The sequence below is a fragment of the Prevotella sp. P5-64 genome, from assembly GCF_002251285.1.
Taxonomy (GTDB): domain Bacteria; phylum Bacteroidota; class Bacteroidia; order Bacteroidales; family Bacteroidaceae; genus Prevotella.
Genome location: NZ_NPJK01000076.1, coordinates 115,155 through 172,825, shown reverse-complemented (window position 1 = coordinate 172,825; position 57,671 = coordinate 115,155). Strand labels below are relative to the sequence as shown.

At 47.1% G+C, this 57,671-nt stretch carries 46 protein-coding genes and 1 tRNA gene (1 of these 47 only partly in view); 27 read left to right on the top strand and 20 right to left on the bottom strand.

The window, feature by feature from the left end; translation table 11 throughout:
• Window positions 1-667: 667 nt before the first annotated feature.
• From CIK87_RS13775 to CIK87_RS13760, 4 genes are read right to left on the bottom strand one after another with little or no spacing between them, the layout of a single operon-like run.
• On the bottom strand, window positions 668-1,651 hold the full coding sequence (locus CIK87_RS13775; protein ID WP_094387640.1) for a zinc ribbon domain-containing protein: 984 nt from the start codon (window positions 1,649-1,651) through the stop codon (window positions 668-670).
• A 41-nt stretch (window positions 1,652-1,692) separates the two neighbouring features.
• Window positions 1,693-2,571 (bottom strand): zinc-ribbon domain-containing protein, encoded by an 879-nt coding sequence (locus CIK87_RS13770; protein ID WP_094387639.1) that lies wholly within the window; start codon window positions 2,569-2,571, stop codon window positions 1,693-1,695.
• A gap of 12 nt (window positions 2,572-2,583) precedes the next feature.
• Window positions 2,584-3,501: a hypothetical protein gene (locus tag CIK87_RS13765; RefSeq protein ID WP_094387638.1), complete on the bottom strand. Its 918-nt coding sequence runs from the start codon at window positions 3,499-3,501 to the stop codon at window positions 2,584-2,586.
• 1 nt (window position 3,502) lies between these two features.
• Window positions 3,503-3,829 carry a zinc ribbon domain-containing protein gene (locus CIK87_RS13760; RefSeq protein WP_094387637.1) on the bottom strand — a complete coding sequence of 109 codons (327 nt, stop codon included), beginning with the start codon at window positions 3,827-3,829 and terminating at the stop codon, window positions 3,503-3,505.
• 858 nt (window positions 3,830-4,687) lie between these two features.
• Here CIK87_RS13760 and CIK87_RS13750 point away from each other — a divergent pair.
• The 19 genes from CIK87_RS13750 (at window position 4,688) to CIK87_RS13655 (ending at window position 28,586) form a co-directional block, all read left to right on the top strand.
• Complete coding sequence (locus CIK87_RS13750; RefSeq protein ID WP_094387657.1) at window positions 4,688-6,187, top strand: phage integrase SAM-like domain-containing protein; 1,500 nt, start codon at window positions 4,688-4,690, stop codon at window positions 6,185-6,187.
• A 49-nt stretch (window positions 6,188-6,236) separates the two neighbouring features.
• The gene (locus tag CIK87_RS13745) at window positions 6,237-7,433 is read left to right on the top strand and encodes a YhcG family protein (RefSeq protein ID WP_254046569.1); all 1,197 of its coding nucleotides are present in this window, start codon (window positions 6,237-6,239) and stop codon (window positions 7,431-7,433) included.
• A 59-nt stretch (window positions 7,434-7,492) separates the two neighbouring features.
• Window positions 7,493-8,893, top strand: a complete 1,401-nt coding sequence (locus CIK87_RS13740) for a DUF6043 family protein (RefSeq protein WP_094387636.1) — start codon at window positions 7,493-7,495, stop codon at window positions 8,891-8,893.
• A gap of 229 nt (window positions 8,894-9,122) precedes the next feature.
• The gene (locus CIK87_RS13735) at window positions 9,123-9,410 is read left to right on the top strand and encodes an AlpA family transcriptional regulator (protein ID WP_094387635.1); all 288 of its coding nucleotides are present in this window, start codon (window positions 9,123-9,125) and stop codon (window positions 9,408-9,410) included.
• The gene (locus tag CIK87_RS13730) at window positions 9,391-10,179 is read left to right on the top strand and encodes a hypothetical protein (protein ID WP_094387634.1); all 789 of its coding nucleotides are present in this window, start codon (window positions 9,391-9,393) and stop codon (window positions 10,177-10,179) included. The genes CIK87_RS13735 and CIK87_RS13730 overlap by 20 nt, the downstream gene beginning before the upstream one ends.
• 7 nt (window positions 10,180-10,186) lie before the next feature.
• On the top strand, window positions 10,187-10,765 hold the full coding sequence (locus CIK87_RS13725) for a hypothetical protein (protein WP_094387633.1): 579 nt from the start codon (window positions 10,187-10,189) through the stop codon (window positions 10,763-10,765).
• 450 nt (window positions 10,766-11,215) lie between these two features.
• Window positions 11,216-11,575 carry a hypothetical protein gene (locus tag CIK87_RS13715; protein ID WP_144008239.1) on the top strand — a complete coding sequence of 120 codons (360 nt, stop codon included), beginning with the start codon at window positions 11,216-11,218 and terminating at the stop codon, window positions 11,573-11,575.
• Between the two features lie 308 nt (window positions 11,576-11,883).
• Window positions 11,884-12,348, top strand: coding sequence for a hypothetical protein (locus CIK87_RS13710; RefSeq protein WP_094387630.1), 465 nt, complete (start codon window positions 11,884-11,886; stop codon window positions 12,346-12,348).
• Window positions 12,345-13,349, top strand: coding sequence for a relaxase/mobilization nuclease domain-containing protein (locus CIK87_RS13705; protein WP_094387629.1), 1,005 nt, complete (start codon window positions 12,345-12,347; stop codon window positions 13,347-13,349). Before CIK87_RS13710 ends, CIK87_RS13705 begins: the two co-directional genes overlap by 4 nt.
• Window positions 13,350-13,462: 113 nt before the next feature.
• Window positions 13,463-14,305, top strand: a complete 843-nt coding sequence (locus CIK87_RS13700) for a hypothetical protein (protein ID WP_094387628.1) — start codon at window positions 13,463-13,465, stop codon at window positions 14,303-14,305.
• 36 nt (window positions 14,306-14,341) lie between these two features.
• Window positions 14,342-14,995 carry a ParA family protein gene (locus CIK87_RS13695; RefSeq protein WP_094387627.1) on the top strand — a complete coding sequence of 218 codons (654 nt, stop codon included), beginning with the start codon at window positions 14,342-14,344 and terminating at the stop codon, window positions 14,993-14,995.
• Between the two features lie 4 nt (window positions 14,996-14,999).
• Complete coding sequence (locus tag CIK87_RS13690; RefSeq protein WP_094387626.1) at window positions 15,000-15,410, top strand: hypothetical protein; 411 nt, start codon at window positions 15,000-15,002, stop codon at window positions 15,408-15,410.
• A gap of 543 nt (window positions 15,411-15,953) precedes the next feature.
• The gene (locus CIK87_RS13685; RefSeq protein WP_094387625.1) at window positions 15,954-16,178 is read left to right on the top strand and encodes a helix-turn-helix transcriptional regulator; all 225 of its coding nucleotides are present in this window, start codon (window positions 15,954-15,956) and stop codon (window positions 16,176-16,178) included.
• A 22-nt stretch (window positions 16,179-16,200) separates the two neighbouring features.
• Window positions 16,201-18,057, top strand: coding sequence for a DNA adenine methylase (locus CIK87_RS13680; protein WP_094387624.1), 1,857 nt, complete (start codon window positions 16,201-16,203; stop codon window positions 18,055-18,057).
• Window positions 18,057-20,183, top strand: a complete 2,127-nt coding sequence (locus tag CIK87_RS13675) for an McrB family protein (RefSeq protein WP_094387623.1) — start codon at window positions 18,057-18,059, stop codon at window positions 20,181-20,183. Before CIK87_RS13680 ends, CIK87_RS13675 begins: the two co-directional genes overlap by 1 nt.
• An 18-nt stretch (window positions 20,184-20,201) precedes the next feature.
• Entirely contained in the window at window positions 20,202-22,673 is a 2,472-nt protein-coding gene (locus tag CIK87_RS13670) for a DUF2357 domain-containing protein (RefSeq protein WP_094387622.1), read from the top strand.
• Between the two features lie 29 nt (window positions 22,674-22,702).
• Window positions 22,703-24,430: an RNA-binding domain-containing protein gene (locus tag CIK87_RS13665; RefSeq protein ID WP_094387621.1), complete on the top strand. Its 1,728-nt coding sequence runs from the start codon at window positions 22,703-22,705 to the stop codon at window positions 24,428-24,430.
• Between the two features lie 34 nt (window positions 24,431-24,464).
• Entirely contained in the window at window positions 24,465-25,682 is a 1,218-nt protein-coding gene (locus CIK87_RS13660) for a hypothetical protein (RefSeq protein WP_254046568.1), read from the top strand.
• Between the two features lie 15 nt (window positions 25,683-25,697).
• Window positions 25,698-28,586 (top strand): DEAD/DEAH box helicase family protein, encoded by a 2,889-nt coding sequence (locus CIK87_RS13655; RefSeq protein WP_094387620.1) that lies wholly within the window; start codon window positions 25,698-25,700, stop codon window positions 28,584-28,586.
• 322 nt (window positions 28,587-28,908) lie between these two features.
• On the opposite strand, the gene CIK87_RS13650 is transcribed toward CIK87_RS13655, so the two are convergent.
• A tRNA-Ile gene (locus CIK87_RS13650) sits at window positions 28,909-28,982 on the bottom strand.
• Window positions 28,983-29,037: 55 nt separating this feature from the next.
• Between CIK87_RS13650 and CIK87_RS14445 the strand changes: the two genes are divergently transcribed.
• From CIK87_RS14445 to CIK87_RS13620, 7 genes are all read left to right on the top strand, one after another.
• Window positions 29,038-29,190: a hypothetical protein gene (locus CIK87_RS14445; RefSeq protein WP_158216263.1), complete on the top strand. Its 153-nt coding sequence runs from the start codon at window positions 29,038-29,040 to the stop codon at window positions 29,188-29,190.
• 97 nt (window positions 29,191-29,287) lie between these two features.
• Window positions 29,288-29,902, top strand: coding sequence for an HAD family hydrolase (locus tag CIK87_RS13645; RefSeq protein ID WP_371327128.1), 615 nt, complete (start codon window positions 29,288-29,290; stop codon window positions 29,900-29,902).
• Window positions 29,899-30,831 carry a bifunctional riboflavin kinase/FAD synthetase gene (locus CIK87_RS13640; RefSeq protein ID WP_094387619.1) on the top strand — a complete coding sequence of 311 codons (933 nt, stop codon included), beginning with the start codon at window positions 29,899-29,901 and terminating at the stop codon, window positions 30,829-30,831. Before CIK87_RS13645 ends, CIK87_RS13640 begins: the two co-directional genes overlap by 4 nt.
• The gene (locus tag CIK87_RS13635) at window positions 30,828-31,661 is read left to right on the top strand and encodes a CPBP family intramembrane glutamic endopeptidase (RefSeq protein WP_094387618.1); all 834 of its coding nucleotides are present in this window, start codon (window positions 30,828-30,830) and stop codon (window positions 31,659-31,661) included. The genes CIK87_RS13640 and CIK87_RS13635 overlap by 4 nt, the downstream gene beginning before the upstream one ends.
• Before the next feature lie 307 nt (window positions 31,662-31,968).
• Window positions 31,969-32,919, top strand: a complete 951-nt coding sequence (locus tag CIK87_RS13630; RefSeq protein WP_158216262.1) for an IS1595 family transposase — start codon at window positions 31,969-31,971, stop codon at window positions 32,917-32,919.
• A 52-nt stretch (window positions 32,920-32,971) separates the two neighbouring features.
• Window positions 32,972-33,532, top strand: coding sequence for a hypothetical protein (locus CIK87_RS13625; RefSeq protein WP_094387616.1), 561 nt, complete (start codon window positions 32,972-32,974; stop codon window positions 33,530-33,532).
• Window positions 33,533-33,550: 18 nt separating this feature from the next.
• A complete protein-coding gene (locus CIK87_RS13620; RefSeq protein WP_094387615.1) occupies window positions 33,551-34,162 on the top strand; it encodes a hypothetical protein in 612 nt (203 codons plus the stop codon).
• Between the two features lie 227 nt (window positions 34,163-34,389).
• On the opposite strand, the gene CIK87_RS13615 is transcribed toward CIK87_RS13620, so the two are convergent.
• The 14 genes from CIK87_RS13615 to CIK87_RS13550 all read right to left on the bottom strand — a co-directional run bounded on the left by CIK87_RS13615 (window position 34,390) and on the right by CIK87_RS13550 (window position 55,279).
• On the bottom strand, window positions 34,390-36,006 hold the full coding sequence (locus CIK87_RS13615; protein WP_094387614.1) for a RagB/SusD family nutrient uptake outer membrane protein: 1,617 nt from the start codon (window positions 36,004-36,006) through the stop codon (window positions 34,390-34,392).
• 12 nt (window positions 36,007-36,018) lie between these two features.
• Entirely contained in the window at window positions 36,019-38,715 is a 2,697-nt protein-coding gene (locus CIK87_RS13610) for a SusC/RagA family TonB-linked outer membrane protein (protein ID WP_094387613.1), read from the bottom strand.
• Between the two features lie 822 nt (window positions 38,716-39,537).
• Window positions 39,538-40,347, bottom strand: a complete 810-nt coding sequence (locus tag CIK87_RS13605) for a hypothetical protein (protein ID WP_144008238.1) — start codon at window positions 40,345-40,347, stop codon at window positions 39,538-39,540.
• A 213-nt stretch (window positions 40,348-40,560) separates the two neighbouring features.
• Window positions 40,561-41,865 carry an L-fucose:H+ symporter permease gene (gene fucP, locus CIK87_RS13600; RefSeq protein WP_094387611.1) on the bottom strand — a complete coding sequence of 435 codons (1,305 nt, stop codon included), beginning with the start codon at window positions 41,863-41,865 and terminating at the stop codon, window positions 40,561-40,563.
• 135 nt (window positions 41,866-42,000) lie between these two features.
• Window positions 42,001-43,776 carry an L-fucose isomerase gene (fucI, locus tag CIK87_RS13595; RefSeq protein ID WP_094387610.1) on the bottom strand — a complete coding sequence of 592 codons (1,776 nt, stop codon included), beginning with the start codon at window positions 43,774-43,776 and terminating at the stop codon, window positions 42,001-42,003.
• Window positions 43,777-44,074: 298 nt separating this feature from the next.
• The gene (locus tag CIK87_RS13590) at window positions 44,075-44,425 is read right to left on the bottom strand and encodes a Fic family protein (protein WP_216821923.1); all 351 of its coding nucleotides are present in this window, start codon (window positions 44,423-44,425) and stop codon (window positions 44,075-44,077) included.
• Window positions 44,426-44,464: 39 nt separating this feature from the next.
• Window positions 44,465-45,229 carry a UDP-2,3-diacylglucosamine diphosphatase gene (locus tag CIK87_RS13585; protein WP_022310111.1) on the bottom strand — a complete coding sequence of 255 codons (765 nt, stop codon included), beginning with the start codon at window positions 45,227-45,229 and terminating at the stop codon, window positions 44,465-44,467.
• A 12-nt stretch (window positions 45,230-45,241) separates the two neighbouring features.
• Window positions 45,242-45,562, bottom strand: a complete 321-nt coding sequence (locus tag CIK87_RS13580) for a metal-sulfur cluster assembly factor (protein WP_094387609.1) — start codon at window positions 45,560-45,562, stop codon at window positions 45,242-45,244.
• 83 nt (window positions 45,563-45,645) lie between these two features.
• The gene (locus tag CIK87_RS13575) at window positions 45,646-47,148 is read right to left on the bottom strand and encodes a calcineurin-like phosphoesterase C-terminal domain-containing protein (protein WP_094387608.1); all 1,503 of its coding nucleotides are present in this window, start codon (window positions 47,146-47,148) and stop codon (window positions 45,646-45,648) included.
• Window positions 47,145-48,659, bottom strand: a complete 1,515-nt coding sequence (locus CIK87_RS13570; protein WP_094387607.1) for a hypothetical protein — start codon at window positions 48,657-48,659, stop codon at window positions 47,145-47,147. Before CIK87_RS13570 ends, CIK87_RS13575 begins: the two co-directional genes overlap by 4 nt.
• Window position 48,660: 1 nt before the next feature.
• Window positions 48,661-49,119: a Calx-beta domain-containing protein gene (locus tag CIK87_RS13565; protein WP_022310115.1), complete on the bottom strand. Its 459-nt coding sequence runs from the start codon at window positions 49,117-49,119 to the stop codon at window positions 48,661-48,663.
• A gap of 7 nt (window positions 49,120-49,126) precedes the next feature.
• A complete protein-coding gene (locus tag CIK87_RS13560; protein WP_094387606.1) occupies window positions 49,127-50,527 on the bottom strand; it encodes a RagB/SusD family nutrient uptake outer membrane protein in 1,401 nt (466 codons plus the stop codon).
• A 13-nt stretch (window positions 50,528-50,540) separates the two neighbouring features.
• Window positions 50,541-53,621 (bottom strand): SusC/RagA family TonB-linked outer membrane protein, encoded by a 3,081-nt coding sequence (locus tag CIK87_RS13555; RefSeq protein WP_094387605.1) that lies wholly within the window; start codon window positions 53,619-53,621, stop codon window positions 50,541-50,543.
• Between the two features lie 80 nt (window positions 53,622-53,701).
• On the bottom strand, window positions 53,702-55,279 hold the full coding sequence (locus tag CIK87_RS13550; RefSeq protein ID WP_158215071.1) for a hypothetical protein: 1,578 nt from the start codon (window positions 55,277-55,279) through the stop codon (window positions 53,702-53,704).
• Window positions 55,280-55,717: 438 nt separating this feature from the next.
• On the opposite strand from CIK87_RS13550, the gene CIK87_RS13545 reads away from it, so the two are divergent.
• A complete protein-coding gene (locus tag CIK87_RS13545) occupies window positions 55,718-56,752 on the top strand; it encodes a helix-turn-helix transcriptional regulator (protein ID WP_158216261.1) in 1,035 nt (344 codons plus the stop codon).
• A 167-nt stretch (window positions 56,753-56,919) separates the two neighbouring features.
• On the opposite strand, the gene CIK87_RS13540 is transcribed toward CIK87_RS13545, so the two are convergent.
• On the bottom strand, window positions 56,920-57,671 hold the final stretch of the coding sequence (locus tag CIK87_RS13540; RefSeq protein ID WP_173823506.1) for an alpha-amylase family glycosyl hydrolase. It continues 985 nt past the right edge of the window; the window shows 752 of its 1,737 coding nt (coding positions 986-1,737); its start codon lies beyond the right edge, outside the window; it ends in the stop codon at window positions 56,920-56,922.

The window sequence follows — 57,671 nt, the reverse complement described above, 5'->3', positions numbered from 1 at the left end:
TATAGCTGTAGAATAGTAAATAACCTGAGTTTGGGATAAGTGACAGTCGTTTTCCTTGCTATGTCAGTTTTCCGACAGATGTATATTACATTTACCCTCCAAACAATATGGATGGCCAAATGCAGAATTGTAAAGTCCAAATAAAGTTTACTTTTATTGCTGTTCTGTAAAACAAGCCCGGAGTCCCATTTTCAGAGGACTTCGGGCGGGGGATCTGTGCTTTTTAGAATTTTAGCGGACAGCAATAAATAAGGAAATTCTCGTCCGCCATTTCTATGACATGTCTAATATGATGCCAAAAATGAAGGAGTGTGGTTATCAAATGGTTGGGAGAAGGCTTTGCTTTGGATGTTCTTGCCGTGTTTCCTTTATACCGTCATTTCGATTGTATAATTTGTCACTTCGTGAATAGATAAATAAGTGGAGGATGGGCGATTTGAAGTCGCCTCATCCTTGCCTTTTGAGGGCACTGAAAAAGTCCCCTTTTTTTATGACCAAAACGGAAAATGCTTACGATTTGTAACTTCTCTTTCTGCAAATCGCCTAAAATAAGGCTAAAATAGACAGATAATAAAGGGTAAAACAGCTATTTCTCCGTCATCAACTTTCAATTTGATAGTGGGTTTTAGTTTTTCAGTGCCCTCCCTTTTGAAGGTATTTTAAATATCTATTCATACACTTGTTCCAATCTCTCTTTTGCCTTTTCATTGCCGTTCTTTAAAGCCTTTGCCCACCATTCTTTTGCTAAACTTATTCTTCGGTTTGGCTTGACTTCAATAAAGATGGCATTTCCCTTTATGGAATCTGTTACAACTCGAAAACAGACTTCGCCATCTCTAAACATATCTCCATAGTTAAGTTGAGCATAAGGATCACCCTGCTCTGCAGCCTTTCTTATTAATTCTGTTGCTTTAACATAATTTCGTTCCACTCCAGCCCCTTTTCTATACGCATTTCCAAGGTTGTTCAATGCCGAACCATGACCTTGATTTGCCGCTAAAGTGTACCAATATGCAGCCCTTTTTAAATCAATTCTTCCACCAAGCATTGTATGAGCATATTTGTCATTTTCGTCCTTAAAATAAGGTTCTTTTGCATCATAACGGCAACCTGCGTATATCGCTCCCAAAGTAAATTGAGCGTCAGCATTACCTTTTTCTGCAGCATTTCGTAATATTACAAGGCCTCTTTCTATATGGTTAAAGTCACATTCTTTCCAACATAATTGATTGTATAGATGCGCATTTTCTGCGGATTCCTTGAAAAGTTCCCTTGCTATCACATTGGCTCTATTTATATCTTTTAGTGCTATAGCTTCACGACGTTTATCCTCTTTAGTCCATTCTGATGCCAAATGTGAGCCATATAGCCAAAAACAAAGTAGTACAATTAACCATATTACAATAAGAACAACGACCAATACTATAATACGTTTTAACCATTTCTTTATATAGTTCCCTGTAGTTCCGTTAGATTTGAACTTTATTGTTGGAATTTTTGAATAGATTTTTTGAAAAAGGCAATACAACGTATTCCATATTGAGTTTGGTTTTGTATTGCCATTTTGTTCCTTGCCACAATAAGTGCAAAATGGCGCATCTTCATCTATGAGTCTGCCACAGTATCGGCAATATACTTGTTTCTTATCCATGACTATTATCTTTTATATTAAGCGGCTGATAAAAATATACATTACAACTCTTTGCCACAATATTTGCAATAAGTGGAGCTATCATAGTCTACTTTCTTACCACAATGTCTACAATATTTGACAACATCCATACTTGGTGTTTCTTCCTTCTTGTTTTGCTCAGTATGAGGCGAACTTGTACGGGCGGACACATCATTAGTAAGTGGTTCTTTGCTTTCTTTATCCGAGCCATTCATATTAAAGTCTTCGTTCTGAGGCATAAATCGCGTATCTTCTTCTGTACCAATATTGGTTTCTGTCTCAAATCTCTCATCCATCATTTTGTGAATGGCAGCAATTCTTTGTTGTTCGGCTATTTGCGTTCTCTGCTCATTCAATCTCTTTGCCTTTATCAACGCATAACCAGACATCAAACAGAAAAGACCTGGTGCGACCAATTCGGTTGCATCAAAATAATGAAAGTTTGTTGCAGTGCAATAAAAAGCATACATTAACAAGCAATAGAAGAATCTACCTACTTTCTTCCACCATTTTCTATCTGACTTTTTGTAAAAGAAGCAATATGCAGCCAAGGCTAAACTTGGGAAAACGTTGGTTATGCCCATAATAGCACGACTCTGTTCTGAAGTAGGATAGCCCCACATAACATATTTGTCAGAAGTTCTAACAATTTGATTGGCACTGTAAGAGAAGTCTATGGTCTGCTCCGGGTATTGCACTTGCGTTAGCCAGAATATGCCCATAGCAAGACACGAGATGCCTAACAGAACATTTATTCCACCAAGGATTTTTAATATAATGTGTTTCTGTGGTGATGTTTCCACAGAGTTACAACTTGCCATCTTCATCATTGTGTAGATATAAGCTACACCGAAGACAACGATAAGCAATAGACGACTGATAAATTGATCTTGTAGCATATTCTTATGTTTTTAATTGATTGATAATAATTCCTGTGGCACTTTACAATGGTTTCTAAGTATAGTGTAGGGCATTTCTATAGAGATTTGCTCATTTGATTTGCTTTCCCGATAGACCAACACCATATTTGAATGGGATATTGCGAGCATACCGATGAATTCCAGTACATCCTTGTCTTGGACGACTTCTTGGACGAGTGCATCCATATAACCCAAATCATCCTCTCTGTCTTTTAGTCTTTTTATGTCTTTCGCACCTTCTTCATTGACCTTATATTCAAAAAGGAGATTATTTCCTTCGTACTTTATCGATTGTAACAAGCAACTCTCGTCTTTTACATCTCCAACAATACTATTTATCGCCACTGTTGTTGCTTTTGGGGAGTCACTTGCTGAGACTGGTAATTTCAGATTGGCAATTTTAATCTGCATATCAATGACCTTCTTCAAAGCTGTTGTCGGAGACAACTTGCAAGAATCAACAAATGTGCTAAGTTCTTTGCCTGTAATATTCCATGACATGGATTTCTTATTCTCCATTGAGATCTTGAAACAGATGTTCAAACCTTTAGTCTCCAAACTATGTGCAAAAGTATTTCCCAAGTTTCTTTGCCCATTCATTTCTATAAAGGAGTATTTCAGCATATCCTTGAATTCATCATAGTTATCTGAGTATACTTGCATAATTCTGTCGTCACCTTTTACACTGACAGCATATGTTACTGTCTCATCAGCAAACGACACACTATCCAAATAGCCTATCGTTCCTATTTCACGAGGCAAGTCTGTGTTGCATTCAGCGATAATTTGAGACAATTTCATCTTGTCGCTGAATGTCAACTTTGGACGAGGCATATTTAAGGCGATAAAGATGCCTATGAGTGTACATACTATGAGTACGGCGATTATGTACTTGAATAGTTTGTCCATATCACTCAATGCTTACAGTACTACCAGACACGTCAACATTTCCAGAAATGCCCACATCGCCTGATATGTCAACAGTATTGTCAACATCTACATTTCCCGAAACATTTACTGTATTCTTGACACGAACATCTTGCGTTACAGGTATTATCCCCAAGTTTTGAAGAACCAACATCCAAATGCCAACAGCAATAATAACCAAAATGCTTTTTAAGGATAGGTTCTTGAACCAGAACTTTTTATTTGTCCTATTTGCATTGGTTACATTTCCACAATATGGGCAAAAAGCAGAATCATCAGGAATTTCTTTTCCACAGTTTTTACATTTCATATTCCCCAAAACATTCCCATTGGCTCCTTTGGGAGAAAATCAAAGGTTATTGATAGTTTGATATACAAAAATAAGAAACGTGGAGCCAGTTCTGTCGCTCGTTCCACGATTCGTAGGCCTTCGCATTGCCCTGTCAGTCGAAACGAGCAACGCCGAAAGCCCCACGTTAGTGTAAGTATATAATTCACCCTTGTGACAATGAACGGCAGAACCGTCCGAAGCCAATAAGGGCTGTATATAATACACCTCATGAGGCGTTCCCGTTGCTTTGTTTTTGACTGACAAATGAGTTTGCGAAGTTCACGAATCGTCAAAACCAAAGCGTACAGTTACGCCTTATTATATGTATATGTCTACCCAACCTCTGCCCATCGGGGCTTTCGGTATGAGTATAGACATCGCAAAGATAAGGCTTTTGCATGACAATGTATCATGTTTCAATGAGAAATTTATTGGAATGAAGCAAAATTCTTCAATCGCATATTAAAACAAGACACGAGATAACATCTTATGGAATGATGGGGAGTTTCAGAGAATATCACAGCGTAAACACACCTAACTCAAACAGTTTGTTTACGCAGAAGCCAAAAAAACAGCGACCTACGCCGAAACGTAAGTCGCTGTAATAGAAGCGTGGACCAGCCAGGGCTTGAACCTGGGACCTCCAGATTATGAGTCTATTTGCAATATATTTCACAAAATTATAAATAATCATAAAACGCTGATATTCAACGCCTTTTTTATTTTGCAGATTTCAGAAAATTGCCTAACTTTGCATCAGTTTTCATTTCAGAAGGTCACCTGAAGGTCACCAAAAGGTCACCGAGACCTTCAATAAATACGGAGGTTTACGGCAATATGAAGTCACAAAAAGCGGAACAAACCACAAAAGATGCTATAAAGAAGCAGAAATCCAACAAAAGGGGAGACAAGTGCCTTGTCAGATTCACGTCTTCCAACGGTAGTGTATATGGGTCTTTGACTCTTGACATTCGTAAGGCTGGCGATTACAGTCAGCCTATTCCTGTTGCCGTGCGTGTTTGTCATGGAGGACAGAAAGCTTTCCTTAGGCTTGGAAGGGCTTATACTTTGCAAGAGTGGTTGGATATTTGTGAATACGAGAAAACTGGCCGACGTGTCCAGATGGCAGAACGTGACGAGATGAAGAATCAGATGGAGAAGATTCGCCAGCTTATAAACGAATTGATTGACACCAATACCTTCTCGCTTCGCAAACTTCAAGACATATACCAGGGCAAGAAAGACGAGAATACAACCATCTACTCCATCTGGGAAGAGTACATGCAGGGCAAACTCAACGAAGGAAAAGCTGGCTCTGCAAGATGCAACAAGGATGTGTACAGACGCTTTGTCAAGGATATGGGTACCGATGTTGCTTTTGCAGATATTGGTAAGGCTTTTGTGCAGGAATGGGTGAAGCGAATGAAAAAGTCCGGCCTTGGCGTAACAACCATTGCCATCGGTTTGCGTAGCTTCAGAACTATCGTCAATATCTGCATATCAAGAGGACTTGTAAAGGGCGACACAAAGGAAATGTTCAAAGATTCCGGTTACAACAAGTCCCAAAGTCGCAAGCACGAATTTCTTGATACGGCAACCATGCGTATGCTGTATGACTTTTGGAAGAAGGATGAAGCCGTTGATGAAAATGGGCATGAGTTGTATATGCCACGAGAGAAGCAAGCCATCTTCCGTGACCTTGGACTCTTCCTGTTCATGTATCTTGGCGATGGGCAGAACCTTGCCGATACACTCCGCTTGACATATGATGATTGGTACTATTCAACCCACGGAAAGCAGATGCGATTTCTCCGCCACAAGACACGCGACAGAAACGAAAGCGCCAGTGAGGTAATCTTCCCAATAACTCCGGAGCTAAAAGCCATTCTTGACAAGTATGGTAACGAACCTCGCTTGGGTAGAAGAGTGTTCCCGATAATGAGTGATGAGATAACGCCTGAACAGGAAGTGTGGGTTATTCAGAGATACAACCGCTACATTCGGGAACACATGAAGAAAGTCGCTGATATGCTTGGAATGGAGCAAAAGCCTTCACCAACATGGGCAAGACACAGTTTTGCGACCAACCTTAATAATTCTGGCGTAGTTCCTTACAAGTACATAAGCGACAGCATGGGGCATAGTGGCAATGGTGACATCACCTCAAACTATATTGGTGCTTACCCTCTGGCCAAAATGCTGGAGTACAACCACTACTTGCTTAACTCCACCCCTCCAAAAGTAAAGACAAAGAAGGTAGACAACAAGCAACTGATTGAAATGCTGATGGGGTTGAGCGAGGAAGAGAAGAAAGCAATAGTCGCTGCTTTGTCGTAATGACACACATAGTGGCGAATAGCACCATAATTTAATGAATTATACAATCATGGCTAACGAATCTACAACATACCACCACGATGGCATGGAACTGCCTGTCGAGGATTGGAGTCAGAATACCCATTCTTTTGATGAACTGACCAAGATCATTCGAGATACACATGATGCAGCCCAAACCACTGCAGTCAAAGCGATAAACCGTATGCAGACAATGCGGAACTGGCTATATGGCTATTACATTATTGAATTTGAACAACATGGTAAAGATCGGGCTGAGTACGGAACTCAATTGTTGAAGAGACTGGAAGAAAGAGTGAACAGGAAAGGACTGACAGAAACCCTTTTCAAGAATTCAAGAAAGTTTTACCGACTTTATCCTCAAATGGTTGAGAACATCATTGGTGTAATAAGTCCGACAGTGTCGGACAAATTGTTGGAGTCCAAAGATGCATCAGGGTTGTGCGATACTCAAATGACCGAAAATGAACACGTAGAAAAAAGTCCGACAGTGTCGGACGGATTCAGAACGACTGGTCAGATGATTATTTCCAGGCTGTCATTTTCGCATATTGTCGAGATTATGACTGTTGATGATCCACTTGCACGTTACTTCTATGAGCAGGAGTGCATCAAGTGTACATGGTCTGTGCGTGAGTTGCGTCGTCAAATAAGCACCAATCTCTATGTGCGTACAGGTATCAGCAGTAACCCTGAGAAGATGCTCTCGCTCCCTTCTTTACAAGGTCATGACAATAACGAATTACAGATACGCCAGCCATTCACATTTGAGTTCCTTGGTTTGAAGGCGAATGAGGTGGTTGGCGAGAAAGACATTGAGAATGCTCTTATCGACCACCTACAAGACTTTCTCCTTGAACTGGGCAAAGGATTCTGTTTTGAGTCACGCCAGAAGCGCATTATCATTGATGACGAGTATTATTACCCAGACTTGGTGTTCTATAATAGAATCCTGCATTGTGGCGTAATTATAGAACTGAAGGACGAGGAGTTCTCACATCAGAACCTTGGTCAGCTCAATGCCTACGTTTCTCATTACAAGGAGCACGAGATGCAACCTGGCGACAATCCTCCTATTGGCATTCTTCTATGTACAAGAAAAGGCAAGAAGATGGTGGAATACGCTCTCGCCGGCATGGACAACCAACTCTTTGTATCAACCTACATGCTTCAGTTGCCAGACAAGAAAACGCTTGAAGACTTCCTGTTAAAACAGTTGGAAAAGTAAGTGGTCGAGATTATATCTTGGCTATAAACAGCTATATAAATCTACACATCTTATTATATATGGAAGAAGGAAACGCAGAAATAACTCCAGTAGATAAGGAGGTTTTATCCACATGGTTAGCAAATAACCATGAAGAGTATGCAGAGTTCAAGGAGTTGTGTCATGCACTTGCTACCGAAACTGACATAACCAAAATATCCAAGACATTTGATGTTGACATGGAATCGCTAATAAATCTCTTGACTGTTTTTATGTGTCTGCAAGAGGAAAACATGACCATTAATGAGTTATACACAGAAGCCATAGCAGAAAACGATGGCTTTTTGTATGCCCTTTGTTGTTATTTGTATTTTGATAATGGACAGGAACAGGCATTCAAAAGCATAGAGATACGCAAAGATGTATTACGGAGGTTTGGCATGTTGGAGATGGTGGAGAGTATAGTGGAGCAAAAGGAGGTGGAGGAGAAAGAAGAACTTTCAACCATTGAGAAGGACTTGAACCTTCTGACCCTACGACGTTGGCATTATGACCATCCCCAAAAGTATGCGGAGTTCATTGACAGTGTGGATAGGGCTGGTGATGGTGACATGACTTTTGCTACAAAAGGATTCAATAGTCTGATGGACATATTATCACTTGGAGGTGTCAAGGATATGATGGCACTAATATCATGCTTTGTACCTGGTACCGATGGATACACGAAGAGCATGGTGTCATCGGAAAACCTGTCATTCCATGACAAACTGGGTAGTATTTTGGACTCGTCTTTGAATAATGAGGCAACCAGGCAGAAAATCCTGAGCAATAATCCACATTTTAATAGCACCCTTTACTGGTTGGCTTTTGATAACGGCTTTTCAAATGCGGTTGAAATCATTTCAAAGAATCTTTTGAGTGATGGCAATCTTGGCTTTATAAAGACGCTTGGAATAGAGGCAATACAAAGTCTGGTATATGCAAGTTTTGAGAAGGCAGGATATACAAAAGGCCAATGGAAGAATATAGAGAAGGGCCCTACAAAAAAAATTGTAGCCTCTGCTCTTATGGACTTGAAAGGCAGAAGGGGACGCAGAGACACCTGTCTGCTTCTTGAAGAAATGATATGCCCAGAATATCGTGACCAGATAATCATGGAGATGGATAAGATTATAGCAGAAGATAAACAGTTTAATGATACAGATTCCATCTTTGCGTACATCTTTGCGGCTTTGGACAAATGCCAACTGCTCAATGACAAGTATTCCTATCGCAGCTACCATAATGCTTTGAGAGAAAAGTTTCCTCAGTATGTGATAAAGATGGGCTTTGATCATGCAGAGGCATTGTATCACGCCTTGACAAATAGAAAAGACTATAACATTAGTATAACGGGTAAACAGATTAAGCAAGCAGAGAAGCACGTGCGTGATATAGTTGTTCGTTTCCGAATGCTTATGTCACCTGACATTATTCAATAGTGCTACAGATGTAGCGGTTTTCATTAATCTACTTTTATTTCCCTTTCGTTTTGAATGATGGCAAAACGGAGGGGATTTCTAGTTTTTATCCGGATGTTTTGAGGACAAGTGTTAAATATTCTCCTCTTTTTGTTAATATCACCTCGGCAGAAATCGTAGTATTTTTTGCCGAGGTTTTATGTTTTGCAATCTCACTAATTTTGCAGCAGAAATCAAAACATAGAACTATATGACAGGAAATTTTATAATGTTACAGGATGGCGAGCTTAAAGCCTTCATAACAGAAATTGTACAAGAGATCTTAAACGGACAAAAGCCCGTAGAACAGGCATCGCTTGAAGAAGAGTATTACACACGTGACCAGGTATGTGACCATCTACATGTTTCCACCACCAAACTCTGGCGTATGGAGAAAGATGGTGACATCGCTGCTTATAAACTTGGACGACGTAGCTTGTATTCAAAGAAGGCTGTTGATGAACTTATCAAGTCCAAGAATGTTAACGCTAAAAAATAACAAAGAAGAGTTTATGAACATGTTTAATTTGGTAGCAAGGTTCTGGCGCATGGCAGAAGATTCAGGTGCTACCACCAGCGAAGCTGCGCTATACTTCTACTTGCTTAACAGAGCCAACACGCAGATGTGGCGAATGCCAATACGTTGTCCCACCGCGATAGTCTGTGTCTATCTCAATACAAGCAAACAAAATGTGATGAAGGCACGTGAGGGGTTGAGACGAAAGGGGCTTATAACTTTTACTCCTGGTTCTGGTATTAACGACAATCCACTTTACACTCTAACGGAATCTAATGAACAGTTGTCTGGTCAGATGTCGGGCGAGTTGTCGGACAAGTTGCCGTCTCAATTCTCGGGTCTGTTGTCGGAGTCGTTGTCACCTTTAAAAGACAAAGAAAAAGACAAAGGAAATTCAATAACAAACGCACGTGAGAAAAAAGTTTTGGGATTGGATGATTTGGAAAGAATGTTTCTTGCTGATCAAGATTGGCTAGAATCGGTATTCAGACTTCTTCTATCAAAAGGCATGACGGACGCAAGTATAGAGATGGTGAAGGAAAAAGTCAGTATGTTCTTTCAGTACCTGAGAGCAACTGGGCAGTCAGAAAGAGAAAAGAATGACTGCAAGAATCATTTCGTAAATTGGCTGGTCAAACAGCCGTTAAACAACAAATTCAACAATGGAAGTAACAAGCAAGGACAACATGACAAGCGTAGAGCGGTTGAAGCAACACCTGCTAAGTCTTCGGACTACGAAGGCTCGTTTTAGGCTCGACATGACAGAAGAAATGGCCTACAACTATCTGTTGGCGGCGTGTATGGCCGAGGTTGAGTATCGTCATCGTGAATTTATCTACAACGACGAAGTAAAGTCTCAGTTGAATCAGATGGCGCACTGGCTAACGTCCAATGATTCTAAGTTCGGGGTACTCCTTTGTGGGGAGTGTGGCAACGGTAAGAGTACTATGCTCAAAGCTTTTCAACAACTATTGAATCATTTGGAGATACCAAATCCTGATGACCATAGCAGGTACGGAATACGAATTGTGGATGCCAAATATATTGCCCAGTTGTGCAAGGACGATTATCAAAAGTTTCTGGAACTGGCGAAAACAGATATGCTTGGCATAGACGATTTGGGTACAGAACCTATGGAGGTTTTGGCTTATGGTAACGTCTACACGCCCGTGATTGATTTGCTGACCAAGCGTTACGACGAGCAGCTGTTTACCTTTATAACCACGAATCTTACTCCTCAAAAAATTCGTGAGCATTACAAAGACCGTATAGCAGACCGTCTCAATGAGATGGTTGAGAAAATAATCTACAGTAATGACTCCTATAGAACCATTTAGTCATTAACCAAGCGAACCCCATATACCATCTGGTTTGACAGAGGGATTCGGTGAAGAGGACAATGTGGATTCTGTACACGCTGTTGACAATGTTGCCATTGTGGACAAGGTGGACCGGACAAGTTGGGCTCAGTCATCCATTGGAAAAGTATGCAATGTAAACAAGGAGGACAAAGAAGAAAAGGTTTACAGAAGAGGCATTAACCAATTCTGACAACGGAAGTAAGCAATAGAGTTATAGACTGCCTTTTTGAACTAAAGACAACGGCACAAGGCTCCAAGCCGTTTGGATGGACATTCATCTGTTCAGCCTCACTCTTTTTCCCTTTTGTTAAGTTCTGGTCATTCACTCCCCTCTTAACATGGCAGACAAAAGTCCTCTGTCTGCTTATTATTAACATTAAAAATGTATTTGATATGAATACTAATTCAAACCGAAATGGTAAGCATTTGCCAGTGGTAAGACTCACCAACCACGACATCCAGCGTATTGCTAAGGCTGTCGGTAGCGAGATTGGAAAACAGGTCAATGCAACAATGCGTCAGGACGTAGAGCCTTCTAGCATCTCGTCTGATGAAGCAACTCTTCAGGAGCGTCTGATGAAAATTCACGACCTCCGCATGGAGAACGAGCGTTTGAAAGAGCGTATCGATTCTTGCATGGCACGCATCGCTTCTACTAACGAATCTTGTGCCAGTGATTTTACATCTGGCGAGGATTTCTCCCCTTCTGATGAAGCCCTCAGCATCTTGAACTTTGCTTTTGGCTGTGATGAAAGAACAGGAACTTGGCGTCGTCTCCGTCGCTAAACGAGCAGTCTGTTATCAGAAATAAACGCCTGACGACGGCTCTGCCGAGCTGTATATGTGACTAAGTAGGTAGGGACTGTTTTGAGGGCGGCGAGTTTAGTTTATTGTGCCACAATAAACGCCCCAAATGGATGCCTCCCAAGACAATGAAGAGATTACCTTCAATGAAGTCAAACTCTTTCATTGGCCAGAAGACCACCCATTACTCGTACCCCTCAAAACGATGAAGACTATCCATCTACCAAGGCTGACGGAAAATCTTCTGTCCTTACCTTTTTCTACTAATATATAACAAAAAAGACTATTGCATGTCGAAGTATAAGAACAAGGATCCCGATTCGGGAGAATACGTAAAGAGGTCTGCAGGAAGACCGAAACTGTCCGAAGGTTCTGTTCGCACCATCGTGAAGAAGTTCCGAGTTAACCCGATGGAGAATCTGAATATCCAGACCAGTTTTGGAAAATCTCGTAAGAAGAAAGAAAGTGACTACCTGAGAGACGTGACTCAGTTTGGCAAGATTTTCGCTATTGCCTCACCTGAGGAGCTGCAACTGGGACGTGAGTATGCTGGTGCCCTGAATAACCTGAGCCAGTTTGTTGCCATGGGGCATAAATACGGTATGTCCAAGTTCATCGAAGACCAGGTCATGGAAGTGGTCAGTCTTCTTAAAACAGGACTGGAAAAGCTCTACCATCCACACCGCTTCATAAAGCGTGAGGAACAGGAGGGCGTTCCGATTGTTGAACCTAACGAAGAGGAGATTACATCATGATGGCGAAAATCAAGGATAACATTGCATCCTTTGGCGGACGTGTCAACTATGTCAACAACCCCAAGGAGAAGAACAGCACCATCCTTGCCAGCAATGGATTATTGCTTGAAAGTAATCGCACGATTACTGAGAGTTTCAATTTCCAGGCGGCAGCAAATCCAAGAGTCACGAATCCTTCTGGGCATATTGCCATTGGCTTTGCTCTTCAGGACAAGTCAAAAATGACTGATGAACTTATGACTACCATCTGTCTTGACTATATGGCACGAATGGGTATTACTGAAACTCAGTTTCTTCTTGCCAGACATAGGGACAAAGACCATGACCATGCTCACCTTTTATACAATAGGGTTAACTACGATAGGAAGACTATCAATGCTAATTACTTCAAGAAGAACATGAAGGTGTGTCGTGAACTTAGTCAGAAGTACGGACTTTATATTTCAAGCGGAAACGAGCAGATGAATCTTGATCATCTTCGAGGTAAGGAGAAGCATAGGTACGAACTTATGGCTAAAGTCACCGAGGCCCTGGAGGAAAGCCATAGCTGGGACGACTTCAAGGAGGCTCTTCTTTCTGAGGGTGTCACTTTTGAGTTCCGCTTTGACAAGGTGATTGGCGAGCGTGTTGGTATCAGTTTCAAAGATGGCAAGTACAAGTTCAAAGGTTCTGCCCTGGGCAAGGATAAGTTCTCTCTCCCTGCTCTCGACAGATACTTCAAGTACGAGGAAGCCAAGAACAAGGTGTACACAGACGAGTACAACCAACGCTACAGAATTGATCCAGAGTTCCCGGATATACGTCAGTACGAATATGTGGAGAATGAGGATGTAACCCTTGTGGACAAAGTACACACCGATGAACCATTTGACATCAACAATGCGTTTGACTTCTCACAGAAATTCTCTGATTCTGGTTCAAGTTCTGCTGATGAAGGTTCTGGCATTGGTCGCAAAATTGCAGCTGCTGCTCTTGAGCGGCTATGGGTGGAACAGAAATAGCCCAGACTTCTGGCGGTGGCAGTAACAGTTCTTCCGGTGGATGGCGTGATGATGACGATGATAAAGAAGAGAACAAGAACAAGTATAAAAGAAAAGGAAGGAGGTGATTTTATATGGCAAACAACGTAACACAACTACAGCAGACTGTTAACAATCTTGGCGCGATTGTGGTAGCCATCAAGAAAAATGAGGACGACATCCTCAAACGTGTAGAGAAGTTAGAGGGTAACTCCAAGATTATCCATGCGCGTGACGAGAAGCGTGAGATCGAGGATGCAAAGCAAGCGAACAATGGAGTCGATCCTGTTCCTGCCCAAGGGTGCAGTCTGCCCTGCACCAAGGCTGAGTTGATTGAATGGATTCAGTATGCCGTGCATCAGGAGTTCTTCATTCTTGCAGAGAGTATAATACATGAGGCTTACATCGCTTCTCCAGAGGTGACTTATGCCAAGTGGTGCGAGAACAACAAGGATTTATTGGAGAAGATGGCTTCCATGAAGGAGAAGATGGACACCTTGTCTGGGTCTCTTAGAACCAATGACGAGTCCATGAAGCAACTAAGGACTGATGTCGGCAATTATGGTTTTCTGCTGAACAATCACAACGAGAATCATATCCGTACTGATGAGAAGGTTGACTACATGGCTAAGACGTTCAACAACCAAAGCATTCATCGCAAGCTCATGGAGTGGGTTCATCTAAAATGGTACAAGAGTCCTGTTGCATGGACGATTGTATTCATTTATGCGATAACTCTCGTTGTGCTGTGCCTTTATTCTGTTAAGGTTGAGAAACAGAGTACGGCTGCGGCAACACACAACATCATGGATGTATATTTCCGTAACGATTCCATCTACAATTCCACCTATCGACAGATTCATGACATAGTGGAGGACGAAGGTGTGGATGCTGTCATAGAGCGCATGAAGAAGAATCAGAGAATGTTGAAGAAGTGATGTATACTGATTTGTTAACTTTTAATTGATTTCCGTATGGATAATAAGATTATTCTATTCTCAAACCTGAAGGGTGGGGTCGGAAAAAGTTGCCTGTCGGTGCTTTTCTCTACCTACCTTCATGAGCAGGGCATTCCGGTTATGGTGGTTGATGCTGACATTCAGCAGTCAATCTTCCGTCACCGTCAGCGCGAGTTGTCGGAGAACCCGTATGCCGCTCTACCCTGGCAGCTCCAGCCATTCAATTCTGATGACTTGGAAACTGTCAAGTCTGTGATTGAGTCGCTAAAGCAGGTTCCTGCTTGTATCGTCGTTGATTGCCCTGGCAATATCAATGACCGTGCGCTTGGTATGTTCTTTCAGGCTGCAGATGTTGCCGTGACTCCTGTTCGTTATGACAGCGACAATCTGGATGCCACCCAGATATTCGCTGAGGTATTCAAGAGTGTGAGCAAGGCGAGGATGTTCTTCATTCCCAACAGCATTGCAACAGTTGAGGAGCGGAGAAACGAGGTGCAGGAGGCACGTGAGTCCGCCAAGAATCTGCTGGGGCCTTATGGAACGCTGACACCTCGCATCAAGCAAAGCGTTGTTGTGAAGTGCTACAGTACCATACTGCCATTGACCACGTATCAGCGTAATGCCGTGAAGTTTGCATTCGAACCTATCATTGACTATATCAAGAAGTAGGCCTATGTCGGACACAAACAACAATCAGGCATTGGTAGAGTTGCCAAACCTGAGCGATATTGTAAGAAGAAACACAGGTGCTGTTCCTCTGCAGGTTCAGAAACAGCAGGTAGCAGTTACAGAACCTGTTGCAGAAGAGACGAATCAGCTAAAGACTACACCTCCAACAGGTAAAGCTCCTCCAAAGAGGAAAATTCCCAAGGGCTCATCCGACAAATCGTCGGGTCAGCCTTCGGAACACTTTACCTTCATCTGTGATAATGTTATTGTAGACAAGATAAAAGCTATTGCTAGCCGTGAAGGCTTTACCATCCGTCAGGTAATGGAACTTTTTCTCAACCACGGCATTGATGCCTATGAACGCAAGCATGGTTCTGCCATATTTGTAGGTAAAGACATCAAAGACCTCTTGTAGATGAAACCGATTGGCAATAGGCTAAATACTTAGCACCAATCGGTTATATTTTATGAATGTCACACCTAATCACTCATCCTTCCTCTGGAACATCACCCCTGTTCCAAAGTCCAGCACCCACTTGTTCTTGTGCATGAAGTTCGAAGACAACATGCCTGAGACAGGCATGAGGTCATTGCCCTCTGCATTCTTCAAACCATCCATTATATGTTGGCAATTACTGATAACCGTGCTATTCTATTACCATTTGTTTTGTCTTCTCTCATGACTGGGCTTGGTCTTAAGTTAAGCCTCGGGGTAGTCTTAAGTTCTTGCTTGTGGCAAGCGTCTCCTTTGTCACCGAGCGAAGACCGAAAATAGGACAAGGAATAAGGTTAAGAGTATTCCCGCCAAAATAGCATTTTTGTAAATATTGTGCTAAAATTTGAAGTATATTACAAGAATTGGTGTCCTTTTTCAATAAACTGAAGCAATAAAAACGAGTTTCTTTCGTTATTTTAAATGAAAAATCGTAATTTTGTACCCATACAATCATAAAGGACTATGGACAAAGGACAAAAAGAGGTCACTTATATCAACAGATTAAAAGTGGTATTGGCAGAGAAGCATCTGACCAACAAATGGCTTGCAGATAAATTAGGCAAAGACCAAGGCACCGTTTCAAAATGGTGTACCAACAATATGCAACCCAATCTCGAAACGTTGAGAGAGATTGCGTTATGCCTTGATGTCAACGTAACAGATTTGCTTTGGCCAACTAAAGAATAACGAATAAAAGATAGGTGGTTTTATGAGATATTTAGGGTCGAAGGTAAAACTTTTAGACTTTATTCAACAAACAATAACAAAATACGGCATTGTTGGTGATAGTTTCTGTGATTTATTCGCAGGAACAGCTTCTGTGTCTGATTTCTTCAAAGGGCAGTACGATATCATTGCAAATGACTTTATGTATTATTCCTATGTGCTATCAAAAGCCAAACTTCAAAACAATGGTGAACCGAAGTTTGAGAGATTCACGAGAGAATACAAGGCAGATGTCTTTGAATGGTTAAATTCTCAAACCTATATCCCTGATGAAAAATATTTTATTTACGAAAATTATTCACCAATCGGGAATAGATTATTTTTTACTGAGGACAATGCTATAAAAATAGATGGTATTCGTTTTGCAATTGAAGAATTATACGCAAACAATTTTTTATCGGAAAGTGAATACTTTTATCTCAAGGCATCGCTTATAGATTGCGTTACTCGATATTCTAATACGTCAGGAACGTACGAGGCTTTTTTTAAGTTTTGGGAAAGTCGAGCACTCAAAGAATTTACTATAGAACCTATCGAAGTATCAAATTGCCAATTATTAAGACATCATACAATATTTAACAAAAATAGCAACGAACTAATCAGAGAAGTTCGTGGAGATATATTATATCTTGATCCTCCGTATACAGTTACACAGTACGCATCGGCATACAATATCCTTGAAACTATTGCTCGAAACGACAAACCTGCAATAAAAGGAGTTGGTGGAAAACGAGATAAGGGCAGTTGTGTGTCAAATTACTGTTATGCGAAGAAAGCAAAAGATGAGTTTGAGGATCTTTTTAGACAGGCACAGTTCAAACATATATTGATGAGTTATAGTAATCAAGGAGTTGTTCCTCTTGATGAATTAATTGAACTTGCAAGACTTTTTGCAAAGGATGGAACTGTGCATATTGATAATTTAGAGTATCAAGAGTATCAAAATCACCGCTCTAGTAATAAACGCAACGGAGAACGATTGAAAGAAGTTATTATCTATTTTGAGAAAGACTTAAACGTCATAAAGTCTCCACTAAATTATGCTGGAAGTAAGGATAGAATGTATTATGCAATTCAAAAGCATTTTCCTAAGCACATTGACACTTTTGTAGATGTTATGGGAGGAGCTTTTAATATGGGAATTAATGTTGCAGCAACAAGGCAAGTCGTATATAACGACATCAATCCTTATATATATCAAATTGTTAACTGGCTATTATCTACAGACAAAGAACAAATAACTCAAAATGTAGAAAATTGCATCCAACATTATGGTTTAGGCAAGGCCCTTGAAGCTCCATATTTAGCACTTCGCAATTGCTATAATACGACCGAAAGAAATCCATTAAATCTGTTTGTATTACATATGTATTCTTTCCAGAACTACATTAGATTTAACAGTAAACAAGGATTTAATACGCCTATAGGTGTGGCTGGCTATAGTGAGGATCTTAAAAATAGAATATCTCATTTTGTTCCAAGGACACCAAATGTTATACTGTCTAACCTTGATTACAGAGAAGTTGATTACCTGACATATCCACAAGGTACGCTGTTTTATTTTGATCCACCATATCTAATCACAAAGGCCGCATACAATGATGGCAAACGTGGTCTTGACGGATGGTCGAAGGAGCATGAAAAGTTTTTGTATGAAATTTTATCCATGCTCAACTCTCACAACTATCATTTTATCATGTCAAATGTAAAAGAGCATAAAGGAAGAACTAATGTACAGTTAATTGAATGGGCTCATGCCAACAACTTCCGGATTGTTGAAATGGGACTTTCTGGTTGGAGATATGCAAAGAACGAAATAATTGTAACAAATATAGAATAATGGCAACTTTTATATTAACAGAAGAATTTAAAGAAATTCTAAACAAGCAAGAATGCTTGAAGATATTACAGCAAAACGGTTTTGCTGATGCCTCTGCATTCACATCAGAAATAATCAAGAGAGTTAACAAATTTGATTCAACATTAAAATTGGATCATATATGTTATCATAAATTAGAAGATACAGATAAGTATATTGGTGTCATCTTAGATGCTAATCTAAATAAAAAATATAATGTCTGTATTTTGCCTCCACTTTTGAGAACTAGAAGTGGGTTCCTTACACAACAGATTTTTGGCTTTATATCAAATTTAATACTAGCCAATAACAAACCTACTCGTGATTTAGGCGATAAACCTGTTCTTGTTATAAATTGTTGTGAGGAAAATTTGACAAACTCAAAAGTTTGTAATATTATTGGAGCCAAAATTATTGGTTTTAATTATATTGATATCTTCAATAGGGCTGAAGATTTTGGAACTACAGTTAATACTTTAGCTGAACTAGAAAAAACATATAACGATAACGGTAAGGACACTTCACCTGATTATTCCATTAATGATAAAACTCTGTCTATAAATACCTCGAGGCTAAATGATTTTAATTATATTCGGAATGAAGAAGGCAAGAAAACAGGGCTTACGAATCAACCATATTATTTTGCCATAAATACATATCCAGCCGTTATTTTGGCACATAAAGAAGGCTATACAATTGACTTGGACAAATTCAAGAATTGTTATGCAGAAGGAGAAATAAACAATAATAAAAATATTGATGCATTCATTTTCTTTACTGAGAAATTAAAAAAACTGCCTATTAATTACTCTTTAGATGAAATAACGAAACAGGAGCCCTATCTCAATGCTATTCGTACAAAGCCATTCCTACTTCTTGCTGGTATCTCTGGAACAGGCAAGAGCCGAATTGTGCGTGAGTTAGCGTTTAAGTCATGTCCTAAGTACTTGCAAGATAAGGATGGTACAACTCCTGGCAATTACTGCATGATAGAGGTAAAACCAAACTGGCATGATTCAACAGAATTGCTCGGTTATTATAGTAACCTTAGCAAAGGATATCAGTTCAAGAAATTTGTACAGTTTCTCGTGAAAGCAAAGATGAACCCAGAAATTCCATTCTTTGTCTGTCTTGACGAAATGAATCTGGCTCCTGTAGAGCAGTATTTTGCGGAAATTTTAAGCATTCTGGAAACACGTAAGCACCCAAAGAATGGTGCAGGCGAAGTTGACATGAGTGTAATAAAGTCTGGTGTGATTGTTGAAGGTAAACACTTCTCGCAAATTTATCAAAAGGAAATGGGAGGTGTCATTTCTACAGTTGAGAAGAGAATAAGTGATGGTGACTGGTATGCGTCATTCTTCAAAGAGTCTCAAATGTCTGAAGAAGAAAAAGCTATCGTACAAAAAAAGCGATCTGAGTTTACTCTATGCGATGAGGGTCTTACCCTCCCCGACAATGTTATTATCATCGGTACCGTTAATATGGATGATACTACTCATCAGTTCTCGCGCAAGGTGATAGATCGTGCTATGACAATAGAGATGAACGGTGGAAAACTTAAGAATATGTTTGGTGGCAGTAACAATCTCCAATATCTTGAGGAAGAAGAACAGAAGAAATGGCAAGCTGCTTTCAAACAAGAGTACGTGAGTGCTGATGAGGTGTTGGCTGCTCATCCTAATGAAGCAGATGATATAGTTCAAATACTACCGGAAAAGCTGGAAGCAATCAATGTGGCATTGAAAGGTACTCCGTTTGAGGTAAGTTATCGCGTGCTGAACGAGCTGACTATCATGGTTGGTGTTATGCTTGATTACGCTCCTGATAAGGAACTAGAGAAAATCGTAGATAATGCGCTTGATCGCATCCTGCTGATGAAGATTCTCCCTCGTATTGAGGGCGATAGCGACATGTTCAATTTGAAAACAGCACAGACAGTTGGTGGTGTGACCTGTCACAATCGTCTGGAATGGTTAAGAGAATTGGCTCCAAGCATCAATTATTCAGAGGAAGAAGGTAAGGATCATCAGCAAACAGCAAAGAAGAAAATAGAAGAAATGATAGAGCGATTGGAAAACCAAGAGTTCACTCGTTTCTGGCCATAATATACAATAAGGTACGCTATGCAGACAGAAGTACTCCGATACATTCACAAGGAAGGTGACTATGAGATTGTTGTTCGCACTCAGGACATTAGTTACTCATGGCAACGCTTCAAGGGGCGCATTGACTACACAAGGAGAACAAATCCTGATGTCAGTGCACCAAGGGAGTATTGTGAATATACAAGTCAGGATGAGTGCCAGTTGGTATTGGGAAAACCCTTTGCTGACGACCTGACAGAGCATGAAGCCACAGAACTTGCAAAGACAGGAACCAAATGGACAGAACTGTGGCCTGTGATGTTCGAGACCTGCAAGTATCAAATCAATGTATTGTTCTATGGTGTTGAAGGGGTTCCCGAAATCTGCCATGTCAGAAAAGACATAGAAGAAAGTTTCTTCTACCAAGGAGAAACATACGATAAGGCAGGACATACGGTAAAGACGTATAGCGGAAACATAGACTTCCTAAATGAACCAGGCCGATTCCGATTGGAGTTCACATATCAGAAAGAAGGCAAAATCAGAAATTCTTTTGTCACGTTCGATGTTGTCTCGCCAAAACTCGATACAAAAAGCGACTACAAGTCATTGCTGAAAGAGGTAAATGATGAATATACAGATGTTATTTATCGTTATCTCAGTATCACTTTGCAACAATTCAGCCGTGGTCATGTTAACAATGATGCCACGTGGATGAGCGCTTTCCAAAGTGTTGTTGATGATTATGTAAAGAACGTAAAGAGAGTTATACAGAACCCTCATTCACAGATAGTAAACTACAGAACATCACGCAAAGCAGAGCAGATAAAGCATTGGACACCTGCCATGGAGGAATTGTATGGCGAAGTAGAAAAAGAAGGCAAATTGGAAGAGTTTTATTTCAGCTACGACGAGTCATGCTCTACTCATGACACCATGGAGAACCGTTTCGTCAAGCATACATTGCATAGTATCGGTAGGAAACTGGTAGTCATAATTTCTACAGTCCTGTCTGCTACACAGGAAGAATTATCAGAGAAGCATCGTAAGGTATGGATTGGCTATAGCGACACAATTAAGAAACTCTCCAAGCATCCTTTTTTCAAGACCATTAGCAGGTTTGACGGGTTAAAGCAAGAAAGCCTTGTGCTTCAAAGTAGAAATGGTTATCAGCAGATATACAAGGATTGGCTAAAACTGAAACGAGGTATTGACCTTTACAATGGTGCTGCCAACATCGGAACACTTCAGATATGGGAAATCTATGAATTATGGTGTTTCATAAAGATGAAGAAAATGGTGGCAGAGATAATGGGCATTAAGCCAGATATGCCGGACTTTGAATCTTTGGTTATAGAACCTAAGGGAACTTTGCTCAATCCATTTATAGATTCTACACTTGAGCATGTTGTGGAATATCACTATCCGAAAGCAACTGATGAAGATAGCGAAGAGCGCAAGGCTATGCTTCGTGCTCATGAGGGTGATGTCGTGACATTACACTATCAGCACACTTTCAATCGCAGGAGTGGTAATGATGAGTATAGCCTTGGTATCAATACTGCCACTACAGAACAGCGGCCAGATATTGTTTTAAACATTCGCAAGGCATCAGGTGAAATTGTGTTAACTTACCTGTATGATGCCAAGTATCGTGTTGTGAACGATAAGAAATTGGATAAGGACTTTGAACCTGAGGATATAGCAGAATCAGAGCAGTTGGCTGGAGGAGACTACCCACCAACGGATTCTATCAATCAGATGCATCGTTATCGTGATGCTATATATTATAGTAAGGAGCATGAACCTTATCGTTCCAAAGAAATCATAGGTGGCTACATTTTATTCCCTGGGCGTGGAGAAGATGAAAATATCCTGAAACGTTATTATAGCGCGAGTGTAGAAAATGTCAATATTGGTGCATTCCCTCTGTTGCCCTCTGTTGATAAAAGTAAGGAAGGTAGCATTCTTAGAGCGCACCTCAATTCGATTCTTATGGAGAAACTGGATACGGAGAGTCATGTGGCTAAAGCAAAGCCACAACGCACACTTGCGTATGTTACAGAAGAAGAAAAGGAAGGTATGCAACCTGGTGATCTTGTGATGATTGCATTGGCAGGCTCCAACGACAAACGTCAATGGACTTTGAATAAGCAATGGTATAACATACCTTTAGATAAGATTGCAGATTCACCATGGATGAAAGCAAAGTATCTGTTGCTTCACGTAAAGGGTGAGCAATGGACTGGAAATATTCGTAAGATCGTGAAATCCAATCATGATGTATGGACTGCTGATAAACTTACGAATGAAGGTTATCCTTCAATGCCTAGCAATCCCGCATATTTTATGATACGCATTCATAAAGAGACGGGCACGGATATTGAACTAAGGACAATGGTGTTTGATGTGAAGCGGATTCCGGCAGATGTAATCTATTGGGGTAATTCCAAAATGCCGTTCATGCTTGTAAGATTGAAGGATATAAACAAAATATCCGATCGGTTGTAATTGTATATATGTCTAAGAAATAGAAAAATATGAAGAAACAGACAAAACTTAGCATACAATGGTTTTACAATCTCCTTGAAAGGGGAGAATGCGACATTATGGACTTCAAGGAACAATTGGAGGACAAGATGTCGTTTGGCAAGTCGCTGAAGAACTTTGCTCCTAAGTATGATGAAACGGCAAGGGATGTTGTTGCGTTTGCCAACCACAAAGGTGGTTTTCTGTTTATTGGTATTGTTGACGATAGTAAGGAAATCAATAAGGACTTTGTATACCAAGACAGTAAGGTATTTGAACTAATTCATCAGGTACAGGACAGAACAGAGCCTACGATAACCCTTATTCCGCATAAAATAAATGTGGAAGGCAAGGATTTGCTGGTGTTGGAAATACCTTTCTCCACTCAACTTCACCGTACAAGTCGTGGGGAGTTTCTTATTCGTAGCAATGATGGTAATCGTCCGATAGAGCCATACGAGATGGCAACCATCATGGCAGAAAAGGGGCTTATCGTTTATGACCAAAAGACTTGGCATATTAGTGGCGAGTGGCTGGATCAAAAGCGTTTGTCCAAACTTCATGATATGATAGAAGCTAAGAATGCAGATAGCCCATATCTGGATAAGTCACAGGATGATTTGCTTGACTCTCTCGGTATGACAAAGGATGAAGGAGGCGAGGTATTACCGACAACAACTGGTTTGTTGTTCGTAGGCAACCAGAATGCCCTCAGGGAACTCCCGTATTATGAGGTGAAGTATATTCACTACTTTGAGGACGGCACATACAAGCCATACGAATACAAAGGCAATATTATTGAAGTTGCAACAGCCTGTTTTAATCAACTGAAAGCCGAGATCCGTCAGAAAGAATACATCTTCGGATTGTTCCGTGAGTATGTTGAAGACTATTCCGAGATCGTGATAAGAGAGTTGTTGGTCAACGCATTAGCCCATAGAGATCTAAGTCGTCAGCAGATTATTGAGATTAGAAAGTATGACGATGGCGGTTATCTTGAAATTGAAAGTCCTGGCACTTTCCCTGAAGGTGTCACATCTGAGAATTTCTTGCGCAAGACAAACCCAAGGAATCCTAACGTAATGGACATACTTAGAGAGATTGGACTTGCAGAGAAGGCTGGTAGTGGATTTGACAAGATTTTTACTGATTTACTGAAGAAAGGGAAATCGCTGATTAAGCCGGAAGAGACAGAGACCTCTGTGATATTCAGAGTAAAAGCTGATGTAGTTACAGAGAAACTGATAGAGTTGTCCTTACAATATGAGAACCAAACCGGCAAGGCAATAAAGCTGGATGAACTGCTAGTACTGTCGGAAATTGTAAAGCACAAACAGGTTAAGTTCGCAGATTTGTCTTCTGCTCCTAATATTAGTACCTATCGCCTACAAAGCATCTTGGATAAGCTTCAGAAATTGGAATTTGTAGAAACATCTGGCAAAACATCTGGCTTGTCATACATACTGCACATCAGCAAGCGTAAGAATACAAGCGACAAGATAGACTATGTGACAAACAAGAAACAGGACAAAGCACGTCAAAAGGAAGCCATACTTCGTTATCTCGACTCTGTAGATACCATCAATAATGCAGAAGCTCGTGAATTGCTGAAACTTGCAGAAAAGGATCGCTCAAAAGTATCTCGTTTGTTTGCAGAATTAGTTAAAGAACAAGAAATTCTGAAAACGGAAGATAGTAAACCTAATAATGTGATATACAGAAGAATAAGTAAAGGCTAATAGTGTAAATTCGTTTGCATTTCCGTTTGCAGAAATGATTTTTGCAAACAGAATTGCAAACGGAATTGCAAACAGGACTCTAACAATGATAGGTGATTTTATCTTTTCATGGGCAGAGAATGCTGAAGGCAGAATGGTGCATGTTGACAGTGTGCCAAGAGGTCTTCGGTGTGGCTGTACATGCCCAAACTGCCATGAACCATTACTGGCAAGGCATGGTGAAAAGAATGAACATGGCTTTGCACATCATAGCGACACTCGCGGTGCAAACCTAAATATCTGCTACATGGTCATTCTATACAAGTTGGCAGAGCAGATTATTCAGACAAAGAAAAGAATCCATGCTCCTTCGTATTATGCCATCTTTCCAGAAAAGGATATTGACTTCGTTGAAGTTAAGGTCGATAGCTGTTATGAACGGGACGACAAACAACCTGACGTGATAGCAACAACAGCTGATGGCACGCAATACCTCATAGAGTTCACCTTTGACTATAAGGTGCAGCACAAACAAGCCATTGACTACAAGAACCTCAACTGTCTGGAGATAGATCTATCAAAACAGAGCCTTGAAACGGTTGAGAAGTTTCTCCTGGAGAGTAATGATGACAGAAAGTGGCTCAACAACCAAAGTTACTTCGAAAACATTGTACCTCGCTATCAAAAGGCAAACAGGGTGATAGAGGTGAAAGATGAGGAGTTCTGTGCGTCATGCGAATTGAAAGATTCTTGTTCTGGAGTCAAGCGAAAAGGATTTTATGCTCCTCTTGTCATTGAAAATAGCGGTCGCAAGTATCGTATATGCAAACCTGAGCAATACCAGGAAGACCTTGAAGCGTATCACAAATGGCTAAAGGAAGAAGAGAAGCGTAAGAAGCGTGAAGAGGGATTTCGTAGAAAAGAAGCAGAACGTCAACGCCAACGAGAAGCAGAGTGGGAACGAGAAAGACAGATACGCGAACAAGAACGCGAGCAGGAAAGACTTCGCCAAGAGCAGGAAGCTGCAGAAAAACTCGAAGAACGGAGGAAACTCATTGCAGCCCAGCAAGAGGCAAGAAGACAAGCAGAACTCAATGCACCACCTTTGGATCCAAGTGAAAGAACATGTTTTATGTGTGAGTCAAATCTCAGTTGGATGAACAGACCAGGCGATAGATATGCTCACTGCGGATGCTATTCAAGCATGAGAGTTTCCAAGAATACACCACCAGAATCGGCACAAACTTGCCGAGGATTCAAACGCAAGTTTTAATCACACCTTTATAACATGCAACAGGAGCAACAGAAATACGACTCCCTTCTTTTAGAATTGGGAAAATTGAGGACGGAGAATGCTCGTTTGAAGGAGATACTTCAAGCGAATGGGATTGCGTATGAAGTTGCTACTGCCAATACAGACGAAGAGAAGGTTTACTCTGATATTATGTTCCCTGATGTTCATCTGGGAAAAGATGAGAGAGTCGAGTTGTTCCGCAGTTTGTTCCGTGGGCGAGAAGATGTATTCGCCCGGAGATGGTATAGCAAAGCAACGAATAAGGGTGGTTACCAACCTGTTTGTATAAACGAATGGAGAAGAGGAATCTGTGACAAAAAGGCTGTCAAGTGTGCGGATTGCCCAAACCGTAATTTCCTACCACTTGGGTATGATGAGATTTGCAGACACCTTATTGGCAATGACGAAAACGGATGTGATGTGGTTGGTATCTATGCCATCATGCCGGATAACAACTGTGCTTTCCTGTGTACTGACTTTGATGATAAGAGTTGCAAACATGGATATAAGGATGATGTGCAGGCATTTGTTGGCGTTTGTCGTGATTGGAACATACCTTACTCTATTGAACGCTCGCGTTCGGGTGATGGTGCTCATGTTTGGATATTCTTTGATGATGTTATTCCTGCCTACAAGGCACGAAGGCTTGGCAATGCGATTCTGACAGAGGCAATGAGCCGTGACGGAAGAATGGCATTCGACTCTTACGACAGATTCTTTCCAAACCAAGACAGAATGCCAGAAGGAGGATTCGGAAATCTCGTTGCTTTGCCATTACAAGGTAAAGCACGTAAGGACTTGAATAGCGTATTTGTTGATGATGAGTTCTTTGCGTACAGAGACCAATGGGCTTATCTTGCACAAGTTCAAAAGATTGAAGAACAAAAGGTTGATGTCATACTGCAACAACATATCCATGAAGACTTGGGAGTCTTGTCAACCTCAAGCGAGCGTAAGCCATGGGTAACACCTGTACCTCAAAATATCAATAGTGCTGATTTTACCAAAGCAATAACCATCACAGTAGCTGATAAAATCTACATTCCCCTCAATTCTGTTTCTGCTAAGGTGCTCAACCATATCAAACGCATTGCTGCATTTCGCAATCAGGAGTTCTACAAGAAGCAAGCAATGCGCATGTCCACATACGGAATACCTCGCATCATATCGTGCTTTGACATTACAGATGATTATCTTGCAATGCCGAGAGGGTGCAAAGAGGCTATCATGAAGTTACTTGACTCAAATGGCGCAAAATACACTATCGTTGACGAAACGAATCATGGTAAAGCTGTAGCTGTCACTTTTCTTGGAACAGAACGAGAGGAACAACTTGACGCAATTGAATCGTTACTTCCCTTTGATAATGGTGTACTCCATGCTACCACAGCCTTCGGAAAGACAGTTACTGCTGCATCTTTGATTGCAAGACGTAAGGTGAACACACTTATTCTCGTTCACTCCAAAGCTTTGCTAACGCAGTGGCATGAACGATTGAGTGAGTTTCTGGATATTGATTACAAGGAGTCAGAACCTGTCAAAAAACGAGGACGTAGGAAAGCGTTCTCGCCAATAGGTTGTCTTGATTCCACAACAAACACCGTCCATGGAGTTATTGACATTGCCTTGATGCAGTCATGCTTTGAGGATGGAGAGGTGAAGTCATTTGTTCAAGACTATGGCATGGTCATTGTGGATGAATGTCATCATGTGTCTTCTATTACCTTTGAAAAGGTTCTTAAGTCCGTGAAGGCTCAATATGTACATGGATTGACGGCAACTCCAATCCGTAAAGATGGTCAGCAACCTATCATCTTCATGCAATGTGGCCCGATACGATTCTCAGCTGACTCCAAAAGCCAAATTCAAAAACAGTCGTTCCGCAGATACCTCATTCCACGATTCACATCTTATCGCAGCATAACCGACGACAAACAGTCGTTTCCTGCTTTACAAAAGAGTCTTGCGGCAGACGAGGTTCGTAATTCTCTTATTGTAGATGATATACGTAAAGCTGTGGAGAGTGGCAGAACGCCAATAGTTCTTACTGGCATCAAGCAACATGTGGATCTTTTGGCAGAGAAGCTAAAACCTTATGCAAAAAATGTAATTCAATTGACAGGAGCTGGGACAGCCAAGGAAAAGCGCGAGACACTACAAAGGCTTCAAGAAATTCCCGCAGATGATCTTCTGGTAATTGTTGCAACCGGACAATACGTTGGTGAAGGCTTTGATTATCCTCGTCTTGATACATTGTTCCTTGCCTTACCAATCTCGTGGAAGGGACGATTGGAGCAGTATGCAGGTCGCCTTCACCGTGAGAATGACGGAAAGAAAGACGTTCGTATCTATGATTACATTGACATTCATGAGCCTGTATGTGATAATATGTATCATAATCGCCTAAGAGCATATGCAGCCATAGGGTATCAGACAATTCAAATAGGACAACCAACACTGTTTGGGAAGATTGGCGATTTGCCTGCGTATTCTGAAGATAGTCAGATTTTCAATGGAATGACCTTTTTCAAGTCTTTGATAAAAGATATTGCCACAGCAAAACGATCTGTTGTCATTTCTTCACCAAGACTATATCGTGTTATGAACAACAAACTTGTTTCTCTGCTGAAAGAGCAAAGTGCCAATGGTGTTGAAGTTGCAATCGTAACCGCAATGCATGATGAGCAGTGCGATTTCCTTCAATCGTCAGGTCTTCATGTTACAACCAAACCAAACTTGAAACTTTGTACAATAATCATAGACAAGTCACTTGTTTGGTATGGAAGTGTGAATGCTTTGGGCTACAATTCGGATAAAGACAATATAATAAAGATGAAGGATAAAAAACTAGCGGATGAGATACTTGGCATAGTGTTAAATTGAACATGCTTCGTATGATAGGCTATATGAACCTCGTTTATGAAGGTGGTCAGAAGGAGATTTTACAGAAGCTTTACAGAAACTTTACAGAAATAGACAGAAAAAAGTAGTGAGCTGTGTTAACGGTTGCCTTACTCGTTATGACGCCGTATTTCACGGCTCCATCCTATACATGGCATTAATTGAAATATCACTTAATCATCAATTATTTCACGAAATTTCAAAAGGTCACGAAAGATGAGTTTTGGTTCGAAAAGGTCACCTAAAGGTCACCATAAAAAGAAATCAAGCAGCTAACTTGACGTTAACTGCTTGATTATCAAGGTGGACCAGCTAGGGCTTGAACCTAGGACCTCCAGATTATGAGTCTGTTGCTCTAACCAACTGAGCTACAAGTCCGGGGCTCATACGTAGATACGTACTCGCTTTTGTGGGTGCAAAGATACTGCTTTGGATGGAATTTACCAAATTTTTCGGCAAAAAAGTTGAAAAGGGCATCTACTTTCCGCATTTGGAATCAACCATTAAGACGATGGTTGACAAAATGATAGCCGACGCGGGCTGTGGCAGGGGTATGCTGACGCCCGAAATCAGTGACTTTGGTTAATTTTGAACAAATTACAGTGCGCCCGAGCAAAAAAATAGGGTAACTTGCTTTGTTCTGCTCTATACTTTCAGTAATTTTGCACCACAATATTATAATAATGATGCTAACAGGGATTAAGAATATAGTCTTCGACCTGGGCGGCGTGCTCGTCGACCTCGACGGAAAGCGCTGCATCGATGCCTTCGATGCCATCGGATGCCACGCCATCAGCGACTACGTGCGCCTCCACCGCACCGAAGACTTGTTTTACGACATAGAGATAGGCCACACCACCACCGCCGAGTTCTGCCGTGAGGTGAGACGCATCACCGCTGTGCCAGCCACCGACACGGCGATTGTCGGAGCCTGGAATGCGCTGCTCACCACCATCGCCGACGAGAAGAAGCAACGCCTGCTCAGTCTGCGCCGCGACTACCGCGTGTTCCTGCTCAGCAACACCAACGATATGCACTGGCGACTCTGCGCCGACCATCTCTTCAACTATGGCCCCTGGCGTGCCGACGACATGTTTGAGCGCATCTATCTCTCCTACCGGCTGCATCTGGCCAAGCCCGACCCCGCCATCTTCAGCCATGTGCTCGCCGACGCCGGTCTACAGGCCGACGAGACGCTCTTTATCGATGACAATGCCGACAACTGCCGCGCAGCCCAGTCCTTGGGCATACACACACTGCTGCAGTCTGCGGCCAACGACTGGATGCAACGCTTATGAAAATCATCACCCATACCAACACCATACCCCAGCCCACAGTAGCCACGATAGGCTTCTTCGACGGCGTGCATCTGGGCCACCGCCACCTCATTGACGACGTGCGCACCATTGCCGCCGAGCGCAAGCTGGCCACAGCGGTGGTGACCTTCGATGCTCATCCGCGCCAGGTGCTGCAGCAGGACTTCATCCCCCAACTGCTCAGCACCACCGACGAGAAACTGAAGATGCTCGCAGCCACAGGTGTCGACTACTGCGTACTGCTCCACTTCGACCGCAGTCTCGCCGCGCTCTCTGCCTATGACTTTATGCGCCAGGTGCTACGCGAGCAAGTCCACGCGCGAGTACTCGTCACCGGCTACGACAACCGCTTCGGACACAACCGTGCCGAGGGGTTCGACGACTACGTAACCTACGGCCGACAGCTGGACATCGACGTGATGGCTGGCACGCCTTTCGAGCATGAGGGCATGAGGGTGAGCTCGTCGCTCATACGGCGATGTCTCTCCGAGGGCGATGTCGACAGCGCCCGACAGGCATTGGGTTACACCTACTCGCTCCGAGCCCCCATCGTAAGCGGATATGCCGAAGGCCGGCGCATGGGGTTCCGCACCGCCAATCTCGACATGACCCACATCTCCAAGATGCTGCCTGCCCGTGGCGTCTATGCCACCCGCGTGCGCATCGACGATACCGGCGCATGGCTCCCCGCCATGACCAATGTGGGATGCCGCCCCACCTTCGGCCGCACCGACACCACCATAGAGACCTACATCTTCGATTTCGACGCCAGCCTCTATGACCACAGTCTTGAGGTGGCCTTCTGTCACCGTATGCGCGACGAACGCCGCTTTGCCGACGAGGTCGCCCTCACTGCCCAGCTCGCCGACGACGAGCGCCAAGCCCGACAACTTTTAACTCACACGATATGAACAAGAAAATAGCCAAAGGATTAGTGCAGGTAGGTATCTATCTGCTCGTATTCATAGTCATCCAGATTGTGGTCATGCAGGTGGTAGGCATCTGCTCGCTTCTGGCACAGGGCTTCAACGCCTCAGAGATTGTCACCCGTATGACCGACGGCAGCATGCTGTCCGACGGCAAGACGCTCTGTATCTTCTTCGCCATCAATGCCGTGCTCGCCTCGCTGCTCTTTGTGCGCCGAGGCTGGGCGCCCGTCTCACGCAGCTACCTGCAGTCGCGCCCGTGGGCGATGCTCTTCTGGGTAGTCATCCTCTCTCTGGGTACCCTCATCCCCTTCGCTTTTATCGAAGAGCTGACCGACGTACAGATGCCCGAAGCTACCCTCCGCGCCTTCTCTGCCATGCTGCGCGAACCCGTGAGCTACGCCGTCCTGGGCGTGCTCGTGCCGCTTGCCGAAGAGCTGGTCTTCCGCGGCGCCATCCTCCGCACCCTGCTCACCCTCACCCATCGTCGCTACCACTGGGTGGCTATAGCCATCTCGGCAGTGCTCTTCGCCGCCGTCCACGGCAACCTCGCACAAATGCTCCACGTGGTACCCATGGGACTGTTGCTCGGCTGGCTCTACTATCGCACCGACAGCATCGTGCCCGGCGTCATCATGCACTCCATCAACAATTCTGCCGTATATATCATCACCAATCTCGTGACCGCCAATCCCGAAGCGCGCCTCATCGACGTCTTCGGCACCCAGCAGCACGTATGGATGGCCGTGGGCTTCAGCCTCTGTCTCTTCATCCCTGCCCTCTTCCAGTTGGCAGTAAGGCTCAAGAAGGCATAAAGTCATCAACAGCCACAAACCAAGCGGGGTATCGATGGATGTCGATACCCCGCTTGGCATATAAGGTTACTTAATCAATGACTATTATATTAGGTAATTATATACTATTAGACCCCAAGCACCGCAATGAGCACTACCATAATTGGCAGTGCTCAACTTTTTTCGGTAAAATAACATATCAATGATATGTTATACGTATAAGGGAATTGTTGATGCTGGTTTTTTATCGTAATTTTGCTATGTTTTAACAAGCAAAGTAAATACCATGATAGATTTTTCCAAATTCAACAGCCTTATAGCAATGACAATGTACTTTAACAACGAAGACGTCTGCAAGGATGCAATCATTGAGACACGTTGGGGAAAAGAACAAGAGCAGGATGTTGTCTGCCCTTATTGCGGACAGCACCATTGTGTGACCAGAAAAGACGGGAAATTCCGTTGCAACCATTGCAAGCGCAACTTTACGTGCAAGGTGGATACCATTTTTGAGGACAGCAACCTTTCACTTGTAAAGTGGTTCATTGCCATGTATCTTATTTCCTCACATAAGAAGGGCATCTCGTCCTGTCAGTTGGCACGTGACATCAAGGTTACTCAAAAGACCGCTTGGTACATGCTCCATAAGGTACGTGCATTGTATGCGCAGAATGATTCAGAGGCACTAAGTGGAGAGGTAGAGTGTGATGAAGTGTATATCGGAGGAAAGGAGAAATGGAAGCATCAGTCTATGAGGACTCCCAAGACACAGGGCCGTTCAGTCAAAACCAAGACGCCTGTATTCGGGATGATGGAACGTTCTGAAATTAAGAATAAGAAAGGTAATATGGAGTTTATGTCTTATGTCCGTGCTATGGTTGTTGAAAAGATAGACAGAGCTACATTGGAACCTATCATCGGTCAGTTCATTGAAGACGGTTCTACCGTCTTTACTGATGAACTTAGTGCATATAACCACGTTGGAGACATGGGGTACAACCATCGTGTTTGCAATCATAGTGCATTACAGTTTGTTTGTGAGGATGACGGTTCGGTGTATACCAACAACATAGAGGGCTTTTGGAGCCATTTTCGTAGAATGATTACTGGTTGCTATCACGATGTTTCAGACAAGCACCTTCAGACATACATTGATGAGGCTTGCTTCCGTTGGAATACAAGAAAGATGAGTGAGTCGAAAAGATTTACTGATATGTTCACTACATCTATAGGTTTGGTTAAATCAAACAAGGAGTTTAAGTTGTGTGTTGCCGCATAAAATGTTATTATTTTTAAAACTATTGTAATACTTATATTAAAGAATTATACACATGGTAAAGAAGATAATCAAGTTAACAGAGTCAGAACTGATTGAGCATATTCGTAATGTTGTGAATGAAGCAATAAACGAAATGGATGGAAAGACACATGCAAGAGTTTCAAATGCTGTAAAAAGAGCAAAGGAGTTAAATCAGCAGAGTATCTTTACAACTCCTGTTGAGAATCGTCCTAATAATCCAATTGTTCATGACGATGTTATTGCAAGAGGTAAGGGCACAGAACAAAGAGCAAATCAAGCATTGATAAGTCCTTTCTCAAACACAACATTTTTGTTTTACGCCACTACTCGTTTAGGTAGAACAACTTTCTTGACATTCAAGGCTCAAGATATTAAGAAACTTATGATGGGAGTTGCTATATTAAGTGGTGAAGTTATGTACGATGGTGATATGTTAATTGGTGATATACATATTGATTTTAATACTGGGAGAGTCTTTTATAAAGAAAAAAAGAGTAGATATACTTATACCCTTGAACCAGATAATAGAACCAAAAAACAATGGGATGCATTACTTGAGCAATTGAAAATGTCATTAGACAATAGAATATAATAAAATAAATGATATGATATGATGAATAACACAAGAAACAGAGTAAGATTGACAGAGGGTCAATTACATAATGTGATAAAGGAATCCGTTAAACAAGTTCTTTCTGAACTTGATTGGAAAACATATGCTAATGCTGAGAAGAAGATGAGTGAACGCGGAACTAACTATTGGAGAGGACTGGGAGAGAAGTGTCCTGATGCAATTAGCAAGGCAGCAAATGCAAGGATACGTGCAGAACGTTTAGGTAACGCTGCAAAAGATGCATTTAATCGTGATTATGGATATAAACAAGGCGATTGGCTTGATGATGACTACGCAGAAGTTGGTATGGGTGGAGATTTTGGAAGTACTGAAGAATTTGCTCCACATGCTGCTGCTTGGAAACACTATGGAGTTGCTTCTACAAAACAATTCCCTCACGGGGTTTATACTGCGGAAAGAACACCTGAAGAGTTTTTTGAGGGCAATCCAAATGCGGATGATGCGATAAATGCCTATAACAATGCAAGGGGCGAAATGCATAACTATAAGAAGGGTAAATATAGTTATGAACCAAACGGACGTGGTTGGCATTTGAAAGATGATATGGATGAGTCAATTCGTAGAGCAATAAGAAAGGTTTTAAAATAAAGAAAGAAGGGGTCATGCCAAAAGTAACTGACACGACCTCTTTTTGTTTTTATACGTAATGTGTCATGGTAAGTACATGTTTTTAGACAACAATTCTGTAATTGCCATTTTCAAGTATTTTATGCCTAAAAGTATATAGTTGCCTTTTTTTAAGTATTTTGGGCAACTTCGATGTTATTGCCCTAAAAATGCCATTTGGGGGTCAAAAAGTATATAATTACCTTATATTAATAACTTGAATTCTGTTTTAATTTCTTGTTTAAATCTAAACATCTTTGTGGTATTGGAAAAACCGTTGTAAACCCAGTAAACTCCTTTTCTAATGGAGTTCTTTGATCATATGCCTTGGTATATTCGCCAAAACGGATGAGATCTTGACGTCTCCAACCTTCCCAAACCAATTCCAGCAGACGCTCCGTTAGAATGTTGTCCAAATTGGCTTCCACATGAGGCATTCCTACTCGGTCTCTTATAGCGTTCAGCTCTATTGAACCATCCTCGCCATTGCGAACTTTCGCCTCGGCTTCCATCAACAGCGCGTCACCATATCTAAAAAGGACGATATCGTTGTCAACCTGCCGTCCGTCCGAATAGGCGGTTCGGTCAACCTCGTATTTGCCCACACGGGCACCTGCCGTCTGTTTATATGGACTGTCACTGAGGTTCAGTTTCAGCTCAAGCGGCATATAAACCAATGGTTTTCCGTTGTCCAAATATATCTTCTTTCCGTCAACAAGCACGGTATCTGCATAGAAGTTTATTTTGAATCTATTGTCAACATGGTCCGTTCCGTAACCGAAAGCCTTGACGGTTGAGACTGTTGCACATGTGCCGTTTTCGGAAGAACCACCATAAGCCCCACCATGTTTGTAGTGGCGTGAGCGGAAAAGATAGTGATATTCATTCAAATATAGGTTCTTGTCCAACGGAATAGTAAAAATATTCTCCTTTGAACTTTCGTTGTGAACAGCGAAGTTTGAAGCGTAATCACCTTCTAATTCATAGCCTTCTTGCCGCAGTTGCTCGCAATACCAGATGCAGGTTTCCCAAGCGTTCTTCTTCTCACCATTCACATTGAAGTAAATGCTTTTCCCATCCTGTCGCTTGCCGTCGGTCCAATTGTCATCCGTATATATTTCCGCATTCAAGGCAAGTTTTGCAAGCAGGAAGTTTACGACCGGGCGTGTCACACGTCCGTAATAGTCACCCTCCTTGTTGGAATGCTCATCGGCGAGCTGTGGGGCAACATCCTGCAACTCGTCAACAATAAACTTGAATACCTCGCTTCTTTCGCTTTGCACCACTTGCTCCAATTTCACGTCGTATGATGTCACGATAGGAACACGCCCAAACATATCCATCGCATAATAGTAGAACAAGGCTCGTACAGCTCTTACCTCTGACGTGAAATTTCTTGTCTGTTCTGCTGAAAGCAGAGTCTTATGGCTATCAATGATAGAAAGCGACTGGTTAGATATAACTATTACCTTGAAGAGGTATTTCCATACATTATATAAGTTAATATCATTGGCATTCCACTTGTGCTGGTACATGTTCTCCCACAAACCGCCATCATACCAGTCTCCTCCACGAATCGGAATCATAGCCTCATCGGTAGTCAAAGTATTGTAGTCGTAAATACCCCGGCAAGTTCCTTGAAGCCCTTCAGACTCCTGATTGCTCCCTATGTAGTTGTACAGGGAAGCTACTGCGTTTTTGTATATATTATCTGCATTATTGTAGATTGCCTCCTGGTCCAGTTGGTCTTTGGGATGCTCATCCAGACAGCTACTGAAGCAAAGCATTAGCGGTACTGCTAATATGTATTTAATAATCGTCTTCATGCTCTTTTCGTTTTAGAATTGTACACTCAATCCCAATGAATAAGTACGGTATAATGGATAGTTGCGTTTGTCGTCAATACCCATCGTGCTGTTAACAACATAGCTGTTTATCATTGGGGTCAAACCTCTATAGCCTGTGATTGTTCCAAGGTTGCTAATGTTGCATGATACACGCAAGGAACGTACAAACTTGCTTTTCAAAGGTACATTATATCCTAATGTCAAGTGTTCAAAGTTCAGATAATCGCCTTTTTCGAGCCAATAGTCTGAGACTCTCTGGTCTACGATGTTCTTCTTTGGAGCATCCTTCAATACATTGTAGTCCGGGAAGCACGCCATACTTGTGTAAGCCAGTCCTGTTCCGTTGAAGATATTGTGCCCGAATGCACCGTTCATCTGCAACGCGACATAGATGTCCTTGTATCTGAAACTAATATTTGAACCAAGAGTCACCTTTGGTGTGGCTTGTCCGGCAATGTATCGGTCGCCACCATCGCTCAAGTCAACCTTACCGTTGTGATCAAGGTCCTCAATGTCATAAAAATAACTGCCGTTCTCATTCTTGACGAGTCCCTTGCAATGTGGCAGGTAGAAAACGCCAAGTGGCTGTCCTACTATCTGATAGACCACATTGTTGTCGCCACCGTTCTGTCCTGCACCGTCCAGTGAACCAATGGCGGTGACGTTCGCTGCCGTCATGCTCATACCCTTGTAATCTCCGCTCAGAGAGATAAGTTTGTTACTTTGGAACGACAGATTCATATTGATGTTCAGTTCCATGTCTTTCTTGCTTATGGGCTGTACTGACAAGCCAAGCTCCAATCCGCGATTGGACATGGAACCGATGTTTGCCAGCAATGTGTTATAAGCGAATGGCGGAACGGGAACCTCGTAGGCATAGAGCATGTCGGAGGTCTTTGAATAGTAGTACTCTGCCGTGAGCATAATGCGGTTGGCAAAGAAACCGAAGTCAGCACCGATGTTGAAGGTGGTCTTTGTTTCCCACCTCAAGTCAGGATTGTTGTTTCTCACCATTCCGAGTGTCACTGTTGGCGAGCTCTTTACAGGTACTATACCCGTCTGTCTTACGGTGTTCATGGTTGTGTAGGCAGAGATACCGCCAAGGTTGCCAGCCTGTCCCAAGCCTGTACGGAGCTTGAGCATGGACAACGGCTTCACGTTGACAAGAAAATTCTCCTTCTTCATATCCCAAGTGAATGATACGGACGGGAAAAATCCCCATGTATTGTCGTCGCCAACCATTGAAGAACCGTCACCACGTGCATTAACCGACAGCAGGTAGCGGTCAAGCAAAGAGTAGGTGACACTTCCCATCACGGAAGCCAAGGACTGATCTTCGTATGTACTTTCTGTACCGCCATAAGGTCGGACTGCGGTAGCGCCCAGATTGTTGTAACCGAAATCATTTGTCGGAATGCCCTTGGCATACATCCAAAAGGCTGTCTTTGTCAATTTTCGGTATTCGCTGCTTGCCTCTGCGGATATTCTGTGTATGCCTATCTGCTTGTTGAAACTGAGGGCCACATTGCCCAGCCATTCCTCCTTCTTGAACTCGCCACGGTACACGTTGCCCTGTGCCCATACCCATGTAGGGCAGAACATTCCGTTTTCCGTAGAACCATACAGATATGATGCGAATGTGGAAATGCGCCAGTTTGGATTGAAGTCATAGCTCAGCTTTATGTGTGCGTCAAAATTCAAATCCCTGGAGTCGTTTTTCTCGTCAAGCACTATGCCAGGAGGGTTGACGTGGGTGGCTGACTCGTTCTTCAGCCAGTTCCCGTTCTCGTCAGTTCCCGCTGGCAATGTCGGATTTTGGCAGGCTGCAGAATAGAAGAGCATCTGTGTGTCAAAAATATCATGGTTCTTGAATGAAGAGCCGAAAACTCCGAATTCTCCGGTTAGTCTGTCATTGAAGGCTTTCTGGGTTACATCAACCTTGGCAACAAAAACGTTATAGTCCATCTTCTTGATGATGGTGTTGTGGTCCATTACTCCGAAAGATGCACGATAGTTTGACTGTGGCGTACCTCCGCTGAATGCAAGGTAATGATTGTTCACCATACCCGTGCGTGTTATCACCTTATAATTATCGGTATTGAAACCTCCGTTGTTGCAATAGATACCCAATGCCTTTGCCGTTGCGACATATTCAGCAGCATTGAGCATCTCCAGGTGTTTGTACCTCCGCTCGAAGCCAACATTACCCTCATACGAGATTTGGAATCCTCGTCCTGTGCCTTTCTTGGTTTTCACCTCTATGACACCCGAAGCTCCTCGTGAGCCGTACATGGCAGTCTCGGTAGCATTCTTCAAGATGCGGAAACTCTCAATGTCGGCAGGATAGATTGTAGAAAGTGTAAACACATCGGATGTGACACCGTCAATCAGTACCAAAGGGTCGTTACCTCCGATAATGGAGGTTGTACCACGTACTCGCACACTATTGAGCATAGCCATACGATCCAGACCGTTGGATGTCACATTGACACCAGCAGCCTGACCACTCAACACGTCGAGGGCGTTGTTGGCAGCACCCTTGTTGGAATGATTTCCAACTATCTTTATTATATTACTTTCATTGGCAATGGTATCTTTCCGTTCTATAGGAACTTGCTTTTGTGCATGAGCCAAAGAACTGCAAAAGAGCAATAGAAGAAGTAATGTGGTTTTTTTGCCATTTGCCATTTTCTATTTCTATTATTTAGGTTAAGGATGATTTCCAAGAAACAAAGATAAGGCGCAACACATGAAAAAAAGTATACAGGCTCCAATATTTATGCTTTATTAACGATAGAAACCATTAATAGTCGCATTATCTTCTGTTAATTACATGGCGTCAGTGCAAAACAAGAAACTGAGACTGTTACTCTTATGTAAAGAGAATGTAATTAGCACTAAGTTTATGCATTTATTGGATTTTTCCCTTATTTCACTGATACTCTGCATTACAAGTTCTGCAACTTCAAGAGACGATGATTGTACTGAGAGAATACGTTGAGCTCTAAAGTGTAAGTGTTCTACATCTCGTTGGCAGTTTCATTCTCATGCCAAGAGTGCGCGCCGGCATCTTTCATTTGGAGAGTTATACTATAGTGAGTCCACGAAAGACACTTTGTGGTTTTCTTGTCAGTGATAGAAAAATGTTTTCATAGTGGTTATGCAAGTCTACATAATCAATAACACTGCGGTAGTCTACTGTTTCTCTCCGTTTACGACTGCATTGGTCATATCTGAGCCACCGCAGATGACACACGGCGCAGGGCGTGGTACGAAGTCCGAGAGTATTACTCCGTTTCTCTTGAGACGCGTCTGGGAGAGGGGCTTTTAGGAGCCACTCTCCCAGCAATAATTCTAAACCGGAGGCAACCGGCACAAAGCTGATAGGCAGGGAGATGCCACGGGAAGACCCTATCCCAATCTTTCTAAAGCGGGAGCAAGTCTATACCTATACATTATATTATATAGAGGTCACTCACACTTCCCTTGCCCACACCCAGAGGCAGACCGCTAACTGCCGCCGGCACCCCAGCCTTCCGTGGGAGCAACATTGGCAGGACGGGAGTCACTGTCGGGGCCCAGCTTCAGGAAGAACTGATGGTTGAGGCTGCACATGTGCTTGTAGCCCTTGGCATCGTCAAAGCCAAAGAAGCCCTGCAGGAAGTAGACGGGCGTACAGCCACCGGCATCAAAGGTTCCGCTGCTGACTTCACGCATGGCAACGCCATCGGAACGCCTCAGCGTAGCACGGTTTTCCACTCTGAGTCCCGACACGCTGTAGGGAAGCAGCCTGCTCACCACAAACTGCGTATTGCCTTTATCGTCCTTGGAGAGCTTTACCTCGACCATCACATGGGCGTCATAGCCGTCGATGTCAGAATAGAGGATGTAGCGCACCACCTCATCGCCCTCGTCATTCTTGGCCTGCATCAGAGGCTCCACACCCACCGGCAGAGGCTGCACTTTGAAATGACAGGTGTCGGTCAGCGTTATGCCTTTCTTCCTCCACTCTTCAGGACCAGAGCCACCGGTGGTGTTCTTGAGCTGCGCTTCGCTGAGCAGCACCTCCGTACGCTTCACATACCGACGTATGTCGTCCTGAGTCAGCCCACGCGCCTTGAAGTGGTCATAGCTCACGGCATAATGCTGCGACAGGCGTGCCAGCGAGTCATACTGCTGCTGGGTCACCTTGTTCTTCAACCACTCGGGCGGCAAGTCGCCCTTCTTCGTATACGGATTATACACCAACACTTTGGGCGTCTGCCCAAACGCCAGGCATGCCACCATCAGGAGGATGCCGGTCATCAAACACTTTCTCATAGGCAAATACATTGGATGTTACACATTGGGATAACTCTCTCTTGATAGATTACAGCCCAAAGATAGGGAAAATGGAAGATACGGAGCAAGTCTTTTCCGTTAAAAATCAATACCGTTAATCGTTTTTAACCATCGCCCCCTCCGCCCGCCATCAACAGCAAGGGCCATCCGCTGGTGTGGATGGCCCTTGTCGTTATTTATAGTGTCACACGGTTACACACCGCCATGCTTGCGGCTCAGTTGATACTGGCAGAAACCGTAGGTGAAAACCACTACAAAGCTGATGAGAGGCAGCACAAACGAGGCGTTGACGGCGGGAAGACCCATCACCACGCCCCGGTCTATGATCATACCCTGGAGCGGAGGCATGATGGCTCCGCCCACGATGGCCATCACCAGGAAGGCAGCACCCAGACTGGCGTCTTCGGCATTGACATTCTCCAGGGCTATACCATAGATGGTGGGGAACATGAGCGACATGAATACGCTGATGCCTACCAGCGAGTAGAGGCCCACGATGTCCTGGATGAAGATGGTGCCGAGCGTGCAGAGGGCGGCGCCGGTGGCAAAGATAGCCAGCAGCAGTCGGGTGTTGACATAGCGCATCAGGAAGGTGCTGATAAATCGTCCGCTGAGGAAGAGCACCATCGCCACGATGTTGTAGGTCTGCGCCGTAGCCTTGTTGATGCCCAGACGGTCGGCATACTGGATGATAAAGGTCCACACCATAATCTGCGCAGCCACATAAAACATCTGTGTGACCACGCCGGCCATGTAGGGCTTGTTGTCCAGCAGCCGGCGCATGGTGTCGCCCACGCGGGCATGCTCACCGGTGCTCTCCGTGCGTGGCATCCGCGTGAGGGCAAAGACCACCAGCATGATGAGCACCACCAGTCCGATAGCCACATAGGGGTCGCGTATCACCACCAGGTCGTGCAGACGTATGCCAGACTTCTCTGCCTCGGTGAGGGTCGGGAAGATGATGGCACCGGCGGCGTCGCGACGGTCAGACCACAGGTGGGGCAGCACGATAAACGACGCCACGCCCATGCCCATGAGCGAACCGAGGGGGTTGAACGCCTGCGCCAGATTCAGACGGCGTGTCGACGTCTCCTTGCTGCCCAGCGAGAGCACAAAGGGATTGGCCGTGGTCTCCAGAAACGCCAGTCCGAAGGTAAGCACATAGAGCGAGATGCAGAAGAAGGAGAACTCCTGATACGCCGCAGCCGGTATAAACAGGAATGCGCCCAACGCGTAGAGCGCCAGACCCAGCATGATGCCGCTCTTGTAGCTGTAGCGGCGTATGAAGAGCGCCGCAGGCACCGCCATGGTGGCATAGCCGCCATAGAAGGCAAACTGCACAAGCGACGCCTCGCTGGCCTTGAGCTCCATCACCGTCTGGAAGGCTGCCACCATGGGGTTGGTGATATCATTGGCAAATCCCCAGAGGGCAAAGAGGGTGGTCAGGAGCACGAAGGGCAAGAGATACTTCTTCTCCACTAATCGAGGTTTGTTCATTGCTTCAATTTCTATTACACGATTAAAACGACAGAGAGAGGGGAGCCGCCACCGGCACCATGGCCGTTACAGACCAGATGCCCCCACGGCGTCTCTCCTCTCTCTATGATTGTCTACTTATTGTTCATTGACCCATTATTTGTACACAGGACCGAAGTTCTGGCAGGCGCGATAGTCGGCACCCTCCTTGTCCATACCGAAGGCATTCCATGCCGATGGGCGGAACACCTGGTCGTCGGCCACGTTGTGCATACATACGGGGATGCGCAGGATAGAGGCGAGGGTGATGATGTCGGCACCGATGTGGCCATAGGCGATGGCACCGTGGTTGGCACCCCAGTTGTTCATCACTGAGTATACATCCTTGAAGGCGTCGCGCGAAGCGTCGAGGCGTGGCACAAACCATGTGGTAGGCCAGGTCTTGTCGGTGCGCTTGTTGAGGATGTCATGGATTTCGGGGTCAAGGTCTACGCTCCAACCCTCGGCGAGCTGGATGACGGGACCCAAGCCCTTGACTCTGTTCACGCGTATCATGGTCATAGGCATACCACCACGGGTGAGGAAGTTGCTTGAATAGCCACCGCCACGGAAGTAGTCGCGGCAGGCAGGATACCATGTCGTGGCCTTGAGGCAAGCCTCAACATCTTCCTGGGTCATCTCCCAGTGATGCTTCATGGTGGGGTTGCCCTCGGCGTCGGTCATCGCACCAGTGGCGTCGAGCGTCGTGGCACCCGAGTTGATGAGATGGATGAAACCGCCGGCAGCCAGACCGGTGGCTTCCTTGCCGGTGACGCGCTTCACAGCCTCGGGGCTCCAGTAGGTACGGATGTCAGAGAACATCACACCCTTGTTGGTAAGCAGATGACCGAAGAGCATAGCCACGCCGTTGAGCGAGTCGTTCTCGGTGGCCAGCACGTTGGCCTCGCGTGTGCCGTTCCAGTCAAACGAGGTACACATCAGCGACTCGGGGAAGTCAAAGTTGGGGATATAGTCGGTCCACTGGCGCTGGCCCTGCACACCGGCAGCGATGGCGTTGTGGCCCAGACTCTCCTCCTTGAAACCCAGCTCCTCGAGACGAGGGTTGCCGTGCATCAGGTCGTTGATGATAAGCATATTCTTTACGGTGAACTCCCAGTCCTTGTCTTTCTGCTCGCGGGTCTTGGCCTTGCCTATCTCCTCGTTGTAGTCGTGGCCCTCATTGGCCTTGCAGTACTTCTCGGTCCAAGCCATGGCCTTCTTGTACTCCTCAGGGTCATAGATACCCTCGTCCACACGGCGCAGGATTTCGACCAGGTCCACATACTCGGTACGCATGCCGAGATAGTCCTGGAAGAAGTCGGCGTCGACGATACTTCCGGCAATACCCATACAGGTGTTACCCATGCTCAGATAGCTCTTGCCGCGCATCGTAGCCACAGCCTGTGCGGCGCGGGCAAAGCGCAGTATCTTTTCTGCCACGTCGGCAGGGATAGTGTTGTCGTCGAGGTCCTGCACATCATGGCCGTAGATGCCGAAAGCAGGCAGACCCTTCTGGGCATGGGCAGCCAGAACGGCAGCCAGATACACGGCGCCGGGGCGCTCGGTACCGTTGAAGCCCCAGACAGCCTTGGGATAGTGGGGGTTCATATCCATGGTCTCCGAACCATAGCACCAGCATGAGGTGACGGTGATGGTACTGCCCACACCCTCGCGCTCAAACTTCTCGGCACAAGCGGCGCTCTCAGCCACACGACCTATGGTGCTGTCGGCGATGACACACTCTACTGGCGAACCGTCGCCATTCTTAAGATTAGTCGAAATGAGATCAGCCACAGCCTGAGCCAGGGCCATAGTCTTGTCTTCAAGACTCTCACGAACGCCACCCTGACGACCGTCGATGGTGGGGCGGATTCCAATTTTAGGATACTTCATGGTTTTTATGTATTATAATGTTAAACGATTTACCGGTCTTTAGCAGAGAGACCATCGACGCTACCACCCTCGGTGACACGGCAATGGCTACTCTTGTGTAGATGGAAACAAAAGTAGCCATTTTTTTTGTCTTTCATACCCTTTTTAATGTTAAAAGAACAAAATACCGACGCCGAGGGTATCGGGAGCGGTGACAGTGAGCATGCCCTATAATTCTAAAGTGCATCTATTGACGCATAACTAATGAACGTTCCGCCACAAATCAACTTGGTCACTCACTACTGACTAAGTAAAGTGACTAAGTCAAAGCTCTCTTGTATTTTTGACTACGACTATTAGATTTCTCAGGAACAGTCATAACCAAGAAGCCACCCTCTAAAAGCGGATCAATATAGCGATGCTTCATATTGTATCTGTGTTTAAGTCCAATATGCTCCATGATTTCAATCATACTACGCGGAGTAGAACAGAAATCGATAATGTCATTAAGCGTGTCATTTAACTTAGTCACCGACTTGGTCACTTTTTCTTCATCAGTGACCAAGTTAAGCGACAAAGAAGGTCTGGCACGGCGGCAGACCGTCGCTCCAGCGACCCGCAACAAAGGCGATGCGCCATATATGCAGTGGCAACAGTTACCACGCTGCATATATGGCGCATCTGGTTAAATGTAATTCTCGGGGAAGGGTCAAGGCTGGCTCTCGCCCTCAACATAGGTCTCCATAAACATGTGCTCGCCATCAAAGACGGCATAGGTAAACTGCCATATCCAGTCGCCGAGTATCATGAGGCGGGTCTTGCGCGAGAGCATCAGGTCGAGCTCGATGTGGCGGTGGCCGAACATGAAGTAGTCTATATCCTTGTGGGTGGCGAGGTAGTCCTTGGCATAGCGCACGAGATACTCGCGGTCTTCACCCATATACGGGGGCTCGTGGCCGTCGGCTCGCTTGAGTCGGCTGTGCTTGGCCCAGTTGAGCCCGAGCCACATGCCCCAGCGCGGATGCATCATATTGAGCAGCCGCTGGCACAGAGGGCTGTGGAAAACGCGTCTCAGGAAGCGGTATTTGGGGTCTGGGTCGCCCAGACCGTCGCCATGGGCCATGTAGAAGACGCTGTCGTAAATCTCGGTGGTCATGGGCGACTTGTGAACCTTGACGCCACACTCCTGCTCGAGGTAGCCGTAGGTCCAGAGGTCGTGGTTGCCGGTAAAATAGTGTATCTCTACGCCGCTGTCGGTGAGTTCGGAGAGCTTGCCGAGAAATCGGGTGTAGCCCTTGGGCACCACGTAGCGGTACTCGTTCCAGAAATCAAACATATCTCCCAAGAGGTAGATGGCAGCGGCCTTGTCCTTGATGCTGTCAAGAAACCGCACCAGCCTGCGCTCTTGCATACGGGCGTGGGGGATGGCGAGCGAGCCCAGGTGGGCATCGGAGAGGAAATAGACGTTCTTCATAACCATTCCGTTTTAATCGAAGCCGAGCTCTACCCTCGCCTCCTCGCTCATCATGCTTTGGTCCCAAGCGGGGTCGAAGACCAGATTGACATTGGCGGTCTTGACCTGGTCGAGGCTCTCGACCTTGGTGCGCACGTCTTCGAGGATGAAGTCGGCGGCGGGGCACGAGGGGGCGGTGAAGGTCATGTCGAGGTCTACGGTGTAGTCGTCCTTGACATCTATCTTGTATATCATGCCGAGGTTCCAGATGTCTACGGGTATCTCGGGGTCGTACACGGTCTTGAGCACCTCCACGATGCGCTCCTCTATTTGGGTTTTCTCTTCTTGTGTCATAGCTGTGAATTGATTGATACGACAAAATTAGTGGAAAAGGCCCAAAGGACAAAACTTTTCAGCTTGTTTTTTCGGCAGCGGCGTCAGCGGGCGGGCTCTACATAGCAGTAGGGGCGCAGGGCGTGGGCCCGGAGTCCGTAGCTGTCGTCGGCCTGGACCTCGATGACATGGGCACCCTTACACTGAGCCTCGCTGAGGGGCAGCGACCAAATCTGGGGCGAAGAGAGATGGCGGATGGGGTTGCGGCGGCTGTAGGGGGTGGGATATCCCTTGGAGAGGTTCTGCTCGCGCACACGGGCAGCATTGGGGTCGAGCACGTCGGCACGCTGGCAGAGCGTCCAGGCGCCGCCATCGACGCGACAGCGCACGCGGGTGGAGTCGCAGCCGCCCCATACGGTGATGAGGGCCTGGCGGGGAGCCACATCGCGAAGGTCGCGCAGACGGTGGTCGAGGCTGTCTATGCCCACGACATGCACCGTCATCTGCCGGTGGTCGTCGAGGCCCACGCCCTTGCAGCGGAAGGTGTAGCGGGGACCGTCGAAGTCGAGCACAAAGTAGTTGCGGGGAGTGCCGCCCTGCTGGAGTGCCATAGGCACGCCTTCCCAGTCGCGCTCGCCGACCCACCAGAAGCCGCAGGTGGCGCCGACGCCCAACTCGGGAATGGTGCGGCCGTCGTAGCGGTGGAAGTCGCGCATCACGCGGTGGAGATGGGCGGTGAGGGCCAGCACGGGGCGCGCTCCCACGGCGGCGAAGAGTCCGTCGCGGTTGCGGGTCACGGCGAGGGGGATGTGCATCACCAGCACTACCAGGCGTGAAGGGTCGACATGGGCGAGGTCTTCACGCACAAACTGGAGCTGGCTCTCGCTCACACGGCCCTCATAGCCACGGGCGCCACGGCCATAGACATTGTTGAGCACGATGAAGTGCACGTCGCCCTCGTTGAAGGCATAGACCGGCGAACCGAAGGTGGCGCTGTAGGTGGCGGTCTGCCGCCAGAGCAGGCTGTCGGCGTCACGGTCGTGATTGCCCACCACGGTATAGGAGCGCGAGGGCAACTGGGCTATCATGCGCTGCAGGTGGGGATAGAGGGCGAGGTTGTTGTTGACCAGGTCGCCAAGGAAAATATTGACATCGGTGCTGTCCTTGGTCATGAGTTCGGGCAGGATGGTGCGCGAGGCAAACTCCAATTCCTGGGAGTTGCCTACCTGGATGTCGCCGATAGCGTTGAGTCTGAAGCGCTGTCTCACGGGCTTGGTGACGAGGGCGAAGTCGTGGCGGGAGCCGGCAACGGCGGGATAGACGAAGGCACTGTTGACCAGGCGGTGGCCCTGCATGGTGTAGCCGGCAGGCAGGATGGGAAAGAGGCTGCTCCCCTCGCCCACCTCGATGCGGTAACGGCCCTTGGCGTCGGTAGTGACCACACGGCAGCCGTCGGAGACGGGAATACCAGCAAGCAGCGTCTCACCACGGTCGTAGCGCCCGTTGCCATTGGCGTCTATAAACACTCTGCCCCCGGCAGTGGGCTGCGCCGCAGCCTCCACTACCGAGAGCACGAGTATCAATAAGGTTGAAAAAGTCTTTGTCATTCGGTGCGTAATGTATGCAAGTGATTGCTGTTGGTAAAGGTGACATAGCCCACACCGTCGGAGGTAAACTTGAGGTTAAGTCCAGAAGCGTCCAGGTCGGCGAGCTTGGCAGGATTGCTCCACTGGCGGGTGTCGGGGTCAAGATACATCATGTAGGGGAAGCCCTGGTCGAGCGTGTTGGTATAGACCACATAGGGCGTGCCGTTGGGGGCTGTGTCGAGGGCCACCTCGGTATGACGGTCGGGGGTGAAGCCGAGGGGCAGCACGTTGCCGCCGAGGGTGAGCCAGGCGTCCTGAGTCTTGTCATAATACTTGACGCGCACGCCGAGCTGTCCGCTGGCGTCGTCCATAGTCCAGATGTAGGGGGTGCCGTCGGCGGTCACGGTGACGCCTATCATGGCGATGTTGTTGGTGGCATTACCGGGCTCGAGATAGTTGACAATCATCGGTGTCCACTCTCCGCCCTGGTATCGCAGCACGTTGTAGCCATAGTTGACGCCATTGACAGCGCCGCGGTTGATGCTGATGACATAGGCAGCGTCCTTGCCGCCAGCCACATTGGCCATATACACCTGGTTGGTGATGGCGCCGGGCACCTGACTGTTCCAGGCTCCGTCCTTATAGTTGGACACGACGAGGGTACGGTTGGGATAGTCGGCCTTGGAAGAGTTGTTGACCTGGGCGCCCACAAGCTCGCCGTCGAGGGCACAGAAGCCCACATAGTTGGACACTGCCTTGAGCAGGCCCTTGTCGGTGCCTACAAACTCCCAGTCGCTGCCGTTATACTTCATCACGCTCATACCGTTCTTGAGCACGGTGGCCTGCTGGTCGGCATAAGCCACATAGAGTGTGCCGTCGGGGGCGATGTCGAAGTCGAAGTAAGAAGAGTTGACAGTGTGGCCGAAACCTTCGCCGCCCACGGCTGTCCACTCGCCGTCGTCGCCCAGGGTGAGCACGGTGCTGTGGTTGGCAGCGGTGGCAGAGTTGCCGGCACGGGTCTTGAAGCCGATGTAGGGCTTCTGGTCTACGGGGCTAATCTTGAGCACGGGGTTGCCGTAGGTGGTGATGCCTGCCACCTGAGCAGTCTCAACCCAGCGGAGCGAAGCCTTGGTGACGGTGACCTCGCAGCGGCGGCTCACGCTGCCACGGGTGAGGATGTAGTCGATGGGCTGGCTGAAGTCGTTGGCGGTGGTCTGGCTTACCTGCTCGGCGCCACCCACCTTGACGGTGGTGCCCTCGCTGGTGGTGAAGCGTGCCACGAGGTTGTCCTTCTCTACCGTGGGAGGCAGCGCCACGCTTACGGTCTGGGTGGCGGCGCCACCTGTCTGGTCGGCAGTGAGCTCTACCACATAGTCGGAGCCAAGCACACCGGGATTGTCGGCCTTGTAGAAACCGAAGCTGAGCATCGCGGGGGCGTTGACATCATTATATACATAATTGTTGCTGTCTGTACAGGCGGCGGGGACAAGCATCACCACCAGCAGCGCTATGATATATCCTAAGTGTTTCATATCAGTTCTTTTTTTCGATTACAAGTTGTTTCTGGAGACCATCGGGACCGGGAACACCCAAATGGAGGTTCTGGCTGTTGCCGGTGAGACGGATGGTGAGGGTATTGTCCTTGGTCTCATCGACGGGATGGGCAAGCCACTTGATGCGGATGGGCATATCGTAGATGCCGGGCTCGAAGGTGAGCTGGTTGCCAGTGGTGACGAGTTCGTAGTCGACACCTTCCTGCAGACCGTCGCCCACTACAATCTCGTAGTTGACCACGAGGGCGGTGGTAAGCATCTTGCTGCTTACCGACACCACGTAGGTATTGATATTGTTTACATTGGAGAGCACCACCGTCTGTGAAGCGCCGGTAGTGGTTGTCACCTTGACGAAGGGCATATCAAAGCCTTCGAACTCTTCTTTCTGGCAGCCGCACAGGGCGACGAGAGCCAGGAGCATTACTATGATTTTCTTCATGACGTTTCTACTTGTTTACAGTGGGGTTGGGCTTCATGTTCTCATTGGCGTCGAGCTCATACTGAGGGATGGGCAGCACAAAGAGGTCGTTGGGATAAGCGAGCGAGCGCACGGTAGAGTTGGTGTTGTGCTCGCGCACGAGGTTCTGCTTCCAGCGGGTGATGTCGAAGAAGTTGTGGCCCTCGAAGCAAAGCTCCTTGACACGCTCGCGCTGCACGAGGGCGAGCAGATCGCCGTCGGCGGTGGCGTCGAGCACCTGGGCAGCCTTCTCGGCACCCACATTGCGCTCGAGCAGCTGGCGCAGATACTGGCGGGCATCGCCCTGCTTGCCGCTGATGTGGCAGGCAGCCTCAGCCGCATTGAGCACCATCTCGGAGAGACGGAAGACGATGGGGTCTTCGCGCTTGGGCTGATTGTCGGGGATGGTGGTGGCGGTGTACTTGACACACTGCTTCACGCCGTCCTTGTGGATGAGCTGCAGGCGCAGGTCGGCAGCGTCGTAGAGCGAGAGCAGCGTGTCGGCGGGCAGACACTCGCTGGCATAGAACTCCTTCTGGCGGCCGGTGAGATCGGCGCCGCTCAGGCGGAGAATGGCCTCGCCACGGGTGCTCAGGTTGTCATACATATTGATATAGTCGGCACCCTGCGCCAGACTCTCGCCGTTGAGGGCGAGCTGGGCATACCTGAGGGCGTTGTCCCAGTCTTCCATATAGAGATAGACGCGCGAGTACATGGCATTGACAGCCTGGAGCGACACATAGTGTACGTCGGTGGCGTGACTGTCGCTGAGCAGGGCGGCAGCCTTGCCGAGGTCTTCGAGGATGAAGGCGTAGATGTCCTTGACCGAACTGCGGCCGAGGATGTCGTTGGGGCCGAGCGGACGGTCTACCTTGGGCACACCGAGATGTGAGGCGTCGGCGCTGTAGTTGTAGGGCTGGCCGTAGACACGCACAAGGTCAAAGTGGCAGAGCGCGCGCAGCACGAGGGCCTGACCCAGGATGTTATCGATGGCATCTTTCTGGGTGGGATAGTCGGCAGCCACGGCAGGGGCATACTTGATGATGTTGTTGGCATTGGCCATAGCCTCGCCGATGCGGTACCAGATATAGTAAGAGGTGGTAGCCGACACGGGATTGGGCACATAGTTGTACTGGTCGAGCATGGACGAACCGGAGGAGAGGTTGAGCGACGTCATATTGCCTGCTACCTCGGGATACTTCAAGAACTCGTTGTCGTAGCTGTTGTAGTACTGGGTGTAGGCACCCAACAGACCGGCACGCAGACCGCGTGGGTCGGAAAGGAACGACGGTATGGTGGCCTTGCCCTTCTCATCGACGGTCAGGAAACCGTCGCACGAGGTGAGCAGAGTGACCAGCGCTAAAGCGACATATATAATAGTTTTCTTCATTGTGATACTGGGTTTAGAATCCGACATTGAGTGACAGGGTGAAGGTGCGCTCGAGTGGATAGCCGCTCATGAGCGTCTTGTAGGAGTTGTGGTCGCTGCCTGAGTAGGGGCTGTAGGCCAACAGATTGTCGGCGATGAGCGATACGGAGGCATTGGAAAGTTTCCAGCCATTGACGAGGCTGCGGGGCAGCTGGTAGGTGAACACCACGTTCTGCAGGCGCACCAGATCCTTCTTGTAGAGATAGCGCGTAGAGGTGCGCGACGAACCGGTAGAGACGCCCGCCTGAGGACGGGTGTTCATGGCGATGTCGCCGGGATTGCGCCAGTAGTTGCGCTGCTCGATGGCCTGGTTGTAGCTCAGCACATTGTAACCGTCGGAGTTCATGATGCTGGCAAACGAACTGTAGGCGTAGCCGCCAAACTGGTAGTTGAGCAGGAAACGGAGCGAGAAGTTCTTGTAGCTGAGGGTATTGGTCATACCGCCGGTGACGGTAGGATTGGCACTCTTGCCACGCACGCGGTTGTTGGTGCTGTCATAGACCTTGGTGATGTTGCCGTTGGCATCGTACCACATGGGGCTGCCGTCGAGGGGGTCTACACCTGCCCAGCGCACCATGTAGTAGGTCTTGGTGTCCTGACCTTCTATCCACGAGATTTCGCCGAAGTTGACCTGGGTGCCGTTATACGACTTGGTGAGGCGGTTCTGGTTGTGGGCGAGGTTGAAGTCGGTGGTCCAGGCAAAGTCGCCGTCCTTCTTGGGCACGAAGTTGCGGGTGGTGAGGTTGATCTCGATACCCTTGTTGACGATCTCGCCCACATTGCGGTAGGCACGGGTGTCGCCGGTAAGGAGCGAGATGGGCAGACGGCTCAGGAGGTTCTTGGTCTGGTTGTGGTAATACTCGATTTCAAAGTCGATGCGGTTGAGCACAGCCAGGCGCAGACCGAGGTTGGTCATATAGGTGGTCTCCCAGCTCAGACGGCTGTTGGGGATAGTGCCAAGCACACCGCCGAGCTCGCCGTTGTAGGAGTAGGAGCTGCTGTAGACGTAGGTGCCCTGTGACTCCTGAGAGCCGAGGCGTGAGTTACCGTTGGCACCATAGCTGGCCTTGAGTTTGAGGACGTTGACCCATGGGATGTTGAAGAACTTCTCGTTGTGCACGTTCCACGATGCGCCGACAGAGGCGAAGTTGGCCCAGCGCACATCGCTGCCAAACTGGGAGTTGCCGTCCTTACGGGCGTTGACAGTGAGGTAGTAGCGGTGGTCGTAGGAGTAAGTGGCCTGACCCAGCAGCGATACCTTGCGGCGACGGCTGCTCGAGTTGTAGCCCTTGGTGGTGTTGGCCTGGCTCACATCGCGGATGTTGTCGTTGATGAAACCCGAACCGGTGACATACATGGTGGTGTAGTCGCGCGAACCGGCCTCAAAACCGGCGAGGGCTGACACGGAGTGACGGCCGAAGGTGCGGTTGAAGTTGAGACGGTGGATGGTATTCCAGTTGGTGATGTCTACGGATGAGCGGCGGGCATAGCCGATGGGCGTGCCGTCGGTGTCCATACCGGTCCAGTTCTTCTGCGAACTGTAGGTCTCTTCGAGGGTGCTGTTGTAGTCGTAGGCAAACTGGCCTGTATAGGTGAGGCCCTTGAGGATTTCATACTTGAGCGTGAAGTTGGAGCGCAGGTACCAGGTCTTCTGGTTGTTGTCGTTCTGCTCGCGCTCGAGGACGGAGTTGCTGATGAAGCGCTTCTTGGTGAAGTGGGGAGTGCCGTCGGCGTTGAGGCCGTCGACCTCCATATTGTAGAGGCGCAGAGTGCCGTCGGCATTGTAGGGCGAGTAGATGGGCAGCAGCTCATAATACTCGCGGCCGAGGGCGAAGAGGTCGTTGTTGTTGTAAGAGGCTGAGATGTCGACACCCACCTTGAGGCGCTTGTTGAGCTTGAGGTTGATGTTGGTGGCGAGCGACAGACGCTGCTGGGTATTGCCCTTGACGGTCTTGTCGTTCTGGTAGTACTGGCCCGATACGTAGTAGTCTGACTTCTGGTTGCCGCCGCTCACACCCACATTGGTAAGGAAGGTGGTACCGGTGTCGTAGAAGACGTCGCGCCAGTCGGTATCGGTGGTGGAGTACTGGTTGAGCTCATTGTCCTGGAAGGGGAAGGTGCGCATGTCCTTGCCCGAGTTGGCATAGGCTTCGCGAGCCAGCGAGAGCCACTCCTTGGCGCCAAGCACCTTGGGGGCGGTGCTCTCGTCGATATGGGCGATACCATACTGGGTGTTGACGGTGATGCGCATCTTGCCCTGACGACCCTTCTTGGTGGTGACGAGGATTACGCCGTTGGCTCCGTCGGCACCGTAGATAGAAGTGGCGGTGGCGTCCTTGAGCACGGTCACAGAGGCAATGTCTTCGGGGTTGAGGAATGACAGCGGACTCACGGTATAACTGGTACCGGGCATCAGGTTGGTGCGGTCGCCGGTGTACATGGGCGTGCCGTCGACAACCCAGAGGGGCTCGTTGGAGGCGTTGAGCGAAGCCTCACCGCGCACACGCACCTCGTAGCGGGTACGGGGGCTGCCGGGGTCGGCGGTATTGGGGTCTATCTTGACACCGGGGATGAGTCCGTCGAGCATCACATCGAGGCGCTGCTGGGGCAAGCCCTTGAGCTGGTCGGCGTTGACCTGGTAGGCACTACCCACGAGGTCGCTGCGCTTCTGGGCGGTACCATAGGCGCCGATTACCACTACATCCTGCAGAGCGGTGGCGTCTTCCTTCATCATCACTCGGGCCACACTGCCCTTGACAGGGATGGTCTGCGACACCATACCGATATAGGTAAAGACGAGAGTACGCCCGCTACCCGCCTTGAGACGGATGGTGTAGCGGCCTTCGAGGTCGGTGATGGTCTTGTTCTGGGTGCCACGCTGCAGCACGGTAACGCCGGCAAGCGGCTCGCCATTCTGGTCGGTCACGATACCCGAGATGGAATTGTTGCCATCCTGGTCGGTGGCTGTCTCCATGCCTGTGGGCGACGCCATCGATACCGATGGGTATGCCAGAGCAAGCATGAGAAGCAAGAATAAATAAACAATCTTCTTCATAACATTATATAAACTGAATTCGACTTGGACCATACACCGACGCTCGTCGATGCAGGGTCATACATTAATTGTGCTAAGTGTCACGACGCCATGTCCCCAGCAGCGGGGATGACGATGGTGGTCAGGGACCATGTGCCCATAGGCAGCTGCACGGTCATATACTGGTCACGATACTTGACATTGACCTGGCGGGGCCACTTGTAGTGTCCGCCGCCGATAACGATGACATGGCTGCCATCGGGATTGCGGAAAGCCAGTACGTTGTATTTTCGCATATGGGCGTCTTTCTCGCCCGCCATCCTTACCCAGTGCTCGGCCTGGGTGGGGGTTATGTCGAGGACCCGGGCACCACGGCTCACGTAAGGGCCGATATGGCGCAGCACCGTCCACATACAGTCGGGCGTGAGGGCGCCGGTGGAACTGTCGACGGTGACAAGGCCGCCACAGCCGAAGGGACCGATATTGGGGGTGCCGTTTTCGTCGAGCAGGAGGTTCCAGCCACTGAACGAACTGCAACCGCAGTTGAAGGCGTCGAAGACCATGTCGGTCCACCACTTCTCGTCGCGCACGTCGCGCTCATTGATGGCGGGCCCGCGTTCGGTGAGATGGAACTTGAGGTCGGGATAACGCTCACGCACAGCCAGTATCTCGCGGGCATTGCCCGTGTACGGGTGCCATGCCACAGCGCCGGTATGCTCCAGCACGCCCGGGGCGGCGAGGGTCTGCAAGACTCTGTCGGCATAGTCGTAGTCGTGGTCGAGCATCCATATCTGGGGAGTGAGACCATAGCGGGCAAAGGCGTCGGGGAGCAGGCGGGAGATGAGCTTGGCCTCCTGCGCAGCCGACACGAGGGTGGCTACGCTCAAGCCCTGCTGGTCGGTCATAGGTTCGTTCTGCACGGTGATGGCATCGACCCTGACGCCGGCGGCACGATAGGCGTTGAGATAGCTGGCCCAGTAGTTGGCAAAGGCGGGAAGCCAGCGGTCGAGCAGGCTGCCGCCATACATGAGCCCCGAGTCCTTCATCCACCCCGGTGCACTCCACATCGAGGAGAAGGTGAAGATGTCGGGGCGCAGCCGCTGCACCTCTCTGATGACGGGTATCATGTAGATGGCGTCGCGGCCGATACTGAAGTGGCGCATGCGCTCGTCGCCGGCATGGTCGTCATAGTTGTAGGGCTGGGTGGCATAGTCGCTCGAACCGCAGTTGAGGCGTATCATCGACATATTGAGCCCGTCGGCGGTGAAGACCATACGCAACAGGCTGTCGCGACGGGCTTGGGGCAACTGCGAGAGGTGCCAGCACGACGCGTCGGTAAGGCTTATGCCCAGCCCGTCGTAGGTCTGCATGACCTGGGCGTTGTCCAGGTCTATGTAGAACTGGTTGGCACGGCGATGGGAGGTGAAGGGGTTGCTCGGCCGGGTGTGGATAGGCTTTCCCTCTGACGACTGGTAGAGGCTGAAGACTATCTCGCCCTTCGTGGGAACATAACTTGAAGGGTTCTGGGCTGTAGCCGTAAGACCGAAACAGCAAGCGGCAAGAAAAGCGATGCACCTACAGCCTCGGCGAAGCGCCAACAATCCTGTGCGAGGTGTCTCACCGCGCATCTGGACGGGCCTCGGCCAACGGTTACTGTTACTCTCGGGTAGCTTTTCCATATGCCTGTAGTTGCTATTGACCATGCAAAGATACATAATTTCACGCACTTTTATGATTTTTTGTTAGATTTTCGCCGTTTTTATGTACATTTCTTGATTATTTATCGACTTTTCATACAAAAAGTGTGAATTCGGGCGCCGACGATGACCCTTGTCGGAAGCAGGGCGGGCACGCGCGATACGGGCGGGGTCGCCGCGGGCTGCGCCGGGATGGTCTGAATCTATATTTCAAGGCACGAAACGGATAATGCACGATGCGAAACCAGTATTGCACGACGCGAAATGATGGTTTCAAGTCTCGCAAAAAACATGAAGATGACTGCAAAACAGAAGGAGATACTCTTAAATAATGTAAAAACAACGGTTTATAGGATATCTTTTTCTAATTTTGTAAGAATTACAATCCAAAGAGAACTGTTTATCCGTAATAGAACACACATGTACACTCTGAGACTACTGATTATAATCTTCCTCATGACTGCCAACAACCTGTATGCGCAGCAACGCGAGGACGACAAGGCCAACAGCGTGATTATGAGCAGCCAGGCCAACCGACTCATCGAGAGGGGGGAGTATGAAGAGGCGCTGAAGCTGCTTCAGAAAGCCGAGAAGACGTATGCGGCAAACAACGACACGCTGACAGCGAGCTTCATCGTAGTGTTTCTGGCTCCTCAATTTGAGTGTTACCGCATGATGAAGCGTTACGAGGAAGCCACCTACATAAGCTACCGCATCATGATGATTAACCGCAAGAAGGCAACACGGTCGGAAATTCAGCCCAACAATAGGGAGACACGACAAAGGAAGACCGAAGCGGTGACGAAAGCACCGGTAAAGGCGGCAGAGGACGAGGGCGACGACTACGACATCGACTATGTGCTCGCCGTGGCTTGCGCGCTGGCGCTCATCTACGCTGTGATGGCCACAGGCTTCCTCTCGTACTACATACACAGGGCCCGCCGCAAGGACAAGGCGCAGATGCAGATACTGGGACGACTGCAGCGCTACAAGCGACTGCTCTACGGCTATGAGAGAGGTGAACTGGTGGAAGCGCCACGCGACCAGTCGGCTGTGCAACTGTGGCTGATGCGCCCGGGGGCGACAGAAGAAGACCATCTGTTTGCCCAGATTATGAAGGCTATCGTGGAAAAGAAAATGTATCTGAACCCCAACCTCTCGCGCGAAGACATAATCAAAGAGGTCTATGTGCCCAAAAACAAGTTTGCCAACCTGTTCAAGACTTACGTACACACCAATTTCAAGAACTATATCAACTCTCTGCGCATAGATGCAGCCATCGAACTGATGCAACTGCACCCTGACTACACGATAGAGGCGATATCGCAGGAGTGCGGAATGGCAAGCGTGCAGACCTTCTACCGTGTATTCGGTGAGCAGACGGGCATGTCGCCGAGTGAATACAGAATTAACCTGCAGAGCGAGGCCGACGGGGGGGGTAAAAACCGCCCCTAAGAAAAGGAAAGACAACAGCCAGTACCACCAGTGGTCTCCGGCGGAGGACTGAAGCGACAAGCGGCTGGAGCCTCAACGACAGCAAAACTTACGAAAAGAATATGGGGGATGACATCCTCGCCAGAAAAGGCGGTTTGTCATCCCCCATACTTGTATGGTGACGGTGGCTAAGGGCGGGAAAGACGGTAGACGACAGCCGAGACGGGGCCCATAACGATGCGGTCGGTGGTGGCGCCGCGCTTGTACTTGACCTTGCCGCTCTGGGCGATGGCCTCGACTGGCGCCGAGAGCGTGGGGATGGAGGCGCTCACGCTGGCGGCAGAGGGGTTGACGGCGACGATGCAGACATCGTCGGCTGTGGAGCGGCGGTAGACCATGGGGTAAGGGCGCATCTTGTCGCTGAGCAGCGTCCAGCCAGCCTCATTGGCCAGCGCGGGCACATCGCGGCGCAGACGAAGCAGATGGCGCACGTAGTGGAGCAGCGAGCGGGGGTCGGCCTCCTGGGCTCTGACGGTGAGGAGGCCGCCATCGGTAGAGACAGGCAGATAGAGGCTGTCGACGGCGCAGGTGGAGAAGCCGGCAGTGGGGCCTGGCTCCCACTGCATGGGGGTGCGGCTGCCGGCACGGTCGGTGGCTCCCTCGACATCGGGGGCGTCGGGCTGGTAGCGCATGCCTATCTCGTCGCCATAGTAGACAAAAGGTATGCCGGGCATGGTGAGCAGGAAGGTCATGGCCACGCGCAGCTGGTCGGGGGTATTGCGGCTGCCGGCACGGAGGCGCTGGAAGTCGTGGTTGGCGGTGGGCAGACCGATATAGCCACGGTCGCGGGTGAGGCGGTAGCACTCGGAGAAATTGTCGATGAACTGGTCGATGCGCCCACGGCCGTTGCGGTTGAAGTAACTGTACTCAAAGGGCGAAC

Coding starts and splice junctions, on each gene's coding strand:
- CIK87_RS13775 (WP_094387640.1), bottom strand. CDS start 1,651: ATGGATAAGAAACAAGTATATTGCCGATACTGTGGCAGACTCATAGAT.
- CIK87_RS13770 (WP_094387639.1), bottom strand. CDS start 2,571: ATGCTACAAGATCAATTTATCAGTCGTCTATTGCTTATCGTTGTCTTC.
- CIK87_RS13765 (WP_094387638.1), bottom strand. CDS start 3,501: ATGGACAAACTATTCAAGTACATAATCGCCGTACTCATAGTATGTACA.
- CIK87_RS13760 (WP_094387637.1), bottom strand. CDS start 3,829: ATGAAATGTAAAAACTGTGGAAAAGAAATTCCTGATGATTCTGCTTTT.
- CIK87_RS13750 (WP_094387657.1), top strand. CDS start 4,688: ATGAAGTCACAAAAAGCGGAACAAACCACAAAAGATGCTATAAAGAAG.
- CIK87_RS13745 (WP_254046569.1), top strand. CDS start 6,237: ATGGCTAACGAATCTACAACATACCACCACGATGGCATGGAACTGCCT.
- CIK87_RS13740 (WP_094387636.1), top strand. CDS start 7,493: ATGGAAGAAGGAAACGCAGAAATAACTCCAGTAGATAAGGAGGTTTTA.
- CIK87_RS13735 (WP_094387635.1), top strand. CDS start 9,123: ATGACAGGAAATTTTATAATGTTACAGGATGGCGAGCTTAAAGCCTTC.
- CIK87_RS13730 (WP_094387634.1), top strand. CDS start 9,391: ATGTTAACGCTAAAAAATAACAAAGAAGAGTTTATGAACATGTTTAAT.
- CIK87_RS13725 (WP_094387633.1), top strand. CDS start 10,187: ATGACAGAAGAAATGGCCTACAACTATCTGTTGGCGGCGTGTATGGCC.
- CIK87_RS13710 (WP_094387630.1), top strand. CDS start 11,884: ATGTCGAAGTATAAGAACAAGGATCCCGATTCGGGAGAATACGTAAAG.
- CIK87_RS13705 (WP_094387629.1), top strand. CDS start 12,345: ATGATGGCGAAAATCAAGGATAACATTGCATCCTTTGGCGGACGTGTC.
- CIK87_RS13700 (WP_094387628.1), top strand. CDS start 13,463: ATGGCAAACAACGTAACACAACTACAGCAGACTGTTAACAATCTTGGC.
- CIK87_RS13695 (WP_094387627.1), top strand. CDS start 14,342: ATGGATAATAAGATTATTCTATTCTCAAACCTGAAGGGTGGGGTCGGA.
- CIK87_RS13690 (WP_094387626.1), top strand. CDS start 15,000: ATGTCGGACACAAACAACAATCAGGCATTGGTAGAGTTGCCAAACCTG.
- CIK87_RS13685 (WP_094387625.1), top strand. CDS start 15,954: ATGGACAAAGGACAAAAAGAGGTCACTTATATCAACAGATTAAAAGTG.
- CIK87_RS13680 (WP_094387624.1), top strand. CDS start 16,201: ATGAGATATTTAGGGTCGAAGGTAAAACTTTTAGACTTTATTCAACAA.
- CIK87_RS13675 (WP_094387623.1), top strand. CDS start 18,057: ATGGCAACTTTTATATTAACAGAAGAATTTAAAGAAATTCTAAACAAG.
- CIK87_RS13670 (WP_094387622.1), top strand. CDS start 20,202: ATGCAGACAGAAGTACTCCGATACATTCACAAGGAAGGTGACTATGAG.
- CIK87_RS13665 (WP_094387621.1), top strand. CDS start 22,703: ATGAAGAAACAGACAAAACTTAGCATACAATGGTTTTACAATCTCCTT.
- CIK87_RS13660 (WP_254046568.1), top strand. CDS start 24,465: ATGATTTTTGCAAACAGAATTGCAAACGGAATTGCAAACAGGACTCTA.
- CIK87_RS13655 (WP_094387620.1), top strand. CDS start 25,698: ATGCAACAGGAGCAACAGAAATACGACTCCCTTCTTTTAGAATTGGGA.
- CIK87_RS14445 (WP_158216263.1), top strand. CDS start 29,038: ATGGAATTTACCAAATTTTTCGGCAAAAAAGTTGAAAAGGGCATCTAC.
- CIK87_RS13645 (WP_371327128.1), top strand. CDS start 29,288: ATGATGCTAACAGGGATTAAGAATATAGTCTTCGACCTGGGCGGCGTG.
- CIK87_RS13640 (WP_094387619.1), top strand. CDS start 29,899: ATGAAAATCATCACCCATACCAACACCATACCCCAGCCCACAGTAGCC.
- CIK87_RS13635 (WP_094387618.1), top strand. CDS start 30,828: ATGAACAAGAAAATAGCCAAAGGATTAGTGCAGGTAGGTATCTATCTG.
- CIK87_RS13630 (WP_158216262.1), top strand. CDS start 31,969: ATGTACTTTAACAACGAAGACGTCTGCAAGGATGCAATCATTGAGACA.
- CIK87_RS13625 (WP_094387616.1), top strand. CDS start 32,972: ATGGTAAAGAAGATAATCAAGTTAACAGAGTCAGAACTGATTGAGCAT.
- CIK87_RS13620 (WP_094387615.1), top strand. CDS start 33,551: ATGATGAATAACACAAGAAACAGAGTAAGATTGACAGAGGGTCAATTA.
- CIK87_RS13615 (WP_094387614.1), bottom strand. CDS start 36,006: ATGAAGACGATTATTAAATACATATTAGCAGTACCGCTAATGCTTTGC.
- CIK87_RS13610 (WP_094387613.1), bottom strand. CDS start 38,715: ATGGCAAATGGCAAAAAAACCACATTACTTCTTCTATTGCTCTTTTGC.
- CIK87_RS13605 (WP_144008238.1), bottom strand. CDS start 40,347: ATGAGAAAGTGTTTGATGACCGGCATCCTCCTGATGGTGGCATGCCTG.
- fucP (WP_094387611.1), bottom strand. CDS start 41,865: ATGAACAAACCTCGATTAGTGGAGAAGAAGTATCTCTTGCCCTTCGTG.
- fucI (WP_094387610.1), bottom strand. CDS start 43,776: ATGAAGTATCCTAAAATTGGAATCCGCCCCACCATCGACGGTCGTCAG.
- CIK87_RS13590 (WP_216821923.1), bottom strand. CDS start 44,425: ATGCAGCGTGGTAACTGTTGCCACTGCATATATGGCGCATCGCCTTTG.
- CIK87_RS13585 (WP_022310111.1), bottom strand. CDS start 45,229: ATGAAGAACGTCTATTTCCTCTCCGATGCCCACCTGGGCTCGCTCGCC.
- CIK87_RS13580 (WP_094387609.1), bottom strand. CDS start 45,562: ATGACACAAGAAGAGAAAACCCAAATAGAGGAGCGCATCGTGGAGGTG.
- CIK87_RS13575 (WP_094387608.1), bottom strand. CDS start 47,148: ATGACAAAGACTTTTTCAACCTTATTGATACTCGTGCTCTCGGTAGTG.
- CIK87_RS13570 (WP_094387607.1), bottom strand. CDS start 48,659: ATGAAACACTTAGGATATATCATAGCGCTGCTGGTGGTGATGCTTGTC.
- CIK87_RS13565 (WP_022310115.1), bottom strand. CDS start 49,119: ATGAAGAAAATCATAGTAATGCTCCTGGCTCTCGTCGCCCTGTGCGGC.
- CIK87_RS13560 (WP_094387606.1), bottom strand. CDS start 50,527: ATGAAGAAAACTATTATATATGTCGCTTTAGCGCTGGTCACTCTGCTC.
- CIK87_RS13555 (WP_094387605.1), bottom strand. CDS start 53,621: ATGAAGAAGATTGTTTATTTATTCTTGCTTCTCATGCTTGCTCTGGCA.
- CIK87_RS13550 (WP_158215071.1), bottom strand. CDS start 55,279: ATGGAAAAGCTACCCGAGAGTAACAGTAACCGTTGGCCGAGGCCCGTC.
- CIK87_RS13545 (WP_158216261.1), top strand. CDS start 55,718: ATGTACACTCTGAGACTACTGATTATAATCTTCCTCATGACTGCCAAC.